The sequence below is a fragment of the Gordonia malaquae NBRC 108250 genome, assembly GCF_000344135.1.
GTDB classification, from domain to species: domain Bacteria; phylum Actinomycetota; class Actinomycetes; order Mycobacteriales; family Mycobacteriaceae; genus Gordonia; species Gordonia malaquae.
Map to the genome: position 1 here is coordinate 1 of NZ_BAOP01000035.1, position 48,714 is coordinate 48,714.

The following is a 48,714-nucleotide window of genomic DNA, read 5'->3' on the forward strand; positions in this document are numbered from 1 at the left end:
ATCCCAGGTCGACCACCCCAAATACTCACAGCGCAGCGAGTCGAAAGGTCTTGCACGCGAGGGCCTTTCGACTCGCAAGCTCGCTCAAGGAGCTGGGGTGTCGTGCTCGCTCAAGGAGCTGGGGTGTCGTGCTTGCTCGGGGTGCGGGGAGTCGCGCTCGCTCAAGGGGCAGCGGCCGCGTCGCTCAAGGGTGGGAAGACCGGTCACACGCACTGGTCGGACGTCTCGGACAGGCCTGACCTGTCGACGACGAGACGATTCCGGCCGGTGCGTTTTGCGTTGTAGAGCGCCGCGTCGGCGCGAGCCATCATTGCGTTCAGATCGTCGTCCTGGCAGACCACAGCCAGTCCTGCCGAAACAGTCACCGGCCGACGAGGGTCGGCCGATTCGATGCCTGCGGCAGCGACGACATCGACCATCATCTGTGCGGCCGCCTCGGCGTCGGTGATCGTTCCGGTGGTGATCAGTGCAGCGAACTCTTCTCCTCCCAATCGGTACAACGTCGCAGTCTCCGGTCCGTTGGCGGCGCCCACACTGGCGGCGATCCGCTGAAGGCAGCGGTCGCCCGCCGGGTGCCCGTAGGCGTCGTTGTACTGCTTCAAATGGTCGACGTCGAGCATCACTGCGGTGACGAGGGCGTCAGGGAACTCGCGCAGGAGTGTTTCCACGTCCTCGGTGAACTGGCGTCGGTTGGGCAGCCCTGTCACCGCGTCGACCCGAGCCGCGACTCGAAGCTCGTGCGATCTCCGCCAGTTGCGGTAGGCGACGGACTGCGCCCGGGTTCGTCGGAGGTCGGCGGCGCGAACCAGACGACGCCGGCCGACATCGTCACTCCAGCGTCGGCCCGACCCGATGGCAACTCGAGTGCGCCGATCCCGCTCCGGAGCCGCTCGGCGTCCTCGATCACCCCCGATCGACCCGAGCCAGACCACACCACGGCGAACTCCTCGCCCGACAACCGTGCTGCGAACACGCGTTCATCGGTGATCGAGCCGGTCAGGAACCGTCCAATCGTCCGGAGCGTGTCGTCGCCCGCGGCGTGTCCGAGTGCGTCGTTGAGGACTTTGAAGTCGTCGACGTCGAGAACCGCGAGAGCGACGGGGGAGTCCTCGGCCAGTGCCGCGGCTATTCGGGCGTCGAACGCCCGCCGATTGGCCAGGCCCGTCAGTGCATCCGTCATCGAGAGTTCGTCGAGTCGACGCTCGCGTTCCCACGTGAGCCGCGTCTGCTGCTCGTGGAACCGCGCAGAGATCAACGGGACCACGATGATGGCGCCGCTGGTCATGAGATCGAACAGACCCGGTCCGCTGCTCGGAACGGCGAACAGTTCGATGCCGGCGATCATGGCGAAGCCTGCGAGCATCGCGGGTACCAGGATCACGTAGCGAATGTGGACGATGAGCAGGCTGGCGAGAAATGCAACCGGCACGATGATCGGCAGAACGTCATGGCCGTCGTTCACTGCGACTGCCCGAATGACCATCAGCCACACGACGTCGATGTACACGGATGTGATGAAGAGCGCCGTCGACCATGTCGGAACTGCCCACCGAAAGCAACTGGCCAGTCTGAGTGCGTTGGCGAGCCCGAAACCGATCATCACTGACGGCCACGAGTTGACCATCGGCGCCGGGTCCTCGAACAACAACCGTTCGAACACGTACAGCCCGCCGACGGCGCCGAACATGATGATCGCGATCTCGGCCTTGTACCAGCGTCCGGCGTCGACGTATGCGGACATGAACTCGTCCGAACGGGGATTCACAGCACGACGAAGCATGACGAACGTGGACTTTCTGGAGGGAGGGAGTCGCGGTTCGTACGGGGCCGAGCCGCTGCCACAGTCTACGAGCCGTGCAGTGGCTCTCGCCCGGGGAGTCTCAGCTTCGCGCCACCGGTCGAATCGGCGCTGAAGCGCAGCCGTCAGTTCACAATCGGCGAGAGCGTTTCGCCGAGCAGGCCTACCCGTCCCGGAATGTGGCCGTTCGCCATCAGGTTCACCGAGAAGCCGTCGACGCCGGACTCCTTCAATGCTTCGAATCGTGCGCGGACCTCGTCGGGATCGCCGACGATCATGCTCGCGCGGCGTGGAGCCGCCTGCGGAGTCCGTGCGATGAAGGCGTCGGCCTCGGCGACCGCCTCGTCGTGCGTCGGTGCGATGCAGGCGTAGGTCTGCAGGCTGACGGTGATCTCCGAGCGATCGCGCCCGAGTCGCTCGCAGTGCTCGTCGAGCGCGGCGAGTTTGCGTCCGATGTCCTCCGGGGCGCAGATCAGATTCGACTCGTCGGCGTACTGGGCGACCATCCGCAACGTCTTGCGTTCGCCGCCGCCGCCGATCATCACCGGGATCCGCGACAGGGGAGCAGGTGAGTTGATCGCATCGCGGACCGTGTACCACTTGCCGTCGAGCGACGGACGCTCTCCGCGCAGCATGCCGAGCACGATGTGCAGCGACTCCTCGAGCCGTTCGAACCGATCCGTGAACGTGCCGAACGTGAACCCGAGCGCGTCGTGCTCCTGCTCGAACCAGCCTGCACCGATGCCGAGCTGCGCACGGCCGCCGGACACGACGTCGAGGGCGGTCACCGTCTTCGCGAGGAGCGCCGGCTCACGGTAGGTGTTACCGGTGACCAGCGCGGACAGTCGAACCTTCGAGGTGTGCTGCGCGAGCGCCGACAGCAGCGTGTAGCACTCGATCATCTCCTGGTCGGGAGTCCCGATCATCGGCAGCTGATAGAAGTGGTCCATCACGAACACGGTGTCGAAGCCTGACTCCTCTGCTTCGACGGCTTGCGCGACGATCGTCGCGAACAGCTTCTCCGCTGGAACGTCGGGGTAGGTGAAATTCGGGATCTGGTAACCGAGCAGCGTCATGCGACCACGCTACTCACTCATCGGGCTACGTGAGAGTGACGTCGGCCTTCTCGGTCGAGGCGAGGTCGGCGAGGCGCGGGTCGTCGGCGCCGCGCACCCAGACGAGCGACGCTCCGGCGAGCAGGGGAGCGGCGAAGTTCTCGACGATCCCGTCAGCGGTCGACCATGACCGTGTCGACACCACGCGTTGGCCGTCGGAGACGGTTGTCGGCGTCGACGCGACGGACGTGGTCGTCCGGTCGTCGACGGCGAGAGGACCTGCTCCGGACGGCCGGAACTGGTCGCCGTGCGTACGGACTGCGTCACCGAAGTCGTTGACCCCGATCGGCAGATCGCGGGCGCCCATCGCGAACGGATCGAGAGGTACCACGACGATCTCGTCTGCATCGTGGGCGTTCACTCCGTCGCGTGTCACGAACGCCACGAGCGGCTCGCCGTCGGAGTCCCCGACGAGGACGTGCGCGCCGGCCCACCACGCGCCGAGGAGGACCGCGGCGGTCTGCCAGTGTTCGGGGAGGTCGACGCGGACGGCGTCGCCGGGTGCCACGCCGATCTCGTCCCTCAGGTAGTTGGCGATCTTCGCCGCCCAATTGCCGAGCGTCGCGCCCGACAGCTCGGTGCGTTCGCCGGTGGCTTCGTCGTAGAAGGTGAACAGCGGTCGCGCATAGTCGGTGATGCGAGCGAGGACGAGTCCGGTGACGGTGTCGGTCATGGTGCCATCTTGGTCGACGACCGTCAGTTGACGCAGACCGGGCCGTCGGTGTCGGCCTTGATCACCGGACTGGTGGTGGCCGTCGACGAAGTGGTCGGGGACGCGGACTGGTCGTCCTGCCCCTGGTCGCCGGTCTGCACAATCGATCCCGCACCGGTGTACGTGTTGGTCAGCACAGCGCGAAGCTGGTCGTCGCCGAGGGACGAGTCCTCACGGATCTCGATGTTCCCGCCGAGATCCTTGACGAGTTGTTTGGCGGCGTCGCTGTCGGTGGACTTCGCGAACACGATCGAGTCGAACTCGTTGATCGGCTTCGACGACGTCGTGCCCTTCGTGTATCCGAGCCGCGCCAGGACCCCTGCGACGTTCGACGCCAGGCCGTCGACGGTGCCAGCGTTCACCACGTCCACCTTCACACCGTTGCGAGGGTTGGAGGGTGTCGACGGAGACGTCCTGCCGAGGAGTTTGGTGATGTACGTGTGCACAGCGTCCGGGTCGACGCCCAGAACGCTCTGGGTGCCGTCGTCGCTCCACGCTTGATCGTCCGCGATCGGGATGGTCGTGAACTTCACGTTGCCGCCGGAGAGGTCTTTCAACTGCTCGGCGAAGCTGATGATGTTCCATCCGTCGTCGATCATCACCGACCGGGACACGGCGTCCTGCAGTTCGCTGAGCTTGCCCGGGTCGGTGAGGGTCTGCGATGACAGGATCTTCTGGGCCAGCGACGCCATGTACACCTGCTGGCGAGTGATGCGGTCGAGGTCGCCGCGCGGAAGGTCGTGGCGCTGCCGGACGAAGCTGAGTGCTTCCGGACCGCTCAGCGTCTGACGCCCCTTGCGGAAGCGTGCACCCGAGAACGGTTCGTTCACTCGGTGCTTGAGGCAGACCTCGACGCCGCCGACCGCGTCGGTGAGCAGCGCGAATCCGAGCAGGCCGACCTCCGCGTAGTGATCGACGGTGACCCCGGTCAGGTTGGCGACCGAGTCGATGAGCGCCTGCCGTCCTGCCTTCGCGCCTGCGGCCTCTGCAGCCTCCTCCGAAGCGCCCGACTCCACTTCTCGGATGCGGACCTCCTCGCGGGTGGCGCCGTACGCCGCGTTGATCTTGCTCTTTCCCAGACCGGGGACCTCCACGTACGAGTCACGCGGAATCGACACCGCAGTGGCGGCGGATCCGTCGGTCGGGATGCGGATCAGCAGGATGGTGTCGGTGCTCGTCGTGATGTCGCCGGCCACGCGAAGCCACTTGAGCTCCTCGTCGGAGAGTGGATTGCCTTTGGCGTCGGTGCGCGAGTCGGTGCCGACCAGGAGCACGTCGATCGCGCCGTCGTCGCCGCCTTTGCCGAGTTCGATGTCGTCCAGGAGCGTCACAGCCGAGTTCAGCGAGTTGACGCGGCTCCAGCCGAACCCCGTCACCCCCAGCACGATCACTGTGAGCAAAGCGACGAACGACCGTCCGATGTACTTGGGTTTGACCCCTGCGACCGGACGCGTGGCCCACGTCGTGACGGCCTCGCGGAAGGAGCCGGGCGGCGTCTTCTTCGGCGCAGGCCTCCGGGGACCGGATTTCTTGGGCGTGCGCCCCGCATGCTCGGCCGTCGCGCGGCGACGGGGACGAGTGTGGATCTCTTCGGACGTCCGACGACGTGTGGCGCCGGTGTCGACCGGTGCGGGCCGACGTCGTCGAGGGCGCGACTCATCGCGGGGTCGAGGGCGCGACTCATCGCGGGGTCGGGGGCGCGCGTCGTCGCGGGACTGCGGGTCCCGGGCGTCTTCGCGTCGTTGATCCACGTGCTGAGCTGTCCCTTCGAGTCGGTGCGCCGCGTGGTCCCGCAGCTCCACTGCAGAGGATACGTGCGACCGCGGCCGGTGCCGCGGAGGCGGTCCCGGCGTGGTCGGCGTCGCGCGGTTGTGGGATACGGCACGATGGACCGCGTGAACTCGCCAGTCGTCTACGTCATCGGCGCCGCCGGGCAGCTCGGTTCGGCGCTGCTCGCCTCGCCCGCGCTTCCCTCGACCGTCGAGGTGATCGGTCTGACGTCGTCCGACGTGGACCTGACATCCGATGAGTCGGTCGCCCGGGCTCTCAACGGCCTGGACAAAGGCGACGTCGTGATCAACACCGCGGCGTTCACCGACGTCGACGGCGCGGAGACTGCCCGCGATGATGCCTTCGCGGTGAACTCCGACGGCCCGCGCAGACTTGCGGAGCGGACGGCGGCGGTCGGAGCCCGACTGGTGCACGTGTCCACCGACTACGTGTTCGGCCCCGACGTGCCGCACCGCCCGCTGACCGCAGACGACCGACATGAGAAGCCGCGCACCGTGTACGGCGCCTCGAAACTCGCCGGCGAGCTCGCGGCGGCTGCCGCCGATCCGTCGGTGATCGTGGTGCGGACCGCGTGGGTGTTCACCGGCAGGCCGCCGGTCCGCGACTTCGTGACGACCATGATCGCGCTCGAAGCGCAGCGCGAAACGCTCACCGTGGTGGACGACCAGACCGGGTCGCCGACATACGCTCCCGACCTCGCCGCCGGGCTGTGGGAGATCGTCGGTCGGTTGACCGACGACCCGTCGTCGATCGGCGGCGGAGTGCTGAATGCGACCAACGCGGGCCAGGGGACATGGTGTGATCTGGCCCGCGCCGTCTTCACCGCCATCGGTGCGGATCCCGAACGTGTCAGGCCCTGCACAACAGACGAATTCCCACGTCCCGCACCGCGTCCGGCGTATTCGGTGCTGTCCGGGCAGGCATGGTCGGATGCGGGTCTGACGCCGCTTCGGGAATGGCACGCCGCGCTCGCAGACGCGCTCAGCGGCGCACGATCGGGTTAGTCTGACGCGGTGACTGCTCCTTTCGGGGTGGTGACCGTGACCTATTCGTCCGGTGACTACCTCCACAACTTCCTGCGCACGCTCGCCGACGCGTCGACGCACACCGTGCCCGTCGTCATCGCCGACAACGGCTCCGACGACGGCGCACCCGAGAAGGCCGCCGCCGAGCACGACAACGTCACGCTCGTCGACAGCGGCGGCAACATCGGCTACGGCGCGGCGATGAATCGGGGTGTCGCTGAACTCGATCCCGACATCGAGTTCATCGTGATCGCGAACCCCGACGTCGAGTGGTCACCAGGTTCTCTGGACGAGCTCCTCGCCGCCGCCGCCCGTTGGCCCCGCGCCGGGAGCCTCGGCCCGTTGGTCACCGAGGTCGACGGGTCGGTGTATCCGTCGGCTCGCGCGGTGCCCGACCTGGTGTCGGGGACCGGCCACGCGATCCTGGGAACGGTCTGGAAGTCGAATCCGTGGACCAGGGCGTACCGCGACGGCGGCGTCGAGCCGGGCTCGACAACCGAGCGGCCCGTCGGTTGGCTGTCGGGCTCGTGCCTGCTCGTGCGGCGCAGCGCGTTCGAGAGCATCAACGGGTTCGACTCCCGCTATTTCATGTTCATGGAGGACGTCGACCTCGGTGATCGCCTCGGCCGTGCGGGTTGGCTCAACGTGTACGTTCCATCGGCTCGGGTTCTGCACGCGAAGAGTCACTCGGTGAGCAAGCATCCGGAGAAGATGATTCCGGCCCACCACGCCAGCGCGTACCGGTTCACTGCCGACCGGAATCCGGGTCCACTGCGGGCGCCGCTCCGGTTCGCCCTGCGCGCCGGACTCGCCGTGCGTTCGAAGATCGCCGTCTCTGCGGCCCTCCGCGAACAACGCCGCGCAGCCAAGTCTTGATCGATCCCACCAGACATCTGATGGAAGGAACACCACTGTGACCCCGTCTGTTCAAGCCCTCGTCCTCGTCGGGGGAAAGGGCACGCGGCTGCGGCCGCTCACTCTGTCGGCGCCCAAGCCGATGCTCCCGACAGCAGGCGCGCCGTTCCTCACCCACCTGCTGTCACGGATCCGTGAGGCGGGCATCACCGACGTCGTGCTGGGAACGTCCTACCAGGCGCAGGTGTTCGCCGAGCACTACGGCGACGGTTCGTCGCTCGGCCTCAACCTCACCTACATCACCGAGGAGCAGCCGCTCGGCACGGGCGGCGGCATCCGCAACGTGTACGACGCGCTGACCGCCGACACGGTGCTGGTGTTCAACGGCGACGTCCTCGGCGGCACCGACATCCGCGACGTGGTGCAAACGCATCGGGAGTCGGCGGCCGAGGTCACGCTGCACCTGGTGCGAGTCAAGGATCCGCGCGCGTTCGGCTGCGTGCCGACCGACGCATCGGGCCGCGTGACCGCGTTCCTGGAGAAGACGCAGGACCCGCCGACCAACCAGATCAATGCAGGCACGTACGTGTTCAACCGGAGCGTCATCGGCGAGATCCCCTCCGGTCGTCCGGTGTCGGTGGAGCGGGAGGTGTTCCCGTCGCTTCTCGCGCAGGGTCGCCACATCCACGCGCACGTCGACGACGCCTACTGGCGCGATATGGGGACCCCGGAGGACTTCGTTCGCGGATCGGCGGATCTGGTGCGCGGCATCGCTCCATCACCTGCGCTGGACAAGGCTTGCGGCGAGTCGCTCGTCCTCGACGGAGCGAACGTGGGCCGGGGCGCCGTCCTGATCGGCGGAACGGTCGTCGGTCGGGGAGCGACCATCGGTGCAGGCGCTCGCCTCGACGGAGCCGTGGTGTTCGACGGTGCGAGCATCGACGCCGGAGCCGTCGTCGAGCGCAGCATCGTGGGCTTCGACGCTCGCGTCGGTGAAGGTGCTCTCGTCCGCGACACCGTCATCGGAGACCGCGCTTCGATCGGCGCACGCTGCGAACTCCTCCGCGGCGCGCGCGTGTGGCCGGAGGTCACGATCCCCGAGAACGGAATCCGCTTCTCGACCGACGTCTAACCGTCACACCGACGGCTAGGGACCGCTGTCAGCGTGCCTTGGCCGCGGCGAGCAGCCCTGACCCGACAGGAATGACGGCCGGCAGGAACCGGTCGTCGTCGGCGACGATGCTCGCCGCCTCGCGGGCGGCGAGCGTCCGCGGGTCCTTGGCGGTCGGGTCGTCGATGGTGCCACCAGCTGAGGCGTTGTTGACCACCAGCAGTCCACCCGGGCGGAGAATGCGGACCGCTTCGGTGATGAACGCCGGGTACGACAGCAGCGGGCCGTCGACGAACACCAGGTCGTAGCTGGTGTCGGCGAGCCTTGTCAGAACGTCGGACGGTGCGCCGTTGATCAGACGGGTGCGGCCGGGCGCGATGTCTGCGTCGGCGAACGATTCGCGCGCCGCTCGATGATGCTCCGATTCGGGGTCGATCGTCGTCAGGATTCCGGTCGACGGCATGCCCGCGAGCAACCACAATCCGCCGACTCCCGTCCCGGTCCCGATCTCGACGACGTGCTGAGCGCCCGCGGTGCGGGCGAGAAGTGACAGCAACGCTCCGGTCGCCGGGCTGATCGCGGTGGCGCCGAGCTCTTCTGCGCGCAGCCGCGCGCCCACAAGAGCGTCGTCTTCGATGATGGCGGCCTCGGCGTAGGAGTTCAGGCGCGCGACAGGATCGGGCGAGCTCGTGTCAGTCATGTGAATGAGGGTGCCACACCGCTTGTCGGGCACTGTCACACCACGCCGGACCAGGGAGTTCTGCTTCCTCAGGAAACGCTCAGCCGCCTCTGGGGTCGCCCACATTCCGATAGGACAGGCTCATAGCCAATGGTCCGGAATATTGATCGCCCCACCGACGTTGCAGCGTCATACGAGACGACGTCTGCCGGTGTTCCCGCGAAGAAAGGAACTGGCACCAACCCGATGAGCCTTCCCCTGAGCACTTCCACCGATTCGACGCGAGATTCATTCCGCGGCACGGCGGGATTCGATGCGACCGGCGACAAGAACTTGATGCCGTCGTGGGATGAACTCGTCACCGAGCACGCAGACCGCGTGTACCGCCTCGCGTACCGACTGTCGGGCAATCAGCACGACGCCGAAGACCTGACGCAGGAGACCTTCATCCGCGTCTTCCGCTCGCTGACCAGCTACAAGGCGGGCACCTTCGAAGGGTGGCTCCACCGCATCACCACCAACCTGTTCCTGGACATGGTTCGTCGCCGCAGCAAGATCCGCATGGAGGCGCTGGAGTCGACGTACGACAAGATCCCGACCGACACGCCCGACCCGCAGCAGGCATACGCCGACGCGAATCTGGGCCCCGATCTCCAGGCCGCTCTGGACTCGCTCGCGCCCGAGTTCCGCGCAGCGATCGTCCTGTGCGACATCGAAGGATTGTCGTACGAGGAGGTCGGCGCGACGCTGGGCGTCAAGATGGGCACAGTCCGCAGTCGTATCCACCGCGGCCGCCAGGGCATCCGCGAGTTCCTCGCGGCACGCGGCCAGACTGACCGTCGCTCGGTCGCCGTCGCCAGTGAGGTCTGATCGCGTAAGCTGGGCCCGAACAGATCATCTGGGGTCGCGCGTGCGGCCACTGTCGGGAAGGGCGGCGCTCGTGGGCCTTGGTCACGCACGGCGTTCATCCAGCGATCGGTGGGCTCCGATCAGTTCGTCGATCGCCCCTAACCCGGACCACCGGCCATCATCGGAGTTCGCCTCGACTGAGCATCTCGCAGTGGAGGCCGTGGTCGCTTACGTGGACAACGAGCTGTCGCAGTCTGCGTCCAGTCGTGCCGACGCTCATCTCTCGATGTGTCCGCGATGTTCGGACGAGGTAGCGAATCAGGCTCGTGCGCGGTCGTTGCTGCGCGCGGGGAACGACGTGGCCGCACCTGCGTCCCTTCTCGGGCAGTTGTGCCAGATTCCTACACAGGAGATCGACATGCGTCGTGCAGGCCGTTTCAACCGTCGGGGCCGCTGACTCGTGACCGACCTCACACCGCAATCGCGTGACGAGGCTGTCTTCGGACGGCCGTCGGGTGTCACCGGCTCTTTCGACAAGTCCCCCGCTACGGAGCGTCCGCAACCGACGATCGCAGCGCCGGATCCAGTCCTGGGCGAGGCGTTCGGACGCCCAGACGGCGAGACGCAGACGCTCCAGCGTGATCCTCATGCGGTGCCGATCGACGAGACACCCGACGAGCCTGCCGACCCGTGGCGGGACCCGAGCGCCGGCGCGTCGTTGGACGCTCCCGCTCTGCAGCCGGTGGCGGCGGCCGAGCCGTCGACGCCCGGGCCGAAGCTCGGAATCCGTGACCTGCTGTCGGGTGAGCGCGTCCATGGCTGGGCGCTGGCGACGCTTGCGATGGTCGCACTGCTGATCGGCCTCGGCGGTGGTCTCATCGGGCGGTGGACCGCTGAGGTCGTCACACCGCTGAACTCAGACTCGGTCAAGCTCAACGTCGACGATTCGTCGAACGACAACAGTGAGGGCGCGACACGCGTGTCGCGAGTCGCCGGAGCGATGGCGAAGGCAGTCGTGACGATCGAGGTGCGCACCGCGACGAGCGGTGAGACCGGATCGGGCTTCGTCCTGGACAAGTCCGGGTACATCGCGACCAACAATCACGTCATCACCAGTGCCGCCACCGATCGCAGCGCGAAGCTGGAAGTCGTGTTCTCGGACCGGACGCGCATCCCCGCTCGGCTCGTCGGGCGCGACCCGAAGACGGACCTCGCCGTGATCAAAGTCGACAACGTCCAGAACCTGACCGTCTCGACTCTCGGCGACTCGTCGAAGCTCGAGATAGGAGAGGACGTCGTCGCGTTCGGTGCGCCGCTCGGTCTGGCGAAGACGGTGACTTCCGGGATCGTGAGTGCTGTCGATCGCCCGGTTCCGCTGCGTCCTGACGCGACGTCGGACACGGACGCGGTGATCAACGCGATCCAGACCGATGCGTCGATCAACCCCGGCAACTCGGGTGGCCCACTCGTGGACTCGAAGGCGCGTGTGATCGGTGTGAACACCGCGGCGCTCGCTCCGAGCGGCACCTCGATCGGTCTGGGGTTCGCGATCCCGATCAACGAGGCCAAGCCCGTCATCGAATCGCTGATCAAGAACGGCAAGATGAATCACCCGACGATCGGCGTCTCCGCGGCGACCGTGCGCAACGACAGGGTGTTCGGTGCTGCCGTACGCGATGTCGCGCAGGGGAGCCCGGCCGCTCGTGCCGGGCTCCGCGAAGGCGACGTGATCACGAATTTCAACGGCCGCGCCATCGAAGGAGCGGACGAGTTGACGGTTGCCGTCCGTACCTCGAAGATCGATGATGCGGTGAAGTTCACCTACTGGCGTGATGGTCGGACCTTCAACGGTTCGATCACGCCGGTCAGCGACTAGAAGATGATCGGGCGTTAACGATGTTCAGCAGTATCGGTTGGGGCGAGATCGTTGTGCTCTTGGCCGCAGGCCTGATCATTCTCGGCCCGGAGCGTCTGCCCGGCGCGGTGTCGTGGACGCTGCAGTCCATCCGGAAGGTCCGTGACTACGCCACCGGAGCGTCAGGCCAGCTCCGCGACGAGATGGGCACGGACTTCGAGCAGTTCCGTGAACCGATCCAGCAGATCAACGAACTGCGCCAGATGACTCCCAAGGGCATCGTCACCAAGCACCTCCTCGGTGGGGACTCGACTGCGGTCGACGACCTCGGCCGTTCGGTCCGCGACACTCTCGACATCCAAGGAGTCGGTGCCGCTCCGGATCAGTCCATTGCAGCCCCCTCAGACTCTCCGGGCCCTGATCTGACCAAGCTCGGCTCACCAGCCACCCCGTCCGGAACCTCTGGCCCATCCACCGTGAAGCGGACCCACGACTACACCGACTGGGACGCCACCTAGATCACTCCGGCATCCGATCGATCGTCGCTCTCGTGAACGCGATCGCCCGTTCGCAGAGTTGCTCTCTGTTGAGGGGATGAGTTCCGCTATGGCTTGCGGTGGAAATAACAGTGGCCGTGCCTGACTCGACGTAGGTCGCGCAATAGCCTTCAAACGAGTAGACATGGATCCCGACTCTTCGGCTAGCAATCAATATGTCGTCGAGCCAAGAGTCCTGTGGCCCCGAGCGTCGGGCCTTTGCTGCATCGAGACCTTTGCCGTTGCCAACCGTTTGACTGATACTCGGGGGAATATCTGTGCCTGTTTCCTCGTATGTCCAGATGCAGCCGCGAAGCGTTTGACCATTTGTTTTCGCAGCGTCGCGCACGGACCTCGCGTCGATGTTTAGTCGCGATAGATCCCGGAGCTGGACCCCCGTGCATGGTTCGTATTCTGTTCCGTCGTTGGCTGTGTTCCAGCGTTGTGAGTGTTTGGTAGTGAACGGCAGTCGGACTCCTCTGTCGTCGACCTGTCGTATGCCTTGAACGGGGATTGCGGAGCCGTCGATGGAACACGACGTTAGTGCAGCCACGAGGAGTGCCAACAGGCCTGCGCAAATGCGTCGAATGAGCGTCATCGAGGTGGTGTACGGAACTGGCTTGCTGATTCAGCATCAGCGGTCGCAAGAGTGCTTTCGGCGCTGCGTGCGGTAGCCTCGAGCGTTGAAGCTTCTGCGCTGTATTCGCTTAGCCTCTGGACGCCGGCCGAAACGAGATCCCTCAGCCGGGTGTAGACCTCAGTTCCCTCTTCGCAGCCGATTCCGAAGTAGTTATGTCCGACGAGGTTGTCGAGTGCCTGGCCCAGGTTGGCGAGATCTTTCTTAGCGTCTTGGGCCACTTGAACCCGATGCTGCCATTTACTGCGTTCGTACGCGAACTTGCTCATGACGACTCCTGTCGGGCGGACCCTCTACTAGTTAGACGCACGGAACGTGGGTTCGGTTCCATGGACACGCGAGTTCGGGCGGGGCTATATGCCGAGGGCCTTGGTGGTTGCGACATGGAAGTACATGGCAAGCATGCAGAGGGTTTCGCGGTTGCCGCTCGGTCCTTCTGCTGTAGTCGTCACGACTGCTGCGCTGTGTGTGAACTGAGCTGAGCAGGAACTCTCCGAACCATCGTCAGAGCCGTGGGGCACGACGTCGGTCGGCTCCGGACTCGCACTGTCCGAGTCGGTGACAACCTGTTGGATGGTGACCACGTCGCGAAACTCTGGCGTGCTGTACGTCCAACGGCAACCGCGGTCGGCGGCATCGGAGGTCTCGGCGTCCTCCGCTGAGGACGGATCGATCATCAGTTCCCGGAGAGTCTCTTCCGCGAGTCCGGTGCACGGTTCAAATGTCGTTCCGTCGTTCTTGTCGTTCCAACGGCGAGGGTGCGTCACCCGGAACGGAAGTTCACGGCCCTGATCGTCGGTCTGACGTGCCGCACCGGGAAAGAGCCCGGGAACGGCCCCGCCGCCTTCGCCGCATCCAGCGACGGCAACGGCAATCGTGACCATGAGAATGAGGACTCCTGGCTTCATGGCGCCTCCTTCAGGTTCCCAGGCGCGTTGTTCGCACCGTGGGGCACATAAGGTTGGACGCGCGGAATCGCCATTCGGTTCCGGGACACGCCGTATGACCACACGTTGATCGACTCAGACCAGAGGCGTTCCAAGCCAGTGTGCAGGACGCTTCGACTCGCTTCGCTCGCTCAACGAGCAGAAAGGTCCCTGCTCAACGAGCAGTTGGGGTCGCCGACTGGCGAGCAGGGAGTCTTGAGCGCCAGGCGTTCAGTGGCGGGTGGTGTCGATCCCGAGGCTCATACCTGCCAGACCGCGGCGGCGGACGGCGAGTTTGTCCGCGATCGCGCGAAGCGCCGAACCGGAGGCCGAGTCGGGCTTGGCGAGGACGACGGGGTTGCCGGCGTCGCCGCCTTCGCGGAGGTCCTGTTCGAGCGGGACCTGTCCGAGAAGCTCAACCGGCGCGCCGACCGCCCGGGTCAACCGCTCGGCGACCTGCGCGCCTCCGCCGGAACCGAACGGTTCCATGCGGGACCCGTCGGGCAGTTCCATCCACGACATGTTCTCGACGACGCCCAAGACCTTCTGGCGGGTCTGGAGCGCGATCGCGCCAGCGCGCTCGGCGACTTCGGCCGCCGCCTGCTGCGGTGTCGTGACGACGAGGATCTCGGCGCCCGGAATCAGCTGCGCGATGGAGATCGCGACGTCGCCGGTGCCCGGCGGGAGGTCGAGGAGGAGGACGTCGAGGTCGCCCCAGTACACGTCGGCGAGGAACTGCTGGAGCGCGCGGTGCAGCATCGGTCCGCGCCACGTGACCGGGGTGTTCCCGTCCGTGAACTGACCGATCGAGATGAACTTCACGCCATGGCTCTGCGGCGGCATGATCATCGACTCGACCTGCGTCGGCTTGGCATCGCTGCCGAGCATGCGGGGCACGCTGTGGCCGTAGATGTCGGCGTCGAGAACACCGACCGACAGCCCACGGTCGGCGAGTGCGGTGGCGAGGTTGACCGTCACGCTCGACTTGCCGACACCGCCCTTGCCCGACGCGATGGCGTACACGCGGGTCATGTTGCCGGGCTTGGCGAACGGGATCTCGGGCTCAGCTTTGTCACCGCGGAGCTTCTTACGGAGCTCGGTGCGCTGTTCGTCGTCCATCACGTCGAGTTCGACGCGGACGGCGCCCACGCCCGGGACGTCCGACACCGCGTTCGACACCCGATCGGAGATCTCGGTGCGCAGCGGGCAACCCGACGTCGTCAGGTAGATGCCGACGTCGACGCTGCCGTCGTCGGCGATGGCGACGGATTTCACCATGCCGAGGTCCGTGATCGGTTTTCCGATCTCCGGGTCGGAGACCTTGCTGAGCGCCGAACGGACGGCTGATTCGGTTGGCGTACCGGCTGTAGTCACAACATCCACTCTAGTTCCCGCTCGTGGAACCGATCAGGGCGGCTCACGCCGCGGCGAACTGGGTCCGGTACAGCTCCGCGTAGCGACCGTCAGCGGCGAGGAGCGTGGCGTGGTCGCCTCGTTCGACGATCCGCCCGCCTTCGACGACGGCGATCTCGTCCGCCGCCCGAATAGTGGACAGGCGGTGCGCGATCACGAGCGACGTGCGGCCGTGCAGGGCCTCGCTGAGGGCTTCGGCGACGGCGGCCTCCGACGCCGAGTCCAGGTGGGCGGTGGCCTCGTCGAGGATCACGACGGCAGGTTTGGCCAACAGCAGCCGAGCGATCGTCAACCGTTGGCGTTCCCCGCCTGAGAGGCGGTACCCGCGCTCGCCGACCACGGTGTCGAGGCCGTTGGGCAGCGCGCGGACCAATTCGTCGAGTCGAGCGCGGCGCAGCGCGGACCACAGGTCGTCCTCGACCGCCTCTGGACGCGCGAGCGCGAGGTTTGCGCGCACCGTGTCGTGGAACAGGTGCCCGTCCTGGGTGACGAGCCCGACCGCGCGATGAACGGAGGCCGCAGTGAGGTCTCGGACATCGACACCGTTGAGAGTGATCGAGCCGGAGTCGACGTCGTACAACCGCGTCGCGAGAGACGCGATCGTCGACTTGCCTGCTCCGGAACTGCCGACCAACGCGACCATCGACCCGGCGCGGACGTCGAGGTCGACACCGTGCAGGACCTCCGATCCGCCACGGGGATCGAGTTGAGCGACCTCCTCGAGCGACGCCAGCGACACCTTGTCGGCAGACGGGTAGGTGAACGACACGTCGTCGAACCGAAGGCTGACACCGCCGTCCGCTGCCGGAACAGGGACCGCGTCGGGACGGTCGGCGATGAGCGGCTTGAGGTCGAGGACCTCGAAGACGCGCTCGAAGCTGACCAGCGCACTCATCACCTCGACCCGCGCATTCGCCAACGCCGTCAGCGGTGCGTACATCCGAGTCAACAGGAGCGCGAGCGACACCACGGCGCCGGCGGAAAGGTGCTGGTGCACGGCGAGCCAGCCGCCGAGGCCGTAGACCAGAGCCAACGCGAGGGCCGACACCAGCATCAACGCGGTGAAGAAGTAGGTCTGCAGCATCGCCTGTCGAACACCGATGTCGCGGACGGCGTCGGCGCGTTCAGCGAACTCGGCGGACTCGCGATCCGGGCGGCCGAACAGTTTGACCAGCGTCGCTCCGGGGGCGGAGAAACGCTCGGTCATCTGCGTCGACATCCGTGCGTCGTACTCGGCGCTCTCACGTGCCAGCCCGGCCATCCGGCGTCCCATGCGGCGCGCGGGTATGACGAACACCGGGAGCAGGACGAGGGAGAGCACGGTGATCTGCCAACTGATCGCGAACATCACACCGAGGGTGAGGATCAGGGTGACGAAGTTCGACACCACGCCGGACAACGTGTCGCTGAACGCCCGCTGAGCTCCGATGACGTCGTTGTTGAGGCGGCTGACCAGGGCTCCCGTCCGGGTGCGGGTGAAGAATGCGACGGGCATCTTCTGCACGTGATCGAAGACGGCTCGCCGCAGGTCGAGGATCAGGCCCTCGCCGATGTTGGCCGACAGCCACCGGGTGCCGATGCCGGTTGCGGCTTCGGTGACGGCGATGACCGCGATCATCGCCGCGAAGAAGACGATGGTTCCGGCGGCCGCGGGGTCGGCGTCAGTGATGAGGTTGACCACCCGGCCCGCGAGGAGCGGCGTCGCCACGGTGAGGAGAGCGGTGACGACCGACAAGGCGAGGAAGACGACGATGCGACGGCGGTGGGGGCGTGCGAAGTCAAGGATCCGCCGCAGTGTGGCCCGACGATCGGCCTTCGACCGTGCGTCGGGCGTGTGCATCGAGTTGTACATGACGTCCCACGCCACCGATTCCATACTCATGGAACCGATCTCACTACATCAAGTGCACTTGAGGTCAAGAAACAGCAGGGCGACGGAGTCAGTTCGCCTTCGCAGACGGCTTGGGGGCAGGCTTCTTCGGCGACGGCTTGGGCGCCGGGGCGGGCATCGGCGGAAGGCAGATGACGCCGAGGCACTGCTGAGTCTGCTTGGGCTTCGTCGTGGAAGGGGGAGTGGACGGCTTCTTCGACGACGGGCCGGTCGACGGCTTGTCGTTCTTCGCCTTGTCCTTGTCCTTGTCGTCCTTCTTCGGCTTCGGCGGTGTCGTCATGTCCGGAATCGGCGTGGTCGGCATGACGCCGACCGCATACGCCGCAGCCCACCCGAGCACGTTGTTCGCGTAGGCCGCGGAATGGTTGTACCGCATCACGTTCGAGACCTTCGTCGCGTCGGCCATGAAGTCGGTGACGCCCGAGCACAGGTAGCGGCCTGCGGACAGGGTCGCGTCGAAGATGTTGTCGGGATCGGCTTTCCCGTCGCCGTTGGCGTCGGTGCCCCACGACTTCCAGGTGCTCGGAATGAACTGCATCGGGCCCATGGCACGGTCGTGTCCGCGGTCGCCGTCGAGGGCTCCGCCGTCCGAGTCGGTGATCACGGCGTTGCCTGCCAGCGATCCGTCGAGGACAGGGCCGCGGACCGCAGTGAGCGAGTCGCCGTACGCGTTGACATTGCCGTTACCCGCGTGGCCGGACTCGATGCGCCCGATTCCAGCGAGCAGGAACCACGGCAGCTTGCACGCCGGAGTCTCGGCGGCGACACGTGTGGCGGCCAGCTTGTACGCCTTCAGCACGATTCCGGGAATGCCCAGCGGGCCTGCAGGCAGATTCGCTGCGATCCGGAACTGGGCTGCGGCGTCGGCTGCCTGATCGGCGGGATCGGCGGGCGGCGCGAAGCCGATGAGGCGAGTCTCGGCGCCGGGAACCGCCCGGGCGACGTCGTCGGCAGCGAGAGTCTGCGAATCCGAGGTGAGCATCGAAGGACCGAAGTTCACCGGTGCGGCCGCTGACACGCCCGACGGCGAACCCGCGCTTACCCCACCCAGCAGCACTGCGCCGACGGCGACTGCACCGACTCCGACCGCCAGACCGCGACGCGGCACATGCACGCCGTCAGGTCCGCTCCGCAGCAAACTCATCCCCAGGTCCCCACCATCGTGTGTCGTTACCGTGGAAACGGGTGATCATGTGACACGATCGACCCCCACGACTGTGAGTCAGCATACAGGTGCGGTCCTGGTGGCCGCTGACCTAATCGCGCGAACGGTCAGCATCCTCCGCGTTCTGCATCTTCACGACGATGCGGTCGGCTATCTCGTCGACGAGGTCGTCGAGTTCCCGGCGCAGGTAGTCGCGGGTGACGGTGTCGCCGACAGCCAGTCGGACTGCGGCGAGTTCACGTGCGAGGAACTCGGTGTCGTCCTTGGTCTGCGCGGCCCGTCTGCGGTCCTCGTCGAGCGAGATGCGGTCTCGATTCTCCTGCCGGTTCTGAGCGAGAAGGATCAGCGGTGCCGCGTACGCGGCCTGCGTCGAGAACGCCAGGTTCAGCAGAATGAACGGGTACGGATCCCATTCGAACGCGAAGACCCCGATGTTCAAGAAGATCCAGACGATCACGATCACGGTCTGAATCAGCAGGTAGCGGCCGGTGCCGAGGAATCTCGCGACACGTTCGGCGTACACGCCGACGACATCGGAATCCAGATTGAAGCGGAAACGGCTGTGAGTCTCGGCCGGTGTGTCGATCTGACGAGGGCTCACTGGGCCTGCCCTTCTGGATCGTTGTCACGCCAGTCTGCGGGAAGCAGTGCGTCGAGGAGGTCGTCGACGGCGACCGCGCCCAAGAGATGTGAGGCGTCGTCGACCACCGGCGCCGACACCAGATTGTATGTGGCGAAGAAGCGGGTCATCGTCTCCAGGGAGTCGCCGGGGTGCAGGCGGGGCATCTCCGTGTCGAGGATGCCGCCGATCAAGTTCGCGGGTGGTTCGCGCAACAGGCGTTGCGTGTGCACACAACCGAGGAACTTGCCGGTCGGGGTGTTCGTCGGTGGTCGGACGACGAACACCATGCTTGCGGCCGCCGAATTGATGTCGGGGTCGCGGACGCGGGCCAACGCCTCCGACACCGTCGCGTTCGCCGTCAGGATCAGCGGTTCGGGGGTCATCACGCCACCGGCGGTGTCGGGGGAGTGCTGAAGCAGTCGGCGCACCGACTCGGACTCCTCGGGGTCCATCTGGGACAGCAGTGCCTCGGCCTCGGACACGGGCAGGTCGGCGACGAGGTCGGCCACGTCGTCGGGGTCCATCGCCTCGAGGACGTCGCCGGCGCGTTCGGGTTTGAGGCTGGCGAGGACTTCACTCTGATCATCGGTCGACATCTCCTGCAGGACGTCTGCGAGGCGTTCGTTGTCCAAGGCGGCCGCGATCTCGTTGCGTCGCTTGTCCGGGAGCTCGCGCAACGCGTTCGCGACGTCGGCAGCGCGCATCTTCTCGAACTGGATGAGGGCGCGTTCCACGCCCTGACCGGGCCTGGCCAGTTCGAGCCGGGTCATGCCGACGATGTGCCGCCAGTCGATGACGGCTGTCTCGCCGCGTCGCCTGAACCCCTTGCGCATGGAACGGACCGCCACGCGAGAGACCATCCAGTCGCGGTTGCGGTTCCGTTCGATCCCGATGTCGGTGACGGTCAGATCCACGTCGTGAAGGTCGGGATGGTCGGGGTCGTCGGTCCGGACGCGGCTGTCGAGGACCTGCCCGACGGCCAGGGCCTCGTTCGGCCGCATGCTGAGTTTGCGCAGGTTGACGTGACCTGTCGTCAGGGTCACGGCGTCCGGTTCGATGCTTGTCACCCGCAACATCGGAACGAAGATTCGGCGGCGAGTGGTCAGTTCGACGGCCAGCCCGAGCGCACGAGGCTGTTGACCGGGCAGATGCATGGATATGACGACGTCGCGCACGCGGCCGATCGATTCACCATCCGGGCCGAGGACTGCGAGGCCGACTAGTCTGGCAACGAAGACCTTCTGGGGGTGCGTCATGCACACAAGCCTAGAAGGAACTGCGCACCAGCACAGTCGAGGAGGACTCACATGACCGGCCCGATGCGTCAGACGCCCGGATTGCCGACCCCGCCGAAGGGGTGGCCCGTAGGTTCGTACGACACCTACGAACAGGCTCAGCGCGCCGTCGACTATCTCTCCGACAACGAGTTCCAGGTGGAGAACCTGACGATCGTCGGTGTGGATCTTATGCAGGTCGAGCGGGTTCTGGGCCGTCTGAACTGGGGAAAGGTCGTCACCGGCGGACTGGTGTCGGGTGCGTGGCTCGGATTGTTCTTCGGCGCGCTGGTCGGCTTCTTCTCGCAGGGCGACAACGGCTGGACGCCGATCTTGTTCGGCGTGATCGCCGGCATGGTGTTCGGTCTGATCTCCGCGTCGATTCCGTACGCGGCGAGTCGTGGGCAGCGGGACTTCACTTCGACAATGCAGCTCGTGGCGGGCCGCTATGACGTCCTCTGCGACCCGAAGAAGGCAGAGCAGGCGCGCGACATGCTGGCAAGGCTCGCGATCTAGGACACCGCCGCGGTCGTGACCTGGCCGCTCACGACACGTCGACCGATGTGCGATGTGTCACTACCCCGTGCGATACCCTAAGGCGCACATCGGCTTTCAAAGCTGATTCTCAGGTGCGCGCACCTCGTGGTGTCACGAGGAGGTAGGAGGGTTTGCGGGACATGCGACCAGAGGAATCCTCCGGGGTCCGATTCGGTGGTCCACCACCGCGTCGTCGACGTCGGATGCGAACCAGGATGGGGGTCGCGTGTGTCGCGGCCGCCGCAGCGGTGACGCCGTTGCTCGCCGCGTGCGGCTCCGACTACGAGGCCGGCGTCATCAACATCTACGCTCCGGCAGACGGCTTCGACTTCATCAGTGAAGTGGCCGCCACGTGCAGCGCCGACTCGGGCGGCGAGTACCGCATCGAGCCGCACATGCTTCCCAAGGAAGCGGACATGCAGCGCCTCCAGTTGGCGCGACGCCTCGCGGGCAACGACTCGGGAATCGACCTGATGGCGATGGACGTCGTGTGGACCGCGGAGTTCGCCGACGCGGGATGGGCGGTTCCCGTGCCCGAAGAGATGACGGCCGACATCCGCGACCGCAACCTCGCCGGACCGCTCGCCACCGCGGAGTGGCAGGGTGTGTCGGACTCCGGCAAGCGGTTGTACGCGCTTCCGATCTGGGCCAACACCCAGCTCCTGTGGTTCCGGCCAGACGTCATGAAGGACACCTTCGGCGCCAAGCGGAAGGCCCCGACCACATGGCAGGGCATGCTCGACGACGCGGCCGAGATCGGCGCCAACGGCGGACCCACCCAGATCCTTCTGCAGGCCAAGCAGTACGAGGGCCTGATGGTGTGGTTCAACTCGCTCGTCCAGTCGGCAGGCGGCCAGATCCTCGACCCGGACGATCCGACGAAGGTCACGCTCACCGACACCCCCGAGCATCGAGCCGCGACGATCAAGGCGCTCACCACGATGCGCGACGTCGCCACCGCCAAGGGCGCCGACCCGTCGATCTCGAACTCGGACGAGGGCACAGCGCGTACCGGCATGGAAGCGGGCGACGGCGCCTTCGAGATCAACTGGCCGTTCGTCTTCGCAGGCATCCGTGAGAACGGAAGCAAGGGCGAGGCGAAGATCATGGGCGACACGATCACTCAGTTCGCCGACATCATCGCCGCTACCTCGGACGACCCGACCAACCCGGACATCGAGAAGGTCAACAACGTGGTCCGGAAGCGCTTCGATTTCGCCGCATTCCCCGGTATCGAGAAGGGACTCCAGGCGAAGGCGACACCCGGCGGCCTGAACATCGCGGTCGCATCGACCTCCAAGCAGCACGATCTCGCCTTCAAGGCCGCAAGTTGCCTGACGTCGGAGGACGCGCAGAAGATCTACGCGATCCGGGGCGGTACCCCGCCGACTCTGTCGTCGCTGTACGACGATCCGGACTTCAAGATCGCGTACCCGATGGGCGACCTGATCCGTGAGCAGCTCGACGAGGGCGCCGCGCCGCGTCCGGCGACGCCGCGCTACCAGGACATGTCGACGGCCATCACCGCGACGCTGAGCCCGGTGGGTCAGTGGGATCCCGAGAGCAAGGCCGATGAGTTGGCGAAGGTCGCTCAAGCCGCCATCGACGGAGAGGGGATCGTCCCGTGACCGACGACGACAACACTCACGGCCAGAACGCGGGCGGTTTGACGCCGCACGGAGACGGCCCGGACATGACGCCGGGGCGTCATGCCAGGCCCGAGGACCGCGTTCCAGAGCGACCCGTCGAACAGACCGGTCCCATTCCGACCGTGCACTCGGACGAGTGGGTGGCGCCCGGTGAACCGCCGGTCGAAACGGCTCAGACACACACCGTGACTCCGACCCCGCGAGAGCCCGCGAGCGACGTGCTGCCCCCGATGGAAGTCCGCCAGTCGCCTGACTCGTTCGGCTACGCGCCTCCCACGCCCGAACCGGAACCGGCGCCCGACACGGTGGTTCCCGAGCCGGGTCGAGCGGTGCTGGAGAAGGAGCCGCCCGCACCCGTTCTCGAGAAGCCCGCGGCGTTCGCGCCGGCGCCGGAGCGACACCGGGCGCCGGTTCCGGCAGGTGGATCGATGTCGATGTCGGACATCCTTGATGAGCATCCCGCTCCGCCGGCTCCGGCCGCGACGGCGACGGCGACCAAGGTCAAGACCACAGCGACCGGTCGTCGTTCGTCAGAGCGTCGCCTCGCACTGATCCTCGCCGGACCAGCCGCGCTGGTGATGCTGATCGTGACCGGATACCCGATCGTCTACTCGTTCTGGCTGTCGTTGACGTCGGCGAACCTGCGTGAGCCCGGCAACGAGAAGTTCGTCGGTCTCGACAACTACGCGACCGTCTTGAGCAGCAACTACTGGTGGACCGCACTCTGGGTGACGCTCTACATCACGGTCATCTCGGTGATCATCGAGTTCGTGCTCGGCATGGCGATCGCCCTGGTGATGCACCGTGCGATGTTCGGCAGGGGACTGGTCCGCACCGTCGTCCTGGTGCCGTACGGCATCGTCACCGTCGCTGCCGCGATCTCGTGGAAGTACGCGTGGACGCCCGGCACGGGTTATCTCGTGAACCTGCTGCCGGACGGGTCGACGCCGCTCACCGAGCAGTGGTCGGCACTGTCGGTGATCATCCTCGCCGAGGTGTGGAAGACCACGCCGTTCATGGCGCTGCTGCTCCTAGCGGGCCTCGCCCTGGTGCCCGACGACCTGCTCAAGGCCGCCCAGATGGACGGCGCCGGTCCGTGGACCAGGCTGATCAAGGTGATCCTGCCTCTGATGAAGCCAGCGATCCTCGTCGCGCTGCTGTTCCGCACCCTCGACGCGTTCCGCGTGTTCGACAACATATACGTGTTGACCTCGGGCAATCACGAGACCGGTTCGGTGTCGATGCTCGGGTACAACAACTTGTTCAAAGCGTTCAACCTCGGCATCGGGTCGGCGATCAGCGTGCTGATCTTCCTGTGTGTCGCACTGATCGCGGTTGTGTTCATCAAGGGGTTCGGCGCTTCGGCCCCGGGTTCCGACGACGAGGGGAGGTAGCGCGAGAATGAATGCTCTCAATCGTCGCCGCGCCGGATGGGTGATCGCGAACACGCTGGTCGTGTTGTACGCGGTGATTCCGCTGTGGTGGATCGTCAGTCTGTCGTTCAAGAGCACGGGAACCGTCACCGACGGCAACTTCATTCCGACCTCGTGGACGCTCGACAACTACCGCAACATCTTCGACACGAGTTTCTTCACGTCGAGTCTCATCAACTCGATCGGCATCGGCCTCATCGCCACGCTGATCGCTGTCGTCCTCGGCACGATGGCCGCGTACGCCATCGCGCGCCTGGAGTTCCCCGGCAAGAAGGTGCTCGTCGGCGCCGCACTCCTCATCGCGATGTTCCCGCAGATCTCGCTGGTGACGCCGCTGTTCAACATCGAGCGTCGCCTCGGCCTGTTCGACACCTGGCCGGGCCTGATTCTGCCGTACGTCGCGTTTGCACTGCCACTGGCCATCTACATCCTGTCGGCGTTCTTCCGCGAGATCCCGTGGGAGCTGGAGAAGGCCGCCCAAATGGACGGTGCGACCCCTGCCCAGGCATTCCGTCGGGTGATCCTGCCCCTCGCGACGCCCGGCGTCGTGACCGCAGCGATCCTCGTGTTCGTGTTCGCCTGGAACGACCTGCTCCTGGCGCTGTCGTTGACGTCGACCGAACGGGCACAGACCGCGCCCGTCGCGATCGCCAACTTCACCGGTGTCAGTCAGTTCGAGGAACCCACTGGCGCCATCGCGGCCGCGGCCGTTGTCATCACCATTCCGATCATCATCTTCGTGCTCTTCTTCCAACGCCGTATCGTGGCCGGGCTCACCTCCGGCGCCGTGAAGGGATAACCCATGGCCGACATCGTTCTGGACAACGTTTCCAAGCAGTACCCGGACGGCTCGATCGCCGTGCACGGCATCGACCTGCAGATCAACGACGGCGAGTTCATCATCCTGGTGGGACCGTCAGGTTGCGGGAAGTCGACGACGCTCAACATGATCGCCGGTCTCGAGGACATCACCGGCGGTGAGCTCCGCATCGGCGGGCAGCGGATGAACGAGACCGCCCCGAAAGACCGAGACATCGCGATGGTGTTCCAGAGCTACGCGCTGTACCCGCACCTCACCGTGCGCGGCAACATCGCGTTCCCGCTGACGCTGGCGAAGGCGCCGAAGGAGGAGATCGACGCCAAGGTGAACGAGGCGGCACGAATCCTAGACCTCACCGAGTTCCTCGACAAGAAGCCGGGCAACCTGTCCGGCGGCCAGCGGCAGCGCGTCGCGATGGGCCGTGCCATCGTGCGATCGCCGAAGGCGTTTCTCATGGACGAGCCGCTGTCGAACCTCGACGCGAAGCTGCGCGTGCAGATGCGCACCGAGATCGCGAGTCTGCAGGCCCGACTCGGCACGACCACCGTGTATGTGACACACGATCAGACCGAGGCCATGACCCTCGGTGACCGCGTCGTCGTCATGAGCAACGGCTACGTCCAGCAGGTCGGTGCTCCTCAGGAGCTGTACGACCGTCCCGCGAACCTGTTCGTCGCAGGCTTCATCGGTTCGCCCGCGATGAACTTCATCCCGGGTCGGCTGTCGGGCACCGGTGCCGACACCGCCATCGGACGCATCGAACTGCCTGATCACGCTGAAGTGACTGCGCGTGCGCGACAGGCGGGCAGTAACGGTGAAGTGCTCCTCGGCATTCGTCCGGAGCATCTCGTCGACGCCAGCCTCACCCATCCCGCCGAACTGGCGAACTTCCTTCCGTTCGACATCACTGTCGACCTGGTGGAATCGATGGGCTCGGACAAGTACGTGTACTTCAGCCTGAACGCTCCGGACACGGCGAACGCCGTCCTGTCGCAACTGGCCGAAGAACTCGGTTCGACGACGGCCGGTGGACAGAAGGTCGCACGTCTTGCGCCGTACACGCAGGCGGTTCGCGGCGGCGCTCTGCGCCTCGCCCTGAACATCGAACGACTCCACGTGTTCGACACGGCGAGCGGCGTGACCCTCCGCTGATCCCGAAATCTTTCGGTTCCTCGAGCGCAGTCGAGAGGCCTCGCCCCACCCGTGATTCACTGGTGGGGTGAGTTCTTCTTCGGGGTCGGTCGCCGATCGGGTGGTGGCGCACGTGTCCAGCAGTGTCGGTTCGGAACCGCAACGGGCGTCGGTCACCTTCCTCGGCGTCGAGCCGATCGATGTTCTCCGTTTTGTCGACGGCGAAGACCTGGTTTTCGTGACTGTCGGTTGTTCTCGCCATCCGATGCACGATCCGAACGACTTCGCGCCTGATCCAGTCCGAGGACCGAGGGCGGAGGCGATCGTCCGAATGAACGCGGTGTCGGCGCTTCCCGGCCTCCACAAGTCTCTTGCCATGCTCGCGGCGGCGCCTGCCGTCGAAGGGCTGATTCTGGCCGAGGATTCGCTCGTCGACCTGCAGGAACCGCTGTGGGCGGGAGCGATTTGCTCCGCATTCCTCCTGACCGCCGACGATGTGATCGCCGACCTCCCGCTCGACGACCCCGCCGAACCGGTCCACTTCCTGCGCGCTGTTCCGATCACGGCGAACGAAGCGGCATGGGTCCGTCTCAAGGGCGCGGATGCTCTGCGAGACGCCTGGGCGGAAGCGGGGGTCGACATCGCCGACCCCACCCGCTCCGCCGTCACTCCGTCCTGACACCCGTCCTAGACGACCTGGCAGAAAAGTAACACCGGGGTGCGTTTCGTACACCACCCTTATGTGACTTTTGCGGCACAACGTTCATACCGCGGTGGCAAGGGCCTGGTCGGCGTGAGTCAGAGCCAGTGGCTCTTGCGGAGAAGGCGCCAGACGAAGATGCAGACGGTGACGATGAACAGCAGGACGATCGGGTAGCTGTACTCCCAATGCAGCTCCGGCATGAAGTCGAAGTTCATGCCGTAGATGCCTGCGACGGCGGTGGGGACCGCGGCGATCGCCGCCCACGACGAGATCTTGCGCATGTCGCTGTTCTGCTGGATGCCGACCTTCGTGGCGGCGGCGTTGAGCAGCGTGGTGAGGCGCTCGTCGTACTCGGCGATCAGGTCGGTCGCGGTGGTGAGGTGATCGGCCACGTCGCGGAAATGACGTCGGATCTCCTTCTCGTCCGACGACAGGTTGTTCTGCTCGAACCGGATCGGGGATACGTCGAGAGTGTCCTTGTGCCCGGACAGTCTCGCCATCGGAATCCCCAACGGAAACACCGCCCGACGGAGCTCGAGCACCTCGCGCTTGAACAGGTAGACGACGTTGATGTCCAGATTGTTGGCCGATGACGAGAACACCCGCTCCTCGATCTCGTCGACGTCCGACTCCATCTCCGAGGCGACTGCGAGGTAACTGTCGACCACCCGGTCGGCCACAGCGTGGACGACGGCGGCCGGGCCGAGCTTCAGATGGTCCGGCTGATGCTCGAGGCGTTGTCGGACGCCGGTGAGATGCGTGTGATCGCCGTGGCGGACGGTGATGACGAAGTCGCGGCTCGCGAGCACCATGATCTCGCCGGACTCGACGATGTCGTTCGCCACCTCGATGGATTCGTGCTCCACGTAGCTGATCGAGCGCAACACCAGGAAGACGGTGTCGTCGTACAACTCGAGCTTGGGGCGCTGATGTGCGTGGACGGCGTCCTCGACCATGAGCGGGTGCAGTCCGAACGCTTCGGCGACATCGTTCATCTGGCGCTCGTCCGGCTCGTGCAGACCGAGCCACACGAAGCCCTTGCCTGCTTCGCGCACCACGGACAGGGCGTGACGGAAGTCCTGCGAACAGTCCTGCCGGACACCGTCGACGTAGACGCCGCAGTCGACGACCGCGCGCGCAGCAGGGACTGGCGGCGTCACCGGCCCGGGCCGTCCCGGACCCCGACTGCCGGGCTGCAACATACGAGGCATCGAAGGCACTCGGGTGATGATACCGACGCGAGGTGCTCTTCGCCTTTACACTCAGTCAGTGTTCGATGTCTCTGTTTACACCGCTACGGCGATCACTCTGATCGTCATCATGGACCCGCCGGGTCAGGTCCCCGTGTTCCTGTCGCTGGTCGGCAGGCGGGACGAGGCGTACCGGCGGCGGGCGGCCTGGCAGGCGCCGCTGGTGTCGCTGTTCGTGGTGTCGGTGTTCGCCGTCGGCGGCAAGGCCATCCTGGGCTACCTCCACATCGGGATCCCCGCGCTGCAGGGAGCGGGCGGACTGCTTCTGCTGCTCGTCGCGCTTCAGCTTCTGACCGGCACCGGCGAACCGCCGACCGGAAAAGCGACCGAGGACGTCAACGTCGCGATCGTTCCGCTGGGAACTCCGTTGCTCGCGGGTCCGGGCACCATCGCGGCGGTGATCGTCGCGGTGAGTGAAGGGCACGGCGACGCCGGGGCATACCTCGCGATCGCCGCAGCCATCGTCACCGCGCACGCGGTGGTGTGCCTGGCGTTGCTCTACTCGACGACGGTGGTCCGAGTCCTCAAGATCAGCGGCATCACGCTCCTCGCGAAGATCGCAGGTCTCCTGCTTGCGGCCATCGCCGTCCAACTGATCGCGACGTCGGTGATCGGCTTCGCCGCCACCGGGTGAACGTCGACTAACGTTGGCTGCGATGCGCACTCAACGACGAATCCTGACGGCTCTCCTGTCGAGCGTTCTCGCAGCCGTCCTGCTCACCGCGTGCTCCGATGAGGAGACAGCGTTTGTCGTCGGGCACGACGGAACTCCGGAGATGCAGGTCGCGGCGGCGGTGTACGCCGGTGCACTCGCTCGGACCGGCGTCGCGGTGGACTCCCGCGACCGAGGAGAGTCGCAGCCGCGGCTCCTCGACGCCGTCGCATCGGGCGACCTCGGCCTTTTCCCCGCATTCACCGGCAGCCTCCTGGAAGAACTGACTCCGAAGCCGACCGCGGTGACGTCGGAGGACGTGCTCGCCGATGTGAACCGATCACTTCCACAGCAGGTGTCCATCGGCGACCCGGCACTGGTGAGCAACCGATGGCAGGTGCTCGCGCGGACTGACGACATCGAACGCCGGGGAGTGAAAGACCTTGCCGATTGTGGTCGTTTCGGCCGTGAAGACGCGGCACTGGTGGTGACGGCCAACCCGCCGGTCTCGGTGCGGGAGGCCGTCGCGCCTTGTCACACGTTGGCGGTGGCTTCCGTCGGCTCCGCGGACGAATTGGTGGCCAAGGTGCGGGCGGGCGGTGCGTTCGGTCTGACGACGGCCATCGACCTCGCCACCGTGGAGGACCTCACCGACGTGCAGGCGATTCCCTCGAAGGGCGCCCCGATCGCACAGGATCTCGTACCGGTGTTCGCGAGTGGTCTTCTGGGGAAGCCACAGCTCAAAGCGCTGAGCAGAGTGGCCGGTGAACTGACGACCGCGGACCTCGCGCAGATGGTGCGCGAGGTCCGCGGTGGATCGTCTCCGCGTGCGGTCGCCGGCCAATGGCTGGCGACGCACAGCGTGTGATTTCTACTTCGTGAGCTTGGCCAGGCCCCAGCCGGTGAGCCGGGCGCTGATGCCCTGGTACTTCGAGGCGACCAGTCGAACGCTCAAGTCGAGGATCTTGGCGTCGGCGCCGACGAGCACACGGGCCTGATTGCGCTCGACACCCTTGATGATGACCGCCGCGGCCTTCTCCGACGTCATGCGCGCGAGATACTTGTCGAACAGTTCCGCGGTGGCCTTCTGATCGTGGTCGCCCGACGTGGTCGCGTTGCGGGCGATCGCCGTCTTGATGCCGCCCGGGTGCACACAGGTCACCTTGACCGGGTGCTTCGCGATGATCATCTCCTGGTTGAGCGCCTCGGTGAAGCCGCGAACCGCGAACTTCGCCGAGTTGTAGGCAGCCTGACCGGGTTCGGACAGCAGACCGAAGAGCGACGACGTGTTGACGATGTGGCCGTCGCCCGACGCGATGATGTAGGGCAGGAACGCCTTGGTGCCGTTGACGACGCCCCAGTAGTCGATGTCCATGACACGCTCGATGTCCTTGAACTCCGTGTGCTCCACCTCGCCGTGATGGGCGATGCCTGCGTTGTTGAAGATGACGTTCACGGTGCCGAAGTGTGCGGCGACCGTGTCGGCGTAGGTGAGGACCGCTTCGCGCTCGGCGACGTTCAGGAGCTGCGAGTGCACCTCGGCGCCCGCGTCCTTGACGAGACGCTCGGTCTCGGCGAGTCCGGCGGGGTCGACGTCGGAGATGGCGATCTTGGCGCCGCGCTTGGCGAGCTGCACGGCCAGGTCGCGGCCCATGCCCGATCCTGCGCCGGTGATGACGATGACCTTGTTGCGGAAGTCTTTCACTGATGTCTCGATTCGAGTCGTAGGAAGTAGGTCGGTCAGGCGCCGGTCGCGGCGGCCTCGGCGGTCTCGACGCGCGGAGCCGACGTCACGTCGTACGCCGCGATGTCGAACTCGCGGGTCTTGTTCCGGAAGGTGAACGTGAAGCCCGGCCACAGCGAGGTGACGTTGCCGTTGACGTCCTTGTACCAGGATGCGCAGCCGCCGTTGACCCACACGCTGGTGCGCATGGTCTTCTGCAGATCGGCGTTGTACCGGTCCTGTGCCTCCTTCTTGACGTCGGTGCGGATGACGCCCGCGGCCGTCGTCTTGCGGACGTAGTCGACGAGGTAATTGAGCTGCGACTCGATCATGTAGACCATCGAGGTGTGGCCGAGGCCGGTCGACGGTCCGACCAACAGCATCAGGTTGGGGAAGCCGTGGACGAACGACCCCTTGTAGCCCTGCATGCCGTCCTTCTCCCAGACCTGCGCGAGGCTCTTGCCGCCGACACCGCGGATGGTGGCGAAAGCGGGGGAGTCGGTGACGTGGAATCCGGTGGCGACCACGATCACGTCGACGTCGCGGACGGTGCCGTCTTTCGTGACGATGCCGGTCTTGGTGACCTTGTCGATCCCGTCGGTGACGAGGCTGACGTTCGGCCGGTCGAGCGTCGGGTACCAGTCGTTCGACTTCAGGATCCGCTTGCAGCCGACGGCGAACTCCGGCGTGACCGCTTCACGGAGCTTCGGGTCGCGGATGCCGCGGAAGATGTTGCCCTTGCAGATCAACTCGACGGGCTTGAGGGCCTTCGGCGCCCACGTCATGCCTGCGGCGACGGTCTCGCTCGCGGTGTAGATGGTGCCGCGGATGGCCGACTGCAGGCCGGGGACGTTCTTGAACGCCCAGTTCTCGACGGGCAGATACGGGCGCTCATTGCGGGGGATGATCCACGGCGCGGTGCGCTGGTACACGTCGAGCTGCCCAGCGATCTTGCCGAGCTGGGGGACCACCTGGATGGCCGACGCGCCGGTGCCGATGACGGCGATGCGCTTGCCCGCGAAGTCGTAGTCCTCGTCCCACTGCGCGGTGTGGACGATCTTGCCGCCGAAGCTCTTGAGGCCGTCGATGTCGGGGAGGTTGGGCTCGCACAGCGGGCCGATGCCGCCGACCATGGTGCGTGCGCGGACGGTGATCTTCTTGCCGTTGCGCTTGCCCTGGATGATCCAGCGCGCTTCGTCCTCGTTCCAATCGGCGCCCGTGACGTCGGTTCCGAACCAGGCCTTGTCGGCGATCTTGTGCTCGTCGGCGACCGCGTTGATGTAGCGGTGGATCTCCGGCTGGTGCGAGTACGACCGCGTCCAGCCGGGGTTCTGGGCGAACGAGTACGAGTACAGGTGCGACGGCACGTCGCAGGCGGCGCCGGGGTACACGTTGTCGCGCCACGTTCCGCCGAAGTCGCTGCCGCGGTCGAGGACCACGTAGTCGTCGGAGCCGGCCTGCGCGAGCTTGATCGCTGCACCGAGGCCGGAGAAGCCTGCGCCGACGATCGCGATCTCTACATCATGCGTTGTCATGGTCACCACCATAGGGCGGTGTTGAATCGGAGTCAATAGCCAATTGAATCTTGGTCAACAGTCGCCTAGGGTCGAGGGCATGACCGCATCGAGGACACGTATGAGCCCGGACGCCCGGCGTCGTCAGTTCATCGATCTCGGCGTTCAGATGGCACGCGAGCAACCGTTGGACACGGTCACGATCGAGGCAGTCGCCGATGCGGCAGGCGTGTCGAAAGGCCTGCTCTTCCACTATTTCGAGTCGAAGGCAGACTTCCATCTCGCGGTGGTTCGCGAACAGGCGCAGGAGATGATCGACCGCACCGCGCCACGCGAAGACCTGACCGATCCGATCGAGATGCTCCAAGCGTCGGTCACCGCGTACGTCGACTACGTCACCGACATCGGCCAGGGTTTCATCGGTGTCATCCGCGGGTCGGGCAACTCGATCGCAGGCATCCGGGACGTCGCCGAGAGCACACGCCAGGTGATGTCCGAGCGGATTCTGACCCACGCTCCGGCCCTGGGCATCGAGCGGACTCCGGCGATCGAACTTGCCGTCGCAGGCTGGATCGCCTACGTCGAGGAGATGCTCGTCCGCTGGCTTGCCGACCCCGTCGTCGACCGCGAGACGCTGATCGCGATGTTCGTCGGAGCGCTGCCTGCCCTCGCCGGCATGACCGCGATGGTGGCGTCGGCCTAGGCCTGCTTCATCTCGCCCCACCTGCCTCAACTGCACTCACCTGCCTGAGCGCAGGCAGGTAGGACGCAATGAAGCAGGTAGGAGCGAGCTGAGGCAGGTAGGTGCCGCATGAGACTGCGGTGCGTCGGTGCGCCCCTCGACTGCGCTCGGGGATCAGAGGGGAGCGCTCGGGGACCTGAGGGGAGCGTCGGAAACGACAACGCCCGACCCGTCGAGAGACGGGTCGGGCGTTGGGTCGATCAGGCTTACTCGAAGGCCTTGTCGATGATCTCTGCCTGCTCGACGGCGTGCACCTTGCTCGAGCCCGACGACGGGGCCGACATCGGACGCCGCGAGATGCGGCGCAGACCCGACAGCAGCTCGGGAAGGAGCTCGGGCAGCCAGAGACCGAGGAACGGCCACGGGCCCTGATTGGCGGGCTCTTCCTGGACCCACACGAAGTCGTTCGCGTTCGGGTACTGCTCCAGGGTGCGGGCCAGTCGGCGGTGAGGCACCGGGTACAGCTGCTCGACGCGGACGATCGCGACGTCGTCGCGGCCGTCCTTCTCGGCGCGGGCGGCGAGTTCGTAGTAGAGCTTGCCGCTCACGAGCTGCACGCGCCGCACCTTCGAGCGGTCGCCGCCGTTTTTGGCGAAGCGCGGGTCATCGATCACCGACTGGAACTTGCCGTCGGTGAAGTCCTCGATCGGGGAGACCGCGGCCTTGTTGCGCAGCATCGACTTCGGCGTGAACACGACCAGCGGACGGCTGATGCCGTCGTGGACGTGGCGACGCAGGAGGTGGAAATAGCTGGCGGGCGTCGACGGCAGCGCGACGGTCATCGAACCCTCGGCACAGAGCTGCAGGAAGCGCTCGATACGACCCGACGTGTGGTCCGGGCCCTGGCCCTCGTGGCCGTGCGGCAGCAGCAGCACGACATCGGACCGCTGGCCCCACTTGGCCTCGCCGGAGCTGATGAACTCGTCGATGATCGACTGCGCGCCGTTGACGAAGTCGCCGAACTGCGCCTCCCACAGGACGAGGGCGTCCGGGTTCGCGACGGCGTAGCCGTACTCGAAGCCGAGGACTGCGTATTCCGACAGCGGGGAGTCGTACACGAGGAAACGGCCGGGGCCGTCCACGCCGAGGTGGTTCAGCGGCGTGTACTCCGAGCCGTTGTCCCGGTCGATGAGGACCGAGTGACGCTGCGTGAAGGTGCCGCGCCGCGAGTCCTGGCCGGACAGGCGGACGGTGGTGCCCTCCTGCACGAGCGAACCGAACGCCATCAACTCGGCGAACGACCAGTCGACGTCACCCTTGGTCGGCATCTCGTGGCGACGCTTGATGACGGGCTTGACGCGCGGGTGCGGAGTGAAGTCCTCGGGCAGATTGACGAACGCGTCGCCGATCTGCTGGAGGCGCTCCTGCGGCACCGACGTCACGAGCTTGGTGCGGAGCTTCTGGTCGCCCTCGACGGACGGCGACGCCTCCGGAGTGAAGCGCTCGAGCTCCTTGACCTCGACGAACACTCGCTCCAGCTGGCCCTGGTAGTCGCGCAGCGCGTCCTCGGCCTCCTTCGTCGAGATGTCGCCACGGCCGATGAGAGCTTCGGTGTAGCTCTTGCGCACACCGCGGATGTTGTCGATCACGTCGTACATCGCGGGCTGCGTCATCGACGGGTCGTCGCCCTCGTTGTGGCCGCGGCGGCGGTAGCAGACGAGGTCGATGACGACGTCGCGGTTGAACGCCTCGCGGTAGTCGACAGCCAGCTTGGCGGCCCAGACGCAGGCCTCCGGGTCGTCGCCGTTCACGTGGAAGACCGGCGCACCGATCATCTTCGCGACATCGGTGCAGTACTGCGTGGAGCGCGAGTACTCCGGTGCGGTGGTGAAGCCGACCTGGTTGTTGACCACGATGTGGACGGTGCCGCCGGTGCGGTAGCCGTTCAGCATCGACATGTTCAAGGTCTCGGGCACCACGCCCTGGCCGGCGAAAGCGGCGTCGCCGTGCAGCATCAGAGGCAGGATGGCGAAGTTGTGGTCTTCGCCGAGCAGGTCCTGCTTCGCGCGGACGATGCCTTCGAGCACAGGGTCGACGGCTTCGAGGTGACTGGGGTTGGCGGTCAGCGAGACGTTGATCTCGTTGTCGCCGAACATCTGGTAGTACTTGCCCTCGGCGCCGAGGTGGTACTTCACGTCGCCCGAGCCGTGCGACTGCGCCTCGCCGAGGTTGCCCTCGAACTCGGTGAAGATCTTCGAGTACGGCTTGCCGACGATGTTCGCCAGGACGTTCAGGCGACCGCGGTGCGGCATGCCGATGACGACTTCCTGCACGTTGTGGTCGGCGGAGCGGTCGATGACGGCGTCCATCATCGGGATGACGGTCTCGGCGCCTTCGAGAGAGAAGCGCTTCTGGCCGACGTACTTGGTCGCGAGGAACGTCTCGAACGCCTCTGCGGCGTTGAGCTTGCTCAGGATGTACTTCTGCTCGGCCACCGGCGGCTTGACGTGCTTGATCTCAACACGTTCCTGCAGCCAGCGCTGCTGCTCGGGATCGAGGATGTGCGTGTACTCGACGCCGACGTGGCGGCAGTACGCGTCGCGCAGGATCGACAGGACGTCGCGCAGCTTCATCGTGTCCTGGCCGTGGAAACCGCCGACGGTGAACGACCGGTCGAGATCCCACAGGGTCAGGTTGTACGTGAGGACGTCGAGGTCCGGGTGCGCGGCGCGCGCGTCGCTGTCCATGGCCAGCGGGTCGGTGTCGGCCATGAGGTGACCGCGGCTGCGGTAGGCGGCGATGAGCTCGAGGACGCGGGTGTTCTTGTCGACGAGGCCTGCGGGGAGGTCACGACGCCAGCGGATCGGCTCGTACGGAATGTGCAGCGACGTGAAGATCTCGTCGTAGAACGCGTCGTCGATCAGCAGGTTGTGGATCGTGCGCAGGAAGTCGCCCGACTCGGCGCCCTGGATGATCCGGTGATCGTAGGTCGAGGTGAGCGTCATCAGCTTGCCGACGCCCATGGTGGCGAGCTGCTCCTCGCTCGAGCCCTGGAACTCGGCGGGGTACTCCATCGCGCCCGCGCCGATGATCGCGCCCTGTCCCGGCATGAGACGGGGGACCGAGTGCACGGTGCCGATGGTGCCGGGGTTGGTCAGCGAGACGGTGACGCCTGCGAAGTCGGCTGCGCCGAGCTTGCCGTCACGCGCGCGTCGGACGATGTCCTCGTATGCGGCGACGAACTGGGCGAAGTCCATCGTGTCGCATTCCTTGATGGCGGCGACGACGAGAGTGCGCTGACCGTTCTTGCCCGGCAGGTCGATGGCCAGGCCCAGGTTGGTGTGCGCGGGAGTGACGACGTTCGGCTTGCCGTCGATCTCCTCGAAATGGTTGTTCATGTTCGGGAACGCCTTGATCGCCTGGACGATCGCGTAACCGAGGATGTGGGTGAAGCTGATCTTGCCGCCGCGCGTGCGAGCGAGGTGGTTGTTGACGACGATGCGGTTGTCGATCATCGCCTTGGCCGGGACGGCGCGGACGCTCGTCGCGGTCGGGATCGTCAGCGACGACGTCATGTTGCGGACGATCGCAGCGGCTGGTCCGCGGAGGATCTTCGCCTCGTCGGTCGCATCATTGCTGGCGGGCTTGGCAGTCGACGCAGCGCGGCTCGTGCCGGACGCGGCCTTGGTGGCTGCGGCCTCACGGGCGGGTGCCGGGCGGGCAGGCGCAGCGGTGCGCTCCGGCTCTGCGTCCAGGGTGACCGGCTGCTTCGGCGGGACCGGAGCGGCCTGGGCTGCGGGCGCGGCAGCGGGGGCTGCGGGCGCCTTCGGCGCTGCGACGGCAGGAGCTGCGCCGTTCGAGGGGCTGTAGTTCTTCAGCAGGTCATGCCAGCTGGGATCCACAGAGTCGGGATTGGTCAGGAATCGCTGGTACATTTCTTCGACCAGCCATTCGTTCTGTCCGAAGTCGGACTCAGAAATCGAACTGCTCACAGCGTTGTCTCGCCTCAATTCACCCAGTGCTTTGTAGTCTCGCCGACGGGTTCGTGCAGTCTTGTGGACCGCTACGCGCCAGCCAATCCTCAACCCTACGCGGACCGCGTCGCCGCCGTAGTGTTCATCGTGACGTTCGCGCTGAATACAACTTTCATGTGGCGGAAATCATACGATCTCCGGCATCCCAGAGGCGGCGGTACGGCCCGTGAGCGCCGTACAGCTCGTCGTGAGCGCCGAACTCGACGATGCGGCCGTCGTCGACCACCGCGATGGCGTCCGCCCGGGCGGCGGTGCCGAGGCGATGCGCGACGATGACGGTGGTCCGCCGCCGGGCGAGGGCAGCCCCCGCGGCGAGCACATGGGCCTCCGTCGCCTGATCGAGTGTCGCGGTCGCTTCGTCGAGCAGAACCAGATCGGGTTCGACGATCTCGGCCCGCGCGAGCGCTATCAATTGCCGTTGGCCGGACGACAGACTCCGTCCGCGCTCGCTGACGGTGAACTCCATGCCGCCGGGCAGACCGGCGATCATCGTCGCCGCGCCGACTCGACGGGCCGCGTCGGCGATCTGTTCGCGAGTCGCGTCGGGTCGCCCGTAGGCGATGTTCTCGGCGACGGTGCCCGCGAACAGATGCGGCTCCTGCGGGACCACGCCGAGCCGTGATCGGTATCGGCGCAGAGTCACGTCGCGGAGGTCGCGGCCGTCGACGGCCACGGTCCCCGACGTCGGATCGTAGAAGCGGGCGAGCAACTTGACGACAGTCGACTTGCCTGCGCCCGTCGCCCCGACGAGTGCGAGCGAGGTGCCCGCGGGAATGTGCAGGTCGACGTCGGTGAGTGCATTGCGCGACGCTTCGTCGTATGCGAAGTCGACGCCGGTCAGACGCACATCGCCGTCGAAGGCGACCGGCCCGGTGTCGGCGACGTCGACGATCGACGACCTCGTGGTCACGAGGTCGCGGATTCGGCGCAGGCCCACGGCGGCCTGTTGATAACCGTCGAACACCTGGGTCAGTTGCTGAACCGGACCGAACAGCATCGCGAGGTACAGCACGAACGCGACGAGTGTTGCCGGATGCAGGTCGCCTCGTGCGATCTGGTGCGCGCCGACTCCGACGGCGATGGCCGTCGCGAGGTCCGCGCAGAACGTGATGAACGGAAAGTAGGTCGCGACAGCTCGTTGCGACCTCATGCGTGCCGAGTACCAGGCGTCCGACCGTGCGCCGAACGCCTCCGTTGCGACGGCGGCGTGACGGTATCCGCGTGTGGTGGACAGCCCGGCGATGTTCTCTTGGAAGTCGGCGTTGACTGCGGAGATCAACTCCCGCGCCCGGGTGTACGACGTTGACGAGATCCGGCGGAACACGATCGTTGCGACGATCAGGATCGGGAAGATCGGCAGCACGGCCAGGGCCACTCGCCAATCGGTCAGGAGCAGCGCGGCGAGGACGCCCCCGAGCGTCAGGACGGACACGACCGCCGACGACATGCCGGTCTGTAAGAACCCGGACAACGCGTCGACGTCGGTCGTCATGCGCGTCATGATGCGCCCGGAGAGTTCCCGCTCGTAGTAGTCCAGACCGAGCCGCTGCAGATGGGCGTAACTGCGCACGCGCAGCGAGAACAAGACACGTTCGCCCGCTCGCGCGGCGAGGATGGTGTTCATCCGTGACGCGACCCATGAGACGGCGATCAGCCCGAGGCCGACGGCTGTGACGGCGACGATCACCCCGGTGTCGTCGGCCGCCAGCACTCGCTGCGCCAACGTCGGGAACGCCAGGCCCACCAGGGTGTCGACACCGATCGTCACCACGACGGCGGCGAGCAGCACGCGAACCGGCCGAACGATCTGTCCGAGGCCGAACTCCGGCCGTTCCCGTCGGGCGGAGTCGACGTCGACGTTCGGTTCCTCGGTGGCCGGCGGAAGTGAAGCGAGCGCATCGGCCAGGGCAGGGGACGCGGCAGCGGTGCCGAGCACTCCGGCGGCACCGGTCTGGGCGACACCGGGCCACAGGCTCTCGAGCGTCTCCGGCGCCGCGGCGGCCTCATCGTCGGTCGTCGACATCAGGCGCGAGAACTCGGGACTGCGGGTGGCCAACTCTGCGGTGGTGCCGATGTCGACGATCCGACCGTGCGAGAGGACCGCCACGCGGTCTGCGATGGACAGCGTCGACGCGCGATGCGCCAGGACCAACATCGTCGAACCCTGCTCGCGGAGACGGCCGAGGATGCGTGACTCGGTTGCGGCGTCCACAGCGGACGTGGCGTCGTCGAGCACAAGGATCGGAGTGCGCGCGTGCAACGCCCGGGCCAGCGCCACCCGCTGTCGCTGGCCACCGGACAGCGTGAGCCCTCGTTCACCGACGCGAGTGTCGTATCCGTCGGTGAACGACTCCGCGAAGTCGGCGGCCGCGGCTCGAGCGGCCTCCTCGACGGCCGGACGGTTGAGATCGGCTCGGTCACCGAGGCCGATGTTCGCCGCGATCGAGTCGGAGTACAGGAACGGTTCGTCGTCGACCGCCGCGACAGCACTGTGGAGCACATCGGGAGCGAGGTCTGACACGTCGACGCGGCTGTCGGCTCCGACGATCGTCACGGTGCCCGACTGAGGTCGGTAGACGCCGCTGAGCAGATCGGCGAGGGTCGACTTTCCCGAGCCGGGCCCACCGATCACCGCGACGCATTCGCCGGGATCGATCGTCAACGACAGCCCGTCGAGGATGCGACGACGATCGTGAGCGAACGTCACGTCGTCGAATCGGATGCCCAGCGGGCCGCTCGGAAGTGAGCCGTGCGACGAGTACGCGTCGTCACGCGGATGGTCGATCACGTCGAACACTCGCGTGGCCGACGAGGCCGCGAGCTGAGCGTTCACGACCAGGTTGGTGAGAACGCGGGCGAGTCCGGTCATGGTCGCGAGGTAGGTGGAGAACGCCAGGAAGGTGCCCGCGGTGATATCGCCGCGGGCAGTGAGCCACCCGCCGAGGCCGATGACGCCGATCGTCCCGATCTGGGGAATCGACGTCATGGTCGGTGTGAACCACGCGGCGAGGCGCGCCGCACGCAGCTTCTTCCGATACAGCCGAGTGCCGAGGTCGGCGAGCCGATCGGTTGCTCGATCCTCTTGCCCGAAGCCCTTCACCACCCGGACGCCGGTGACCGTCTCCTCCACGTGGCTCGCGACGTCGGCGGCGGCCTGTTGCGCCGACCAGGTGGCGGCGAACATCCGCTTTCGGCTGACGTACACGAGAAGGACGAGCAGCGGGATCGTCCCGACCGCCACAAGAGTGAGGACAGGGGAAAGGAACGCCATGACGGCGAACGCGAGCACCGCTTGCACCGCACCGCCGATCGCCAGCGGAGTCATCGCGAGAAGTCCTTGCACCACCTGAAGGTCGCTGATCGACCGTGACACGATCTGACCCGTCCGGATGGTGTCCCGCGAGGGGCCGTCGAGGTGCAGCAGGGTGTCGAGGATCCGCCTCCGCAGGCGGTCCTGGACCCCGACTGCAAGCGCACCCGCAGTCATCCGTCGTCCGAACTGGCAGGCGTAGCGGATCACGGCTGCCGACACGAGCGCCACGACGATCGTGCTCAGCGCGATCGCCGGGGCGCCCGGGTCTCCGGTGGCGACGTCGATCGCGGCTTTGACCAGCAGCGGGGCCGCCAGATCGACGGCGACCGCCCCGAGCGTCACGGTCAGGGTTGCGGCGGCGAGACCGCGGCGTCGAACACATTCGGCGCCGAGTGACGCGATCCAGCCGCTCAGTTGGACCCCTGTGCGGTGTCTCGCGGGCTCGATGCCAGACGCTTGCGGCGCCCCGACGACGGCGTCGCCAGGCTGCCTTCGATGACGGAGGCGCCGTCGTGCCAGAAGGTCGGTGGAGTGCCGAACGCCTCGCGTGCGTTGCGGACCACCGCGCTGCCGAGTGCGCGGTTGCCGACACCGCCGATCACGGCACCGATGCCGCCGGGCAGCACCTTGCCGAACATCACCGGGGCCTTGCCGAGGGTGAACTTCTTGACGAAGCGGTTCGTGAGCGTCTTGTTGATCGTGGCAAGATTGACTCCGGGGATTCCGGGCACATTGAGCTGCGTCATCGCGGTCTTGCCCCGGGCGCCGATCGCCTTGCCGATCAGAGCGGTGCCCTCCTCGCCCAGCGCCACGCCTAACACCAGCATCCGTCGACGCTCGGTGTCGGCGGGGCTGATCCCGTGGACCTCCGCGATCGCGAGTGCGAGCAGCGCCGACGCCTCGATGAAGAAGACGGTCTCGGCCGACATCGCGCCGATCGCGGTCACCGTGCCGACACCCGGGACGGCGGCCGCGGCGCCGACGGCGCCACCCGACGCGGTCACGGTGTTGATGTACTGTTTCTCGAGCCGCCGGATGATCTGCTCGGGGGTCTCGTCGGGGTGGCGACGTCGAATGCTCGCCACGTACTTGGTGACCGCAGGTTGCTGGAGGCGCTGCGCCTTGTCGACGAGCGTGCTCACGACGAAGCCGGATGATTTTCCACGCGGCACCTCGACGGACCCGTCGAGCTGAGCCGAAGGTGCGGGAGCGAGCTGGGGAGCGGACTGCTTCTTACCGAACATGTCGTTTCTCCGTTCTGTGCGGCAGTTGGGCCGGCGGTTCGGAGCGAACCACCTTCGTTCAACCACGTCCTGACGCCATTATTCCCGTCCGTCGGGTGTCGGTGAACGGTGATAACCTTCACTGCTGTTCCGGCCGTACCACAGGGGGAGTCAGATATGTCAGTTCCAGGCGGATCGGCTTTCAAGCCGGTCACGGACCGTCCATGGGCGGCCCTGATGGCATTGTGCATCGGCTTCTTCATGATCCTCGTGGACATGTCGATCGTGGCCGTCGCGCAGCCCCAAATCAAGGATGCGCTCGACGCGAGCGTCAGTGGAATCGTGTGGGTGACGAGCGCATACCTGCTGACGTACGCCGTGCCGCTGCTGATCGCAGGCCGGCTCGGAGACAAGATCGGACCGAAGAAGGTGTACCAGGCGGGTCTGCTGGTGTTCACCCTCGCGAGCCTCTGGTGCGGGCTGGCCGACTCGATCGGCGAGCTGATCGTCGCCCGCGGCGTGCAGGGACTGGGCGCAGCTCTCATCACGCCTCAGACGATGGCGTTGATCACGCGCATCTTCCCGCCTGAGCGTCGCGGTGCCGCGATGGGTGTCTGGGGAACCGTCGCGGGCGTCGCCACCCTCGTCGGCCCGCTGCTGGGCGGAATCCTCACGGACTCGTTCGGCTGGGAGTGGATCTTCTTCGTGAACTTGCCGGTCGGTCTGATCGGCCTGGTTCTGGCGCAGATGCTGGTGCCCGACGTCGAGACGCACGACCACAGGTTCGACTGGATCGGAGTGATCCTGTCCGCTGCGGGACTCACGGCTATCGTGTTCGGCATTCAAGAGGGTGAGAGCTACGACTGGGCCGCATGGATCTGGAGCCTGATCGGCGGCGGCATCGTCTTCATGGTGTTGTTCGTGCTGTGGGAGAGCAAGATGCGCGCCGAGCCGCTGGTGCCGCTGAGTCTTTTCCGCAACCGCAACTTCACGCTGTCGAACATCGGAATCATGTCGATGGGCTTCGCAGTCTCCGGTTCGATGATCCCGATCATGTTCTTCCTGCAGCTCGTCGGCGGGATGTCGCCCACCCGATCCGCGCTGGTCATGGTCCCGATGGCGGTCCTGACGGGCATTCTCGCGCCGATCGTCGGCCGGATCCTCGACCGGGTGCACCCCAGTCTGATCGTCGCGACCGGACTGCTCGGATATGCGATCGCCACTGCGTGGGCGGGCTTCGTGTTCCATCCGGAGACGCCGGTCTGGCTCCTGCTGCTGCCGACGATGCTCATGGGCGTCTCGAGCGCCGGCATCTGGGCGCCCCTCGCGGCGACGGCCACACGAGACCTCCCATGGCATCAGGCGGGCGCCGGTGCGGGCGTCTACAACACGACACGAGTCGTCGGGTCGGTCATCGGTTCGTCGGCGATCGGTGCGTTGATGATGTCGCGTCTCGCGGCCAACGTCCCCGGCGCGGACTTCGACCACAGTGAAGGCGGCGCGACCGGGCAACTCCCCGAGATGATCCGCGGCGGATTCGCCGACGCGATGGGCCAGTCGATCTATTTGGCCGCGGGCATGCTGGTCATCGGCTTCGTCGCGACGCTCTTCCTCAAGCGGCCCGCCCACCAGGGTGCGCCCGCCCCCGCGAAGGACTCTCTGTCAGCGTGAGGCGCGGACTTCGATCGCGTCGATGAACAGGCCTAGTGCGACTTCGAACTGGTCTTGGTCGTCGACGTCCGGGAGATGCTCCGCGACAGACGCCAGGTTGGGGAAACGATCCGGGTCCACAGACTGGTACTCGCGACTCCACGCGAGGCGGTCGGCAGCGAGATCGTCGGCCGGCAGGGTGGCGATGGCCGCCTCGAGAGCCGCGTACGAGAGAGCCACGTCGACGAGCGCGCGGTAGTACGACGCTGCCTCGGCGCCCTCGATTCCGGCGGACAGCAACGCCCCGATGACGAGGTCGGCCCCGGCGAACTCGGCCTCGCTGCGGACGGTTCGCCCCGCGACGGCCACCGCCACGTGGGGATGCGTCCGGCAGGCGTTGCGCACGCTGTGGCCGAGCACGCGGAGGGTCTCGCGCCAATCGTTCGAGGGCTCGATCGCGCTCACTGCCTCCCGGAGCAGGCGGTCGGCGAGTGCGAGGAGCAGGTCGTTCTTGTTCCGGAAATGCCGGAGCACAGCGGTGTGGTCGACGTCGAGGGCCCGGCCGAGGCTGCGGAAGGTCAGCGCGTCCGCGCCGTCGGAGTCCATGATCGCAACTGCCGCGTCGATCACCCGATCGCGTGTCAGTCGGGGGCGCGGGGCGTCTGGAGTAGTCGGCACACCGGTGATCCTACGTGCCGCGGCTGTGTCGTTTCGGTGATGTCACCGCTGTTGACAACTGTGGTGACAAGGTGGTTGCATTCGAGTCGTTCCACTCGAGCAGATCCCTCCCAAGGAGCTCACCCGTGCTCATTCGTCATCGCGCCGCAGCCGTCACTGCAACGGTCGCCGTGTCCCTCGGTCTCGTCGCAGCGCCGGCCGGCGCGGTGCCGGAGCCGGAGTCGCTCCCCGTTCTGCCGCACGTGATCTTCTACAAGACGACGACCATGGCGCCGTCGTTGACTCCCGTCGAACTCCCGAGGGTCCCCGGACGACTCGACGCGACGTATCGCTACCAGGGCAAGACGCGGACCTTCGACGACTACCTTCGTCGCACGTCCGGACGCGCGCTCGTCGTGCTCCACGACGGCAAGATCCTCGACGAGCGCTACTTCGCCGGCTACACGATGAACAGTCACTTCAACTCGTGGTCGGTCGGCAAGTCGATCACCTCGACGGCAGTCGGCATCGCGGTCGGCAAGGGCCTCATCAAATCGGTCGACGATCCGATCACGAAGTACCTCCCGGAGTTGAAGCGCTCCGGATACGACGGCGTGCCGATCAAGCACATCCTGCAGATGTCGTCCGGTCAGAGGTACGACGAGTCGAACTACGCGAACGTCACCGACGGGGCGACCGGTACCACGATCCGGATGGTGCTCGGGCAGCCGTTGATCGATCAGGCCCGCCAGTCGGTCCGGAGGATGCCGTCGGGCAAGAAGTTCAACTACGCCTCGCTCGACACGTTTGTCCTCGGCCGCCTCGTGACCAAGACCAGTGGTCAGCCGCTCGCCGCATTCGTGCAGAACAACATCTGGAAGCCGGCCGGGATGAAGAACCCGACGCCGGTCGGTGAGGACTACTACGGTTCGGCGATCGCGTACGCCTCGTATCACGCGACCACCCGCGACTTCGCGCGCTTCGGCCAGTTGTTCGTGAACGGCGGTGTGGTGAACGGTCGCCAGGTGGTGCCCGCCGCATGGGTCAAGGAAGCGACGTCAGCGCAGTCGGCGCAGGTCGCGAACGGTGAGCTGTACGACGGATCGGTGTACGGCTACGGCTACCAGTGGTGGCTCGGCGACGGTGACCGAGGCGACTTCCTGGCCGTCGGAATTCTCGGCCAATACGTGTACGTGTCGCCTCGCGACAACGTCGTGATCGCGCAGAACAGTGAGGATCTGCAGGCCGACACAAATATGGAAGAGGCGCTGCCCGCGTTCCGCGCGATGGCCGATCGGATCACTTCTCGCGACTGACCGCGTGCCGGAATCGGGAATTGTCAGACCCCGCTCGTAGTATTTCAGGCGAGTCGATCGCTGAGATCAGGAGAGGGGGAGCGGTGAGCCAGTCGATGTACGAGATGGAGCCTCTCTTCGAGCTTGATCTCCCCGAGCCCGCCCCTGCCCCGACAAGGAAGAAGGCGACGCCGAAGCGCCGAGTGGCGTCTGCTCCGCCTGCTCCGGCCGTCGATCCAGAAGTCACCTTCCTTCACACCGCCGACTGGCAGCTCGGGATGACTCGCCGCTTCCTCCCAGGCGAGTCCCAGCACACGTATGCCGCGGCCCGCGACGCCGCCGTCGTACGCATCGGTGAGGTGGCCGCGGAGACCGGCGCAGAGTTCGTCGTGGTCTGCGGTGATGTGTTCGACGATCCTCGAGTCTCCACCCGCATCATCCGCAGGACGCTTGATTCGCTCGGGGACTATCCGGTCCCCGTCTACCTGCTGCCCGGCAACCACGACCCACTCGACGCGACAAGCGTGTACACGTCGGCGGAGTTCGTGCGTGCGTGCCCGGCGAACGTCCACGTTCTCGACAAGCCGGGGGTGATCCGCATCCGCGAAGGGGTGAGCATCGTTGCGGCGCCGTGGCACACCAAACACCCGTCGTCCGATCTGATCGCCGACCAGCTGGCCGCCCTCGGACCGTCGGACGACATCCGGATCGTCGTCGGCCACGGCGGTATGGACAGCCTCAGTCCCAATCCGGATCCGTCGATCGTCGCCAGTGCAGGCGTCGACGCCGCGACCACGGAGGGGCTCGTCGACTACGTCGCCCTCGGCGACCGTCACTCTGTCACGTCCGTCGGCAAAACCGGGCGGGTCTGGTATTCGGGCGCACCAGAGGTCACGGCGTTCGACAACGTGGAGACCGAGCCCGGCCACGTGCTGCAGGTGACCCTGCGGCGAGGCGGGGAGCGGTCGATCGACGTTCAGCGGCACCGCGTCGGCCGGTGGGCGTTCCGCACGCTGACCCAGGACATGAACTCGATCGCCGACGTCGACCGGCTGCGGGCGACGCTGAGCACGATCACCGACAAGCCTCAGACCGTGGTGCAACTCGGTCTCGTCGGCACGCTGACCGTGGCGGAGAACGTCGCTCTGGACGAACTGTTCGACGAGTTCGGCGACCGATTCGCGGCGTTGACGACCTGGGATCGCGAACATCACCTCGTCGTGACGTCCGACGACGCCGATCTCGACAGCCTCGACCTGCAGGGATACGCCGCGCTGGCGGCGGCGGAGATCGCCGACAGGGCGACCGACGAACCCGAGGCGCGATCGGCGCTGTCGTTGCTCTTGCGCCTGGCGGGGAGTCGAGCGTGAGGGTCCACCGGCTGAAGGTCGTGAACTTCCGCGGCGTCGTCGAGCGGGACGTCGAGTTCGCCGACACCGGCGTCACGGTGATCGAAGGCGAGAACGAGGCGGGCAAGTCGTCGATGGTCGAGGCACTCGACCTGCTGCTGACGACGCGCGACAAGAGCAGCAAGGCGAGCGTGCGGGCCGTGCAGCCGTCCGGCCGCGACGTCGGCAGCGAAGTGACTGCCGAGATCTCTTGTGGGCCATGGCGTTTCGAGTACTTCAAACGCTTCAATAAAGCGCCTGAGACGTCTCTGACAATCCTGGAGCCGAAACCCGAACAGTTGACCGGCAGAGCGGCCCACGAGCGCGTCGAGCAGATCCTCGATGCGTCACTCGACCGCACGCTGTACCGGGCATTGAGTCTGCTGCAGTCGACTGATCCTGAGTTGGGGGCGCTGACGGACAGTTCCGCGTTGTCCAGGGCTCTCGACCGAGCGGCGGGGGACGTCGACGTGGATCAGGCCGGGGAGAGCCTGCAGACGCAAGACCTTCTCGCTGCAGTCACAGCCGAATACCAGCGTTACTTCACTGCGGCGCAGGGCAGGCCGACCGGGGAGTTGTTGGCTGCCGAGCGGGCGGCCGCCGATGCGTCGAGTGCGGTCGCGGAGCGGGAACGGATCCTCGCCACCGTTCAGGAGGCGACGGACCGACTGCCCGGTGTCGCCGCCGCCATCGCCGAATACGCGGAGTTGGAGTCCGAGCAACGCGTCGAAGTGGCCAGGCTGGCTGCCGAGGTCGCCCAAGCCGACGCTGTTGTGGAGAAGCTCGACAAGTCGAAGGCCGTCGTCGCTCAGCGGCAGGCCGAGGCAGCCGCAGCCGCGAAGGCGGTCGCCGAACGCAAAGACCTTCGCGCGCGTCTCGGACAGGCGGAGTCGGACGTCGCATCCGGGCGTGCCGCTGTCGAGTCGTCGCGGAATGATGCCCGTGTGGCCGCCGAGCGCGCCGAAGAGCTCGGCATCGAGGCGACCGCGGCACAGGAGCGGCTGGCGGCCCTGCGTGAGCGAATAGTCACAGCCGAGGCTGCAGAAGTCGTCGCGCGCGACCGCCGCCGTCGTGCCGAGCTCGATGCGACCCTCGCCGAGGCGGCGCGACTGCAAGCTGAACTGTCCGGTGCGGTGAAGGTTGCGGCCGACTTTGTCGCGACCGACGCCGATGCGTCGCGCGCAGTCGACTTGGACCGCGCGATCGCTGCAGCTCAAGCGCGTGTCGACGCCGGAGCCCCGACCGTGATCGTCACCCCTCTCGGCGGTGGCGTGACCGTCGACGGGGAGGCGGTCACCGACGAGATCACTGTGAAGGCTGGGCGAGCGTTGTCCGTCGACGCGACTGACGTCCGCGTGCGCGTGGTGCCGGGCACCGACGCGCAGGCGTCGGCCGACGAACTCGAAGCGCTGCGCGACGAGGCGACCGCACTCGTCGACCGATGTGGTGTCGAGCGACTGTCGGACGTGGTCCCGGCCGCAGCACGACGCACCGAGGCGCTCGGCCGGATCCGCGAGGTGGAAAGAGCGCTTCGGAGAGAACTCGGTGAGCACAGCGTCGATGACCTGACGTCCGAGCGGGCCGCGGTCGACGCGCGGATTCCAGACGTCGAGCCGGGTGAGGTCGACGACCTCGGCGCGCTGCGTGTCCGTGAGCGCGACGCGGCGAACGCCTATTCCGCAGCCGAACGGGCTCGCGATGTGGAGTCGGCGCGAGTGCGCGAGCATTCCAGTCGCGCTGAGGTGTGGGAGACCTCCGGTCAACGGGCAGCTCAGACGGTGGTCGCCCTGCGTGAGGAGATCGTGCGGGCAGTGGCGGATGCGAGCGACGCCGACTTGGTGTCGGCATCGTCGGCCGCGGCGACAGACCTGGAGAACGCACGGGTTGTGGCGTCGAGAATTGCGCTCGACGCCACGCGGATGGACGTCCCTGGCGTGCGTGCACGATTCAACGAGGCGGAAGCGGCGCTGGACCGCACCCGCACGAAGATCGCGGACGAACGCAAGACGCAGACGGAACTGACGACCCGACTAGAGGTGTGCAGGAGCGACGGCCGCTTCGACGAACTGTCCGACGCCGTCGCCGAGAACGATGCGGCTGCTGCGACGCTGCGCCGAGTGACCGACCGCGCGGCCGGTGCGCGGGTGCTGTTCGAGACGCTCCAACGCAAGCGGACCGAGACCCGGGCCAGGTACGTCGACCCGTTCACGCGCCGTCTCGAGGAGTTGGCAGGCCCCGTGTTCGGAGAAGGCGTGCGGTTCGGAGTCGCGGACGACTTCCAGATCCAGACGCGCACCCTCGACGGGGTGACCGTCGACGTCGAATCGCTGTCGGGCGGGGCGCGCGAGCAGCTGGGCCTGCTCGCGCGGCTGGCGTGTGCGTCTCTCGTCGACCAGGCCGACGGCGTGCCGGTGATCCTGGACGACGCGCTCGGCTACTCCGACCCCAAACGGCTGTCGTCCATGGCTCAGGTCCTCGGCCATTCCGCAGGCGACTCTCAGATCATCGTCCTGACCTGCACGCCCGACCGCTATCGCGACGTCCGCGATGCGACGCTGATCGCCGTCTGACGCACTGGACCGCCCCCGGTGTTGGGACGCACGGAGCAGGTGCGCTAATGTTGCTCTCGCTTGACCCGCCCCCCTAGCTCAGGGGATAGAGCGTCTGCCTCCGGAGCAGAAGGTCGCAGGTTCGAATCCTGCGGGGGGCACAAGTGTCTGTACAGCCCACGCCATGCGCGTGGGCTTTTCAGTTGGCCTGGGCGAACTCCCAAACTCAGTACTGAGATGAGTACCCGAGGGCAATA

General features: G+C 66.5%; 41 protein-coding genes and 1 tRNA gene. 21 read left to right on the plus strand and 21 right to left on the minus strand.

The features are described 5' to 3' along the window. Window positions 1-203 precede the first annotated feature (203 nt). From GM1_RS18040 to GM1_RS18060, 5 genes are all read right to left on the minus strand, one after another. The gene (locus GM1_RS18040; protein WP_008381224.1) at window positions 204-707 is read right to left on the minus strand and encodes a GGDEF domain-containing protein; all 504 of its coding nucleotides are present in this window, start codon (window positions 705-707) and stop codon (window positions 204-206) included. Next, on the minus strand, window positions 704-1,765 hold the full coding sequence (locus GM1_RS21735; protein ID WP_157436169.1) for a GGDEF domain-containing protein: 1,062 nt from the start codon (window positions 1,763-1,765) through the stop codon (window positions 704-706). The genes GM1_RS18040 and GM1_RS21735 overlap by 4 nt, the downstream gene beginning before the upstream one ends. 158 nt (window positions 1,766-1,923) lie before the next feature. Further along, the gene (locus tag GM1_RS18050) at window positions 1,924-2,874 is read right to left on the minus strand and encodes an LLM class F420-dependent oxidoreductase (RefSeq protein ID WP_008381228.1); all 951 of its coding nucleotides are present in this window, start codon (window positions 2,872-2,874) and stop codon (window positions 1,924-1,926) included. 25 nt (window positions 2,875-2,899) lie between these two features. After that, window positions 2,900-3,586: a TIGR03089 family protein gene (locus GM1_RS18055; RefSeq protein ID WP_008381230.1), complete on the minus strand. Its 687-nt coding sequence runs from the start codon at window positions 3,584-3,586 to the stop codon at window positions 2,900-2,902. Between the two features lie 23 nt (window positions 3,587-3,609). Continuing rightward, window positions 3,610-5,376, minus strand: coding sequence for an LCP family protein (locus GM1_RS18060; RefSeq protein ID WP_008381232.1), 1,767 nt, complete (start codon window positions 5,374-5,376; stop codon window positions 3,610-3,612). Between the two features lie 135 nt (window positions 5,377-5,511). Between GM1_RS18060 and rfbD the strand changes: the two genes are divergently transcribed. Genes rfbD through manB form a run of 3 tightly spaced genes read left to right on the plus strand, consistent with a single transcriptional unit; the run spans window position 5,512 to window position 8,428 of the window. Further along, window positions 5,512-6,420, plus strand: a complete 909-nt coding sequence (gene rfbD / locus GM1_RS18065; RefSeq protein ID WP_008381233.1) for a dTDP-4-dehydrorhamnose reductase — start codon at window positions 5,512-5,514, stop codon at window positions 6,418-6,420. 9 nt (window positions 6,421-6,429) lie between these two features. Further along, window positions 6,430-7,317 carry a glycosyltransferase family 2 protein gene (locus GM1_RS18070; RefSeq protein ID WP_008381234.1) on the plus strand — a complete coding sequence of 296 codons (888 nt, stop codon included), beginning with the start codon at window positions 6,430-6,432 and terminating at the stop codon, window positions 7,315-7,317. Between the two features lie 37 nt (window positions 7,318-7,354). Beyond that, window positions 7,355-8,428, plus strand: coding sequence for a mannose-1-phosphate guanylyltransferase (manB, locus tag GM1_RS18075; RefSeq protein WP_008381235.1), 1,074 nt, complete (start codon window positions 7,355-7,357; stop codon window positions 8,426-8,428). A gap of 28 nt (window positions 8,429-8,456) precedes the next feature. On the opposite strand, the gene GM1_RS18080 is transcribed toward manB, so the two are convergent. After that, on the minus strand, window positions 8,457-9,107 hold the full coding sequence (locus GM1_RS18080) for an O-methyltransferase (RefSeq protein WP_008381236.1): 651 nt from the start codon (window positions 9,105-9,107) through the stop codon (window positions 8,457-8,459). Between the two features lie 225 nt (window positions 9,108-9,332). On the opposite strand from GM1_RS18080, the gene sigE reads away from it, so the two are divergent. The 4 genes from sigE to tatB all read left to right on the plus strand — a co-directional run bounded on the left by sigE (window position 9,333) and on the right by tatB (window position 12,308). Beyond that, window positions 9,333-9,956 (plus strand): RNA polymerase sigma factor SigE, encoded by a 624-nt coding sequence (sigE, locus tag GM1_RS18085; RefSeq protein ID WP_040520649.1) that lies wholly within the window; start codon window positions 9,333-9,335, stop codon window positions 9,954-9,956. 199 nt (window positions 9,957-10,155) lie between these two features. Beyond that, the gene (locus GM1_RS23020) at window positions 10,156-10,392 is read left to right on the plus strand and encodes an anti-sigma factor family protein (RefSeq protein ID WP_223291366.1); all 237 of its coding nucleotides are present in this window, start codon (window positions 10,156-10,158) and stop codon (window positions 10,390-10,392) included. A 3-nt stretch (window positions 10,393-10,395) separates the two neighbouring features. Further along, the gene (locus GM1_RS18095; RefSeq protein WP_008381247.1) at window positions 10,396-11,811 is read left to right on the plus strand and encodes a S1C family serine protease; all 1,416 of its coding nucleotides are present in this window, start codon (window positions 10,396-10,398) and stop codon (window positions 11,809-11,811) included. A gap of 20 nt (window positions 11,812-11,831) precedes the next feature. Further along, window positions 11,832-12,308: a Sec-independent protein translocase protein TatB gene (tatB, locus tag GM1_RS18100; protein WP_008381248.1), complete on the plus strand. Its 477-nt coding sequence runs from the start codon at window positions 11,832-11,834 to the stop codon at window positions 12,306-12,308. A gap of 1 nt (window position 12,309) precedes the next feature. Here the strand turns inward: tatB and GM1_RS23295 are convergent, their stop codons facing one another. The 8 genes from GM1_RS23295 to GM1_RS18130 all read right to left on the minus strand — a co-directional run bounded on the left by GM1_RS23295 (window position 12,310) and on the right by GM1_RS18130 (window position 20,236). Beyond that, the gene (locus GM1_RS23295; RefSeq protein WP_081604328.1) at window positions 12,310-12,924 is read right to left on the minus strand and encodes a DUF3558 family protein; all 615 of its coding nucleotides are present in this window, start codon (window positions 12,922-12,924) and stop codon (window positions 12,310-12,312) included. After that, complete coding sequence (locus GM1_RS22475; RefSeq protein WP_008381249.1) at window positions 12,921-13,232, minus strand: hypothetical protein; 312 nt, start codon at window positions 13,230-13,232, stop codon at window positions 12,921-12,923. The genes GM1_RS23295 and GM1_RS22475 overlap by 4 nt, the downstream gene beginning before the upstream one ends. 84 nt (window positions 13,233-13,316) lie before the next feature. After that, window positions 13,317-13,871: a DUF3558 domain-containing protein gene (locus GM1_RS21740; protein WP_008381250.1), complete on the minus strand. Its 555-nt coding sequence runs from the start codon at window positions 13,869-13,871 to the stop codon at window positions 13,317-13,319. 249 nt (window positions 13,872-14,120) lie between these two features. After that, window positions 14,121-15,263: an Mrp/NBP35 family ATP-binding protein gene (locus tag GM1_RS18110; RefSeq protein WP_008381251.1), complete on the minus strand. Its 1,143-nt coding sequence runs from the start codon at window positions 15,261-15,263 to the stop codon at window positions 14,121-14,123. 43 nt (window positions 15,264-15,306) lie between these two features. After that, entirely contained in the window at window positions 15,307-17,184 is a 1,878-nt protein-coding gene (locus tag GM1_RS18115; protein ID WP_040520636.1) for an ABC transporter ATP-binding protein, read from the minus strand. Window positions 17,185-17,242: 58 nt separating this feature from the next. Then, window positions 17,243-18,337: a lytic transglycosylase domain-containing protein gene (locus GM1_RS18120; RefSeq protein ID WP_008381253.1), complete on the minus strand. Its 1,095-nt coding sequence runs from the start codon at window positions 18,335-18,337 to the stop codon at window positions 17,243-17,245. A gap of 112 nt (window positions 18,338-18,449) precedes the next feature. Further along, window positions 18,450-18,959, minus strand: a complete 510-nt coding sequence (locus GM1_RS18125; protein ID WP_008381254.1) for a DUF1003 domain-containing protein — start codon at window positions 18,957-18,959, stop codon at window positions 18,450-18,452. Continuing rightward, complete coding sequence (locus GM1_RS18130; protein WP_008381267.1) at window positions 18,956-20,236, minus strand: magnesium transporter MgtE N-terminal domain-containing protein; 1,281 nt, start codon at window positions 20,234-20,236, stop codon at window positions 18,956-18,958. The genes GM1_RS18125 and GM1_RS18130 overlap by 4 nt, the downstream gene beginning before the upstream one ends. A 51-nt stretch (window positions 20,237-20,287) precedes the next feature. Between GM1_RS18130 and GM1_RS18135 the strand changes: the two genes are divergently transcribed. From GM1_RS18135 to GM1_RS18160, 6 genes are all read left to right on the plus strand, one after another. Next, the gene (locus GM1_RS18135; protein WP_008381268.1) at window positions 20,288-20,770 is read left to right on the plus strand and encodes a YflT domain-containing protein; all 483 of its coding nucleotides are present in this window, start codon (window positions 20,288-20,290) and stop codon (window positions 20,768-20,770) included. Between the two features lie 224 nt (window positions 20,771-20,994). After that, window positions 20,995-22,419 carry an extracellular solute-binding protein gene (locus tag GM1_RS18140; RefSeq protein WP_040520638.1) on the plus strand — a complete coding sequence of 475 codons (1,425 nt, stop codon included), beginning with the start codon at window positions 20,995-20,997 and terminating at the stop codon, window positions 22,417-22,419. Beyond that, window positions 22,416-23,834 carry a carbohydrate ABC transporter permease gene (locus GM1_RS18145; RefSeq protein WP_008381270.1) on the plus strand — a complete coding sequence of 473 codons (1,419 nt, stop codon included), beginning with the start codon at window positions 22,416-22,418 and terminating at the stop codon, window positions 23,832-23,834. The genes GM1_RS18140 and GM1_RS18145 overlap by 4 nt, the downstream gene beginning before the upstream one ends. A gap of 7 nt (window positions 23,835-23,841) precedes the next feature. Then, entirely contained in the window at window positions 23,842-24,672 is an 831-nt protein-coding gene (locus tag GM1_RS18150; RefSeq protein WP_008381271.1) for a carbohydrate ABC transporter permease, read from the plus strand. Window positions 24,673-24,675: 3 nt separating this feature from the next. Further along, window positions 24,676-25,845 (plus strand): ABC transporter ATP-binding protein, encoded by a 1,170-nt coding sequence (locus GM1_RS18155; protein WP_008381281.1) that lies wholly within the window; start codon window positions 24,676-24,678, stop codon window positions 25,843-25,845. A gap of 67 nt (window positions 25,846-25,912) precedes the next feature. Then, window positions 25,913-26,503 (plus strand): suppressor of fused domain protein, encoded by a 591-nt coding sequence (locus tag GM1_RS18160; RefSeq protein WP_040520640.1) that lies wholly within the window; start codon window positions 25,913-25,915, stop codon window positions 26,501-26,503. Window positions 26,504-26,622: 119 nt separating this feature from the next. On the opposite strand, the gene GM1_RS18165 is transcribed toward GM1_RS18160, so the two are convergent. Beyond that, complete coding sequence (locus GM1_RS18165; RefSeq protein WP_169332800.1) at window positions 26,623-27,738, minus strand: magnesium and cobalt transport protein CorA; 1,116 nt, start codon at window positions 27,736-27,738, stop codon at window positions 26,623-26,625. A gap of 16 nt (window positions 27,739-27,754) precedes the next feature. Here GM1_RS18165 and GM1_RS18170 point away from each other — a divergent pair, with 16 nt between their 5' ends. Continuing rightward, the gene (locus tag GM1_RS18170) at window positions 27,755-28,411 is read left to right on the plus strand and encodes a MarC family protein (protein WP_052005470.1); all 657 of its coding nucleotides are present in this window, start codon (window positions 27,755-27,757) and stop codon (window positions 28,409-28,411) included. 22 nt (window positions 28,412-28,433) lie between these two features. After that, the gene (locus tag GM1_RS18175; protein WP_052005471.1) at window positions 28,434-29,297 is read left to right on the plus strand and encodes a glycine betaine ABC transporter substrate-binding protein; all 864 of its coding nucleotides are present in this window, start codon (window positions 28,434-28,436) and stop codon (window positions 29,295-29,297) included. 3 nt (window positions 29,298-29,300) lie between these two features. Here the strand turns inward: GM1_RS18175 and GM1_RS18180 are convergent, their stop codons facing one another. Together GM1_RS18180 and GM1_RS18185 are read right to left on the minus strand one after the other, a co-directional pair. Continuing rightward, window positions 29,301-30,134, minus strand: coding sequence for an SDR family NAD(P)-dependent oxidoreductase (locus GM1_RS18180; protein ID WP_008381290.1), 834 nt, complete (start codon window positions 30,132-30,134; stop codon window positions 29,301-29,303). A gap of 35 nt (window positions 30,135-30,169) precedes the next feature. Continuing rightward, window positions 30,170-31,687 (minus strand): flavin-containing monooxygenase, encoded by a 1,518-nt coding sequence (locus GM1_RS18185; protein ID WP_008381292.1) that lies wholly within the window; start codon window positions 31,685-31,687, stop codon window positions 30,170-30,172. 79 nt (window positions 31,688-31,766) lie between these two features. On the opposite strand from GM1_RS18185, the gene GM1_RS18190 reads away from it, so the two are divergent. Further along, window positions 31,767-32,369, plus strand: coding sequence for a TetR/AcrR family transcriptional regulator (locus GM1_RS18190; RefSeq protein ID WP_052005472.1), 603 nt, complete (start codon window positions 31,767-31,769; stop codon window positions 32,367-32,369). 245 nt (window positions 32,370-32,614) lie between these two features. Here the strand turns inward: GM1_RS18190 and GM1_RS18195 are convergent, their stop codons facing one another. From GM1_RS18195 to GM1_RS18205, 3 genes are all read right to left on the minus strand, one after another. Beyond that, window positions 32,615-36,340, minus strand: coding sequence for a multifunctional oxoglutarate decarboxylase/oxoglutarate dehydrogenase thiamine pyrophosphate-binding subunit/dihydrolipoyllysine-residue succinyltransferase subunit (locus tag GM1_RS18195; protein WP_008381295.1), 3,726 nt, complete (start codon window positions 36,338-36,340; stop codon window positions 32,615-32,617). Between the two features lie 154 nt (window positions 36,341-36,494). After that, window positions 36,495-40,109, minus strand: coding sequence for an ABC transporter ATP-binding protein (locus tag GM1_RS18200; RefSeq protein WP_157436175.1), 3,615 nt, complete (start codon window positions 40,107-40,109; stop codon window positions 36,495-36,497). After that, window positions 40,106-40,939 carry a hypothetical protein gene (locus GM1_RS18205; protein WP_008381297.1) on the minus strand — a complete coding sequence of 278 codons (834 nt, stop codon included), beginning with the start codon at window positions 40,937-40,939 and terminating at the stop codon, window positions 40,106-40,108. Before GM1_RS18205 ends, GM1_RS18200 begins: the two co-directional genes overlap by 4 nt. Window positions 40,940-41,095: 156 nt before the next feature. Here GM1_RS18205 and GM1_RS18210 point away from each other — a divergent pair, with 156 nt between their 5' ends. Continuing rightward, window positions 41,096-42,589 (plus strand): DHA2 family efflux MFS transporter permease subunit, encoded by a 1,494-nt coding sequence (locus GM1_RS18210; protein ID WP_008381298.1) that lies wholly within the window; start codon window positions 41,096-41,098, stop codon window positions 42,587-42,589. On the opposite strand, the gene GM1_RS18215 is transcribed toward GM1_RS18210, so the two are convergent. Further along, on the minus strand, window positions 42,581-43,246 hold the full coding sequence (locus GM1_RS18215) for a TetR/AcrR family transcriptional regulator (RefSeq protein WP_081604329.1): 666 nt from the start codon (window positions 43,244-43,246) through the stop codon (window positions 42,581-42,583). The two genes, GM1_RS18210 and GM1_RS18215, sit on opposite strands and share 9 nt — an antisense overlap. Before the next feature lie 125 nt (window positions 43,247-43,371). Between GM1_RS18215 and GM1_RS18220 the strand changes: the two genes are divergently transcribed. From GM1_RS18220 to GM1_RS18235, 4 genes are all read left to right on the plus strand, one after another. Next, the gene (locus GM1_RS18220; protein WP_008381300.1) at window positions 43,372-44,541 is read left to right on the plus strand and encodes a serine hydrolase domain-containing protein; all 1,170 of its coding nucleotides are present in this window, start codon (window positions 43,372-43,374) and stop codon (window positions 44,539-44,541) included. Window positions 44,542-44,624: 83 nt separating this feature from the next. Then, window positions 44,625-45,890, plus strand: coding sequence for a metallophosphoesterase family protein (locus tag GM1_RS18225; protein WP_008381301.1), 1,266 nt, complete (start codon window positions 44,625-44,627; stop codon window positions 45,888-45,890). Then, window positions 45,887-48,478 (plus strand): AAA family ATPase, encoded by a 2,592-nt coding sequence (locus GM1_RS18230; protein WP_008381303.1) that lies wholly within the window; start codon window positions 45,887-45,889, stop codon window positions 48,476-48,478. The genes GM1_RS18225 and GM1_RS18230 overlap by 4 nt, the downstream gene beginning before the upstream one ends. Before the next feature lie 67 nt (window positions 48,479-48,545). Further along, a tRNA-Arg gene (locus tag GM1_RS18235) sits at window positions 48,546-48,618 on the plus strand. The last annotated feature ends 96 nt before the right edge of the window (window positions 48,619-48,714 follow it).

Coding starts and splice junctions, on each gene's coding strand:
- GM1_RS18050 (WP_008381228.1), bottom strand. CDS start 2,874: ATGACGCTGCTCGGTTACCAGATCCCGAATTTCACCTACCCCGACGTT.
- GM1_RS18055 (WP_008381230.1), bottom strand. CDS start 3,586: ATGACCGACACCGTCACCGGACTCGTCCTCGCTCGCATCACCGACTAT.
- rfbD (WP_008381233.1), top strand. CDS start 5,512: ATGGACCGCGTGAACTCGCCAGTCGTCTACGTCATCGGCGCCGCCGGG.
- GM1_RS18080 (WP_008381236.1), bottom strand. CDS start 9,107: ATGACTGACACGAGCTCGCCCGATCCTGTCGCGCGCCTGAACTCCTAC.
- sigE (WP_040520649.1), top strand. CDS start 9,333: ATGAGCCTTCCCCTGAGCACTTCCACCGATTCGACGCGAGATTCATTC.
- tatB (WP_008381248.1), top strand. CDS start 11,832: ATGTTCAGCAGTATCGGTTGGGGCGAGATCGTTGTGCTCTTGGCCGCA.
- GM1_RS23295 (WP_081604328.1), bottom strand. CDS start 12,924: ATGACGCTCATTCGACGCATTTGCGCAGGCCTGTTGGCACTCCTCGTG.
- GM1_RS22475 (WP_008381249.1), bottom strand. CDS start 13,232: ATGAGCAAGTTCGCGTACGAACGCAGTAAATGGCAGCATCGGGTTCAA.
- GM1_RS21740 (WP_008381250.1), bottom strand. CDS start 13,871: ATGAAGCCAGGAGTCCTCATTCTCATGGTCACGATTGCCGTTGCCGTC.
- GM1_RS18115 (WP_040520636.1), bottom strand. CDS start 17,184: ATGAGTATGGAATCGGTGGCGTGGGACGTCATGTACAACTCGATGCAC.
- GM1_RS18120 (WP_008381253.1), bottom strand. CDS start 18,337: ATGAGTTTGCTGCGGAGCGGACCTGACGGCGTGCATGTGCCGCGTCGC.
- GM1_RS18130 (WP_008381267.1), bottom strand. CDS start 20,236: ATGACGCACCCCCAGAAGGTCTTCGTTGCCAGACTAGTCGGCCTCGCA.
- GM1_RS18135 (WP_008381268.1), top strand. CDS start 20,288: ATGACCGGCCCGATGCGTCAGACGCCCGGATTGCCGACCCCGCCGAAG.
- GM1_RS18140 (WP_040520638.1), top strand. CDS start 20,995: ATGCGAACCAGGATGGGGGTCGCGTGTGTCGCGGCCGCCGCAGCGGTG.
- GM1_RS18150 (WP_008381271.1), top strand. CDS start 23,842: ATGAATGCTCTCAATCGTCGCCGCGCCGGATGGGTGATCGCGAACACG.
- GM1_RS18155 (WP_008381281.1), top strand. CDS start 24,676: ATGGCCGACATCGTTCTGGACAACGTTTCCAAGCAGTACCCGGACGGC.
- GM1_RS18165 (WP_169332800.1), bottom strand. CDS start 27,738: ATGCCTCGTATGTTGCAGCCCGGCAGTCGGGGTCCGGGACGGCCCGGG.
- GM1_RS18170 (WP_052005470.1), top strand. CDS start 27,755: ATGATACCGACGCGAGGTGCTCTTCGCCTTTACACTCAGTCAGTGTTC.
- GM1_RS18175 (WP_052005471.1), top strand. CDS start 28,434: ATGCGCACTCAACGACGAATCCTGACGGCTCTCCTGTCGAGCGTTCTC.
- GM1_RS18185 (WP_008381292.1), bottom strand. CDS start 31,687: ATGACAACGCATGATGTAGAGATCGCGATCGTCGGCGCAGGCTTCTCC.
- GM1_RS18190 (WP_052005472.1), top strand. CDS start 31,767: ATGACCGCATCGAGGACACGTATGAGCCCGGACGCCCGGCGTCGTCAG.
- GM1_RS18205 (WP_008381297.1), bottom strand. CDS start 40,939: ATGTTCGGTAAGAAGCAGTCCGCTCCCCAGCTCGCTCCCGCACCTTCG.
- GM1_RS18210 (WP_008381298.1), top strand. CDS start 41,096: ATGTCAGTTCCAGGCGGATCGGCTTTCAAGCCGGTCACGGACCGTCCA.